The 57671-nt window shown below is 69.1% G+C and carries 46 protein-coding genes (1 of these 46 running past the window's edge); 21 read left to right on the forward strand and 25 right to left on the reverse strand.

The genetic code is table 11. The features are described 5' to 3' along the window. Window positions 1–55 precede the first annotated feature (55 nt). Together scpA and WAE60_RS05715 are read right to left on the reverse strand one after the other, a co-directional pair. Window positions 56–2206 (reverse strand): methylmalonyl-CoA mutase, encoded by a 2151-nt coding sequence (gene scpA / locus WAE60_RS05710; protein WP_029906996.1) that lies wholly within the window; start codon window positions 2204–2206, stop codon window positions 56–58. Beyond that, on the reverse strand, window positions 2203–3600 hold the full coding sequence (locus WAE60_RS05715) for a methylmalonyl-CoA mutase family protein (RefSeq protein WP_337685537.1): 1398 nt from the start codon (window positions 3598–3600) through the stop codon (window positions 2203–2205). The genes scpA and WAE60_RS05715 overlap by 4 nt, the downstream gene beginning before the upstream one ends. 220 nt (window positions 3601–3820) lie before the next feature. On the opposite strand from WAE60_RS05715, the gene WAE60_RS05720 reads away from it, so the two are divergent. From WAE60_RS05720 to WAE60_RS05740, 5 genes are all read left to right on the forward strand, one after another. Next, entirely contained in the window at window positions 3821–4828 is a 1008-nt protein-coding gene (locus tag WAE60_RS05720; RefSeq protein WP_029906998.1) for a nitronate monooxygenase family protein, read from the forward strand. 90 nt (window positions 4829–4918) lie between these two features. After that, window positions 4919–5656: a DUF2793 domain-containing protein gene (locus tag WAE60_RS05725; RefSeq protein ID WP_337685363.1), complete on the forward strand. Its 738-nt coding sequence runs from the start codon at window positions 4919–4921 to the stop codon at window positions 5654–5656. Window positions 5657–6035: 379 nt separating this feature from the next. After that, window positions 6036–6605, forward strand: coding sequence for a TMEM165/GDT1 family protein (locus WAE60_RS05730; protein ID WP_337685364.1), 570 nt, complete (start codon window positions 6036–6038; stop codon window positions 6603–6605). A gap of 55 nt (window positions 6606–6660) precedes the next feature. After that, complete coding sequence (locus WAE60_RS05735; protein WP_051695007.1) at window positions 6661–7287, forward strand: hypothetical protein; 627 nt, start codon at window positions 6661–6663, stop codon at window positions 7285–7287. 160 nt (window positions 7288–7447) lie between these two features. Continuing rightward, complete coding sequence (locus tag WAE60_RS05740) at window positions 7448–11029, forward strand: hydantoinase B/oxoprolinase family protein (protein WP_337685365.1); 3582 nt, start codon at window positions 7448–7450, stop codon at window positions 11027–11029. Between the two features lie 57 nt (window positions 11030–11086). On the opposite strand, the gene WAE60_RS05745 is transcribed toward WAE60_RS05740, so the two are convergent. Next, entirely contained in the window at window positions 11087–12664 is a 1578-nt protein-coding gene (locus tag WAE60_RS05745) for an aldehyde dehydrogenase (NADP(+)) (RefSeq protein ID WP_337685366.1), read from the reverse strand. 148 nt (window positions 12665–12812) lie between these two features. On the opposite strand from WAE60_RS05745, the gene WAE60_RS05750 reads away from it, so the two are divergent. Further along, window positions 12813–13865, forward strand: a complete 1053-nt coding sequence (locus WAE60_RS05750; protein ID WP_337685367.1) for a LacI family DNA-binding transcriptional regulator — start codon at window positions 12813–12815, stop codon at window positions 13863–13865. Window positions 13866–13908: 43 nt separating this feature from the next. Here WAE60_RS05750 and WAE60_RS05755 read toward each other — a convergent pair whose 3' ends face one another. Continuing rightward, a complete protein-coding gene (locus WAE60_RS05755) occupies window positions 13909–16158 on the reverse strand; it encodes a beta-glucosidase (protein WP_337685368.1) in 2250 nt (749 codons plus the stop codon). A gap of 212 nt (window positions 16159–16370) precedes the next feature. Between WAE60_RS05755 and WAE60_RS05760 the strand changes: the two genes are divergently transcribed. The 7 genes from WAE60_RS05760 (at window position 16371) to WAE60_RS05790 (ending at window position 22715) form a co-directional block, all read left to right on the forward strand. Then, window positions 16371–18761: a TonB-dependent receptor gene (locus WAE60_RS05760; protein WP_029907006.1), complete on the forward strand. Its 2391-nt coding sequence runs from the start codon at window positions 16371–16373 to the stop codon at window positions 18759–18761. A 280-nt stretch (window positions 18762–19041) separates the two neighbouring features. Then, entirely contained in the window at window positions 19042–20583 is a 1542-nt protein-coding gene (locus tag WAE60_RS05765) for a tryptophan halogenase family protein (RefSeq protein ID WP_337685369.1), read from the forward strand. Between the two features lie 228 nt (window positions 20584–20811). After that, window positions 20812–21135: a metalloregulator ArsR/SmtB family transcription factor gene (locus WAE60_RS05770; RefSeq protein WP_029907008.1), complete on the forward strand. Its 324-nt coding sequence runs from the start codon at window positions 20812–20814 to the stop codon at window positions 21133–21135. Beyond that, the gene (locus WAE60_RS05775) at window positions 21132–21563 is read left to right on the forward strand and encodes an SRPBCC domain-containing protein (RefSeq protein ID WP_029907009.1); all 432 of its coding nucleotides are present in this window, start codon (window positions 21132–21134) and stop codon (window positions 21561–21563) included. Before WAE60_RS05770 ends, WAE60_RS05775 begins: the two co-directional genes overlap by 4 nt. A 75-nt stretch (window positions 21564–21638) precedes the next feature. Then, window positions 21639–21854, forward strand: a complete 216-nt coding sequence (locus WAE60_RS05780; RefSeq protein WP_337685370.1) for a hypothetical protein — start codon at window positions 21639–21641, stop codon at window positions 21852–21854. Window positions 21855–21866: 12 nt separating this feature from the next. Next, the gene (locus WAE60_RS05785) at window positions 21867–22274 is read left to right on the forward strand and encodes a DUF1801 domain-containing protein (protein WP_337685371.1); all 408 of its coding nucleotides are present in this window, start codon (window positions 21867–21869) and stop codon (window positions 22272–22274) included. A 24-nt stretch (window positions 22275–22298) separates the two neighbouring features. Next, window positions 22299–22715, forward strand: a complete 417-nt coding sequence (locus tag WAE60_RS05790; RefSeq protein ID WP_337685372.1) for a DUF1801 domain-containing protein — start codon at window positions 22299–22301, stop codon at window positions 22713–22715. A gap of 77 nt (window positions 22716–22792) precedes the next feature. On the opposite strand, the gene WAE60_RS05795 is transcribed toward WAE60_RS05790, so the two are convergent. Then, window positions 22793–23185, reverse strand: a complete 393-nt coding sequence (locus tag WAE60_RS05795) for an Ohr family peroxiredoxin (RefSeq protein WP_337685373.1) — start codon at window positions 23183–23185, stop codon at window positions 22793–22795. Between the two features lie 147 nt (window positions 23186–23332). On the opposite strand from WAE60_RS05795, the gene WAE60_RS05800 reads away from it, so the two are divergent. After that, a complete protein-coding gene (locus WAE60_RS05800; RefSeq protein WP_029907014.1) occupies window positions 23333–23797 on the forward strand; it encodes a MarR family transcriptional regulator in 465 nt (154 codons plus the stop codon). Between the two features lie 171 nt (window positions 23798–23968). On the opposite strand, the gene WAE60_RS05805 is transcribed toward WAE60_RS05800, so the two are convergent. The 8 genes from WAE60_RS05805 to WAE60_RS05840 all read right to left on the reverse strand — a co-directional run bounded on the left by WAE60_RS05805 (window position 23969) and on the right by WAE60_RS05840 (window position 33099). Next, on the reverse strand, window positions 23969–25207 hold the full coding sequence (locus tag WAE60_RS05805; protein ID WP_337685374.1) for an acetyl-CoA C-acetyltransferase: 1239 nt from the start codon (window positions 25205–25207) through the stop codon (window positions 23969–23971). Between the two features lie 78 nt (window positions 25208–25285). Beyond that, window positions 25286–25732 carry an AraC family transcriptional regulator gene (locus WAE60_RS05810; RefSeq protein WP_337685375.1) on the reverse strand — a complete coding sequence of 149 codons (447 nt, stop codon included), beginning with the start codon at window positions 25730–25732 and terminating at the stop codon, window positions 25286–25288. Window positions 25733–25848: 116 nt separating this feature from the next. Next, complete coding sequence (locus WAE60_RS05815) at window positions 25849–26772, reverse strand: LysR family transcriptional regulator (RefSeq protein WP_029907017.1); 924 nt, start codon at window positions 26770–26772, stop codon at window positions 25849–25851. A gap of 83 nt (window positions 26773–26855) precedes the next feature. Then, on the reverse strand, window positions 26856–27275 hold the full coding sequence (locus WAE60_RS05820) for an Ohr family peroxiredoxin (RefSeq protein ID WP_337685376.1): 420 nt from the start codon (window positions 27273–27275) through the stop codon (window positions 26856–26858). 118 nt (window positions 27276–27393) lie between these two features. After that, window positions 27394–27870, reverse strand: a complete 477-nt coding sequence (locus tag WAE60_RS05825; RefSeq protein WP_029907019.1) for a GNAT family N-acetyltransferase — start codon at window positions 27868–27870, stop codon at window positions 27394–27396. Between the two features lie 67 nt (window positions 27871–27937). Further along, the gene (locus WAE60_RS05830; protein ID WP_337685377.1) at window positions 27938–29095 is read right to left on the reverse strand and encodes an aldose epimerase family protein; all 1158 of its coding nucleotides are present in this window, start codon (window positions 29093–29095) and stop codon (window positions 27938–27940) included. A 177-nt stretch (window positions 29096–29272) separates the two neighbouring features. Further along, window positions 29273–30292 (reverse strand): arabinan endo-1,5-alpha-L-arabinosidase, encoded by a 1020-nt coding sequence (locus WAE60_RS05835; protein ID WP_337685378.1) that lies wholly within the window; start codon window positions 30290–30292, stop codon window positions 29273–29275. Between the two features lie 59 nt (window positions 30293–30351). After that, window positions 30352–33099, reverse strand: a complete 2748-nt coding sequence (locus WAE60_RS05840) for a TonB-dependent receptor (protein ID WP_337685379.1) — start codon at window positions 33097–33099, stop codon at window positions 30352–30354. Here WAE60_RS05840 and WAE60_RS05845 point away from each other — a divergent pair. Beyond that, the gene (locus tag WAE60_RS05845; protein WP_156035528.1) at window positions 33098–33325 is read left to right on the forward strand and encodes a hypothetical protein; all 228 of its coding nucleotides are present in this window, start codon (window positions 33098–33100) and stop codon (window positions 33323–33325) included. The genes WAE60_RS05840 and WAE60_RS05845 overlap by 2 nt on opposite strands. Before the next feature lie 75 nt (window positions 33326–33400). Here WAE60_RS05845 and WAE60_RS05850 read toward each other — a convergent pair whose 3' ends face one another. The 8 genes from WAE60_RS05850 to araD1 all read right to left on the reverse strand — a co-directional run bounded on the left by WAE60_RS05850 (window position 33401) and on the right by araD1 (window position 42833). Next, window positions 33401–34909, reverse strand: a complete 1509-nt coding sequence (locus WAE60_RS05850) for an alpha-N-arabinofuranosidase (protein ID WP_337685380.1) — start codon at window positions 34907–34909, stop codon at window positions 33401–33403. Between the two features lie 15 nt (window positions 34910–34924). After that, window positions 34925–36238, reverse strand: a complete 1314-nt coding sequence (locus WAE60_RS05855) for an extracellular solute-binding protein (protein ID WP_337685381.1) — start codon at window positions 36236–36238, stop codon at window positions 34925–34927. Beyond that, window positions 36235–37083, reverse strand: a complete 849-nt coding sequence (locus tag WAE60_RS05860) for a carbohydrate ABC transporter permease (RefSeq protein WP_337685382.1) — start codon at window positions 37081–37083, stop codon at window positions 36235–36237. The genes WAE60_RS05855 and WAE60_RS05860 overlap by 4 nt, the downstream gene beginning before the upstream one ends. Continuing rightward, window positions 37080–37961, reverse strand: a complete 882-nt coding sequence (locus WAE60_RS05865) for a sugar ABC transporter permease (protein ID WP_337685383.1) — start codon at window positions 37959–37961, stop codon at window positions 37080–37082. Before WAE60_RS05865 ends, WAE60_RS05860 begins: the two co-directional genes overlap by 4 nt. Then, entirely contained in the window at window positions 37958–39049 is a 1092-nt protein-coding gene (ugpC, locus tag WAE60_RS05870) for a sn-glycerol-3-phosphate ABC transporter ATP-binding protein UgpC (RefSeq protein WP_337685384.1), read from the reverse strand. Before ugpC ends, WAE60_RS05865 begins: the two co-directional genes overlap by 4 nt. A gap of 304 nt (window positions 39050–39353) precedes the next feature. Next, the gene (locus WAE60_RS05875) at window positions 39354–40889 is read right to left on the reverse strand and encodes an aldehyde dehydrogenase (NADP(+)) (RefSeq protein WP_337685386.1); all 1536 of its coding nucleotides are present in this window, start codon (window positions 40887–40889) and stop codon (window positions 39354–39356) included. Between the two features lie 10 nt (window positions 40890–40899). Then, window positions 40900–41841: a Gfo/Idh/MocA family oxidoreductase gene (locus tag WAE60_RS05880; RefSeq protein ID WP_337685387.1), complete on the reverse strand. Its 942-nt coding sequence runs from the start codon at window positions 41839–41841 to the stop codon at window positions 40900–40902. Next, window positions 41838–42833: an AraD1 family protein gene (gene araD1, locus WAE60_RS05885; RefSeq protein WP_337685388.1), complete on the reverse strand. Its 996-nt coding sequence runs from the start codon at window positions 42831–42833 to the stop codon at window positions 41838–41840. Before araD1 ends, WAE60_RS05880 begins: the two co-directional genes overlap by 4 nt. Before the next feature lie 377 nt (window positions 42834–43210). Between araD1 and WAE60_RS05890 the strand changes: the two genes are divergently transcribed. Continuing rightward, complete coding sequence (locus WAE60_RS05890; RefSeq protein WP_337685538.1) at window positions 43211–43909, forward strand: FadR/GntR family transcriptional regulator; 699 nt, start codon at window positions 43211–43213, stop codon at window positions 43907–43909. Between the two features lie 68 nt (window positions 43910–43977). On the opposite strand, the gene WAE60_RS05895 is transcribed toward WAE60_RS05890, so the two are convergent. Continuing rightward, complete coding sequence (locus tag WAE60_RS05895; RefSeq protein ID WP_337685390.1) at window positions 43978–45348, reverse strand: glycoside hydrolase family 27 protein; 1371 nt, start codon at window positions 45346–45348, stop codon at window positions 43978–43980. Window positions 45349–45632: 284 nt separating this feature from the next. On the opposite strand from WAE60_RS05895, the gene WAE60_RS05900 reads away from it, so the two are divergent. The 3 genes from WAE60_RS05900 to WAE60_RS05910 all read left to right on the forward strand — a co-directional run bounded on the left by WAE60_RS05900 (window position 45633) and on the right by WAE60_RS05910 (window position 51206). After that, on the forward strand, window positions 45633–47435 hold the full coding sequence (locus tag WAE60_RS05900) for an IlvD/Edd family dehydratase (protein ID WP_337685391.1): 1803 nt from the start codon (window positions 45633–45635) through the stop codon (window positions 47433–47435). Window positions 47436–47488: 53 nt separating this feature from the next. Next, window positions 47489–49054, forward strand: a complete 1566-nt coding sequence (locus WAE60_RS05905; RefSeq protein ID WP_337685392.1) for an alpha-L-arabinofuranosidase C-terminal domain-containing protein — start codon at window positions 47489–47491, stop codon at window positions 49052–49054. A gap of 76 nt (window positions 49055–49130) precedes the next feature. Beyond that, a complete protein-coding gene (locus WAE60_RS05910; protein ID WP_337685393.1) occupies window positions 49131–51206 on the forward strand; it encodes a glycoside hydrolase 43 family protein in 2076 nt (691 codons plus the stop codon). 50 nt (window positions 51207–51256) lie between these two features. On the opposite strand, the gene WAE60_RS05915 is transcribed toward WAE60_RS05910, so the two are convergent. Then, window positions 51257–53281 carry an amylo-alpha-1,6-glucosidase gene (locus WAE60_RS05915; protein ID WP_337685394.1) on the reverse strand — a complete coding sequence of 675 codons (2025 nt, stop codon included), beginning with the start codon at window positions 53279–53281 and terminating at the stop codon, window positions 51257–51259. 322 nt (window positions 53282–53603) lie between these two features. Here WAE60_RS05915 and WAE60_RS05920 point away from each other — a divergent pair, with 322 nt between their 5' ends. After that, a complete protein-coding gene (locus WAE60_RS05920) occupies window positions 53604–54653 on the forward strand; it encodes an aspartate-semialdehyde dehydrogenase (protein ID WP_337685395.1) in 1050 nt (349 codons plus the stop codon). A gap of 64 nt (window positions 54654–54717) precedes the next feature. Beyond that, a complete protein-coding gene (locus tag WAE60_RS05925; protein ID WP_337685396.1) occupies window positions 54718–55056 on the forward strand; it encodes a YciI family protein in 339 nt (112 codons plus the stop codon). Window positions 55057–55191: 135 nt separating this feature from the next. Here WAE60_RS05925 and WAE60_RS05930 read toward each other — a convergent pair whose 3' ends face one another. Beyond that, window positions 55192–56769 (reverse strand): MFS transporter, encoded by a 1578-nt coding sequence (locus WAE60_RS05930; protein WP_029907039.1) that lies wholly within the window; start codon window positions 56767–56769, stop codon window positions 55192–55194. A gap of 172 nt (window positions 56770–56941) precedes the next feature. Next, on the reverse strand, window positions 56942–57671 hold the 3' portion of the coding sequence (locus tag WAE60_RS05935; protein ID WP_337685397.1) for a glycoside hydrolase family 88 protein. It continues 380 nt past the right edge of the window; the window shows 730 of its 1110 coding nt (coding positions 381–1110); its start codon lies off the right edge, out of view — the gene reads right to left on this strand; the stop codon is at window positions 56942–56944.

Consider the following 57671-nt stretch of genomic DNA (forward strand, 5'->3'; position numbering starts at 1 on the left):
GGTCTTGGCGCCGCGGATGCTGTTGGGGACACGCCCAAGGGCATGTCCCCGGCCCCTAGGCCGCTTCCTGCGTGTAGCCCAGCTGCTTGTTCAGCTTGTCCAGCAGCTCGATCACCGCCTCGGCGATCACGGTGCCGGGCGGGAAGATCGCGGCGGCGCCGGCGTCGCGCAGGGCCTGGAAGTCCTGGGGCGGGATCACGCCGCCGACCACCATCATGATGTCGCCGCGACCCTGCTTGGCCAGTTCGGCCTTCAATTCCGGGGCCAAGGTCAGGTGCCCGGCCGCCAGCGACGAGGCGCCGACGATGTGGACGTCGTTCTCGACCGCCTGCTTGGCGGCCTCGGCCGGGGTCTGGAACAGCGGGCCGATGTCGACGTCGAAGCCGAGGTCGGCGAAGGCGGTGGCGATCACCTTCTGGCCGCGGTCGTGGCCGTCCTGGCCCATCTTGGCCACCAGGATGCGGGGACGGCGGCCATCGGCCTGCTCGAATGCCTGGACCATGGCCTTGGCCCGGGCGGCGGCGGGATCGGCGCCGGCTTCCTTCATATAGACCCCCTGGATCGACTGGATCGTGGCGCGGTGGCGGCCGAAGACGTTCTCCATGGCCAGGCTGATCTCGCCGACCGTGGCGTGGGCGCGGGCCGCGTCGACGGCCAGAGCCAGCAGGTTGCCGGTCCCCCGGGCGCCGTCCTCCAGCGCCTTGAGCGCGGCGGCGGTCTTCGCCGGGTCGCGCTCGGCCTTCAGCCGGGCCAGCTTCTCCAACTGCTGGTTGCGCACCGAGGTGTTGTCGACCTTCAGTACCGGGATGTCGTCGGCGATCTCGGGCTTGTAGCGGTTGACGCCCACCACGCTCTGCTTGCCGCTGTCGATGCGGGCCTGGGTCTTGGCGGCCGACTCCTCGATGCGCAGCTTGGGCAGGCCCTGCTCGATGGCCTTGGCCATGCCGCCCAGGGCCTCGACCTCCTCGATGTGGGCCAGGGCCTTGACCGCCAGGTCGTGGGTCAGCTTCTCGACGTAGTAGCTGCCGCCCCACGGGTCGGCGACGCGGGTGGTGCCGCTCTCCATCTGCAGGAACAGCTGGGTGTTGCGGCTGATCCGGGCCGAGAAGTCGGTGGGCAGGGCCAGGGCCTCGTCCAGGCTGTTGGTGTGCAGGCTCTGGGTCTGGCCGTTGACGGCCGCCATGGCCTCGACGCAGGTGCGGGCGACGTTGTTGAACACGTCCTGGGCCGCCAGCGACCAGCCCGAGGTCTGGCTGTGGGTGCGCAGGGAGAGGCTGCGGTCGTCCTTGGGATCGAACTCGCGCTTCATCAGCCGGGCCCACAACAGCCGGGCCGCGCGCATCTTGGCCACTTCCATGAAGTAGTTCATGCCGATCGCCCAGAAGAACGACAGGCGCGGGGCGAAGGCGTCGATGCTCATGCCCGCCGCCACGCCGGCGCGGGCGTATTCGACGCCGTCGGCCAGGGTGTAGGCCAGTTCCAGGTCGGCCGAGGCCCCGGCCTCCTGCATGTGGTAGCCGCTGATCGAGATCGAGTTGAACTTCGGCATCTTCTCCGACGTGAAGGCGAAGATGTCCGAGATGATCCGCATCGAGGGACCGGGCGGGTAGATGTAGGTGTTGCGGACCATGAACTCCTTGAGGATGTCGTTCTGGATGGTCCCGGACAGCTTGTCGGGGCTGACGCCCTGTTCCTCGGCGGCGACGATGTAGAGCGCCAGGATCGGCAGCACCGCGCCGTTCATGGTCATCGACACGCTCATCTTGTCGAGCGGGATGCCCGAGAACAGCGTGCGCATGTCGAGGATGGAATCGATGGCCACGCCGGCCATGCCGACGTCGCCCTTCACCCGCTCGTGGTCGCTGTCGTAGCCCCGGTGGGTGGCCAGGTCGAAGGCCACCGACAGGCCCATCTGGCCGGCCGCGAGGTTGCGACGGTAGAAGGCGTTGCTGTCCTCGGCGGTCGAGAAGCCCGCGTACTGCCGCACCGTCCAGGGGTTGGTCACGTACATGGTCGGGTAGGGGCCGCGCAGATAGGGCGCGACGCCCGGATAGCCGCCGGTGAAGTCCAGGCCCGCCGTGTCTTCGGCGGTGAAGGCCGGCGGCACGTCGACGCCTTCGGGCGTCTGCCAGATCGCGCCTCCGGGCGCCGCCGCGGTGACGCCGGCCGCGAAGTCGACGGTCGTGAAATCGGGGAACTTGCTCATGCTTGCGCTCCCTCGAAGGCGGCGGCGAACCGGATGGGCGTCAGGGGCGGGCAGCGGGAGTCCGGTCCGGGCACGCGGGCGCTGGGGGGATCGACGGCGAAGTCGGCGGCCTTGGGCGTGGCGACCTCCACCGGCTTGTCGTCAGCGTTGGGGAAGGCGGTGACGCCCAGGATCTTGCGGCTCTTGTCGGCGAAGGCGGCTTCCTGCGCCGCGCGGGTGGCGCCGACGATCTCGGCGATCAGGCCGCTCTCCAGCGCCTTGACGATCCCGCCGGCCGCCTCGATGGCCTGGAAGCCGCCCCAGGCGGCGCGGGCCAGCTGGTCGGTCAGGCTGTCCAGGTACCACGAGCCGCCGGCCGGGTCGGCGACGCGGCCCAGATGACTCTCCTCCATCAGCACCAGCTGGGTGTTGCGGGCCTGGCGGCGGCCGAAGGCGGTGGGCAGGCCGACGGCGTCGGTGAAGGCGCCCAGGACGATCGCGTCCGCCCCGCCGACCGCCCCGGCGAAACCCGCCGAGGTGAGGCGCAGCAGGTTGGTCCAGGCGTCGGCCCGGGTCAGCATGCGCTGGGACGACCGGGCCTCGATCACGGCCGGAACCGACACGCCGCAGGCCTCGGTGATCCGCGCCCACAGCGCCCGGGCGGCCCGGATCTTGGCCACGCCCGTGAAGTACTCGGCGTCCAGGCTGACGCCCAGGACGATGCGCGAGAAGGCCTCTTCCATCGACAGGCCGGCGCGGACCAGCGCCTTGGCGTAGGCCAGGGCGGCGGCGGCCATCGTGGCCAGTTCCTCGGTGTTGGACCCGCCCGCCTCGTGCACGGCGCGGCCTGTGGCCAGCATCAGGCTGGCCTTGGCGTAGGTCTGGGCCAGGCGGGTCCCGACCGTCGCGGCCGAGATCAGGTGGCCCTCGATCGGGCCGGGACTGACGCCGGCCTGGGCGAAGGCGGTCAGCGGGTCCATGTGGAAGGCCAGGGGCGCGTTCGGCGCGGCCTTGGCCAGTCCGCCCAGCCAGTCGGCGGCCTTGGGACCCAGGAAGCCGGCGTCCAGGGCGACGGGGGCCAGGTCCAGCAGCACGCCGTTCAGGGCCTGGGCCAGGTCCTGCAGCGAACCGACGGCGACGCCGTTCACGCCGGTCGGGTCGATGGCCAGCAGCACCGAGGCCGCGCCGCCCTCCAGGTCCTTCATGATCTCGGCGGCGGTCTGACGCGGATCGGGATGGGCGGCGCGCATGCGCAGGTCCCAGGGGCGCTCGGCGTCGCGGGCCCGCAGGTCGCGCGCCACGGCCACGCCGTCCTCGACGGTGTAGAGCGGCCGGATGGCGATTCCATCGGGAGTCCGGGTGATCAGGGCGTCGTCGAACGCCTGGCCCTTCAAGGTCTTCTCGACCAGGGCCATCCATTTGGACCGATCCGGGGCGCCAAAATCCTCGGCCAACGGGGTGGGCGGGTGATTCACGACGTCTCTCTCCTGCACCGCAGCATTTTCTTGTTTTGGCCAGCAGATGCGCCTCTGCCCTAAGGTAGGTCAAGCGCTTGCGTGCGGTGCGAACACGCGTTTAAGCTAACAGTGTTTACATGAGCGGCCCGGAGCGGCCGCCCCAAAGGAGACGTCTTCCATGGCCTTGCCGCCGATCCTGCGCGACCGCCTGCGCCTGCCCGTCATCGCGTCTCCGCTGTTCATCATCAGCAATCCGGACCTGGTGATCGCCCAGTGCAAGGCCGGCATCGTCGGTTCGTTCCCGGCGCTGAACGCCCGGCCGATCTCGCAGCTGGACGAGTGGCTGGCGCGGATCACCGAGGAGCTGGCGGCCTACGACAAGGCCAATCCCGACGCTCCCTCGGCCCCGTTCGCGGTCAACCAGATCGTCCACAAGACCAACAACCGCCTGGAGGAGGACGTCGCCCTCTGCGTGAAGTACAAGGTCCCGGTGGTGATCACCTCGCTGGGCGCCCGCGAGGACCTGAACGGCGCGATCCACTCGTACGGCGGGATCACCCTGCATGACGTGATCAACGACAAGCACGCCCACAAGGCCATCGAGAAGGGCGCGGACGGCCTGATCCCGGTCGCGGCCGGCGCGGGCGGCCACGCCGGCGCCCTGTCGCCGTTCGCCCTGGTCCAGGAGATCCGCCAGTGGTTCGACGGGCCGGTGGCGCTGTCGGGCTCGATCGCCTCGGGCCGCTCGATCCTGGCCGCCCAGGCCATGGGCGCGGACCTGGCCTATATCGGCTCGGCCTTCATCGCCACGAAGGAGGCCAACGCGCCGCAGGGCTACAAGGACACCATCGTCGAGGCCCGGGCCAACGACATCGTCTATTCCAACCTCTTCACCGGCGTGCACGGCAACTATCTGCGCCAGTCGATCGTGCGGGCGGGCCTGGACCCCGAGAACCTGCCGGTCAGCGACCCGTCGGCCATGAACTTCGGCTCGGGCGGCAACCAGGAGGCCAAGGCCTGGCGCGACATCTGGGGTTCGGGCCAGGGCGTCGGCGCCATCGACGCGGTGCTGTCGGCCGGCGAACTGGTCGCCAAGTTCGCGGAGCAGTACGAGGATGCGAAGGCGGAGCTGGCGGCCAAGACGGCCCTGACTTCGGGGAACCGCCTGGCTTTCGCGGCCCAGTAGGCGGGGACGCCGCGGGGATCGACGCGCGTCGGTCCTCGGGGACTCCGGGCGGGGGGACACTGGAGGGGTTCAAACCCTCCAGGAGGACCCATGTCCAACGACGTCACGCCCCGCCTGTCGCTGCCCTTCGTGGCCGCGGGCCAGGCCCAGAAGCACATCACCGTCAACGAGGCCCTCGGCAAGCTGGACGGCCTGGTGCAGCTGGCCGTGCAGAGCCGCACGACCGCCGCCCAGCCGGCCTCGCCCGCCGACGGGGCGATGCACATCCTGCCGTCGGGCGCGACCGGCGCGGCGTGGCTCGGGACCGCCGCCGGCCTGCTGGCCCGCTATGCCGACGGGATCTGGGAAACCCTGACCCCCAAGGCCGGCTGGCTGGCCTGGATCATCGACGAGGGCCTGGCCCTGATCCACGACGGCGAGGCCTGGACCCCGCTGTCCTCGACCTTCAAGGCCCTGACCGCCGCCCGCTCGCCGTTCCTGGCCGCCAGCCGGTTCGAGATCCTCGAACAGGAGCTGACCCTGTCGGGCGCGTCGGTGGCGACCACGGTCACGATCCCCAACCGGGCCATCGTGCTGGGCGTCTCGACCCGCACCAGCGTGGCGGTCACCGGGGCGACCTCGTACAGCTGCGGCGTGTCGGGCGACGCGGCCAAGTTCGGCTCGTCGCTGGGCGTGGCCAAGAACGCGAGCAATGTCGGGGTGATCGGCCCGACGGCCTACTACGCCGACACGCCGGTGGTGATCACCGCCGCGGGCGGCAGCTTCACCGGCGGCAAGGTTCGGGTGTCGATCCACGCCATGCGCTTCGACGCCCCGGCCGCGGTCTAGCGTCGTTGACCCCCTCCGTCGGCTTCGCCGCCACCTCCCCCAAAGGGGGAGGATCTCCCAGCGCCCCAATGCTCCCCAATGCTCCCCCCTTTGGGGGAGCTGTCGCGAAGCGACTGAGGGGGTCTTTCGCCGCATTGACCTTCGCCGCCAACCCCGCTACCAACCCGCCACCTTTGGGGAGTAGCCGCCCGCATCTATCAGCGGGGCCCGCCGTCAACACACTTGCTCTTCTCTTTCTTGACTGGAAGAGGGCATGGCGCGGGCGAAGGAAGCGACGAGACGCTTCCGCGGCGAGACCAATGGCGTCGGTTTCCGTTCCGGGCTGGGCGGGGTCTCCGACGCTATTGGCGTGCGCTCGGCCCGGACGGTGTTTTAGATCATGGAATCCCTGCTCGTTTCGGCCCTCGTCGTGGCCATCGCCGAGATCGGCGACAAGACCCAACTGCTGGCCATCATCCTGGCCACCCGCTTCAAGAAGCCCGTGCCGATCATCCTCGGCATCCTCGTGGCCACCCTGGCCAACCACGCCCTGGCGGCCCTGGCCGGCTCGCTGGTCTCGGGCTTCTTCGACGGCGTCTGGTTCAAGTGGGCCATCGCCGTCTCGTTCATCGCCATGGCCGCCTGGGCCTTGATCCCCGACAAGGCCGACGACGACATGCCCGGCGGCGGCGGTCGCTACGGCGTCTTCCTGACCACCACCATCGCCTTCTTCCTGGTCGAGATGGGCGACAAGACCCAGATCGCCACGGTCGCCCTGGGCGCCCGCTTCCACGACGTGCTGTGGGTCGCGGCCGGCACCACCCTGGGCATGATGGCCGCCAACATCCCGGCCGTGTACCTGGGCGAGGCGGCGACCAGGATCGTGCCGCTGAAATACGTCCGTCTGGGCGCGGCCCTGATCTTCCTGGTCCTGGGCGTCTGGGCCGGGATCGAGGCCTTCCAGGGCTAGGCAACCGAAAGTCCATCCGCTCCGTTCTTCCGCATCTGAACTGGGAGGACTGAAGATGAGCGACCTATCGCCATCGGAGTTTCACGAAGACGTCTATGCGCACCCGCTGATCTCGTGGGGCGCGGTGTTCGCGGGCGTGGCGGTGGCCATCGCGCTGGGGGCCTTGCTCAATCTGCTGGGCCTGGCCATCGGCGCGACCGCCGCCAATCCGTGGACCATGGACAGCGGTGACGCCAAGGCCCTGACGGTGGGCGGCGGTCTGTGGGTGGCGTTCTCCAACGCCGTGGCCCTGCAGGTCGGCGCCTTCATCGCCGCGCGCGCCGCCAAGTATCCGGACCATCACCGGGGCCTGTTCCAGGGCCTGGCGGTCTGGGGCGTGGCCTTCGTCCTGGCCTTCGCGGGCCTCGGCACCAGCGTCGGCGGCCTGCTGCACGGCGGTGACGCGGCGGTCACGGCCTACGCCACGGCGGCAGACGACGCCTCGGGCCCGGACGACCGGGTCAGCGACGCCGACGCCAAGGCCGCGGCCGAAAAGGCCGCCGACGTCACCGCCAGCCTGGCCTGGTGGGGCGTGGCGACCATGGTCCTGGGCGCGATCGGCGCCGTCGCCGGCGGCCGCCTCGGCGCCCGCCATCCCGTCTGGCATCGACGCGCCCGCGTCGTCATCACGCCCAGCGTCTAGGAGGCTTCGATGAAGGGCATTTTCCTCTGGCTGCTGGGCATCCCGCTGCCGGTCATCTTGCTGCTGTACCTGTTCCACGTGCTTTGACGTGACGAGGCCCGCCCGCCCTTGATGCGCGCGGGCCTCAGCGCCAAAAGGGTCCTGTACGAAGGGGACCTTGATGACCGACCGCGGCTGGGAGTTCTGGATCGACCGCGGCGGCACCTTCACCGACATCGTCGCGCGGCGTCCGGACGGGACCCTGCTGACCCACAAGCTGCTGTCGGAGAATCCCGAGCAGTACGCCGACGCGGCCGTGGCCGGCGTGCGGGCCCTGCTGGAAGGCGGAGCCGGGATCGACGCGGTCAAGATGGGCACCACCGTGGCGACCAACGCCCTGCTCGAACGCCAGGGCGAGCCGACGGTCCTGGCCATCACCCGGGGCCACGCCGACGCCCTACGCATCGGCTACCAGGCCCGGCCCAAGCTGTTCGACCGCCGCATCGTCAAGCCCGAGGCCCTGTACACCCGTGTGGTCGAGATCGACGAGCGGGTCGGCGTCGAGGGCGCGGTGCTGCGTCCGCTGGACGAGGCGGCCGCCCGCGCCGACCTCCAGGCGGCCTTCGACGCCGGCTTCCGCGCCGTGGCCATCGTGCTGCTGCACGGCTTCCGCTTCACCGATCACGAGGCCCGGGTCGCGGCGATCGCCCGGGAGGTCGGCTTCGCCCAGGTCTCGGTCAGCCACGAGGTCAGCCCGCTGATGAAGCTGGTCGGGCGCGGCGACACCACGGTGGTCGACGCCTATCTGTCGCCGATCCTGCGCCGCTACGTCGATCAGGTGGCCGGCGCGCTGGGTCGAGACACGCGGCTGCTGTTCATGCAGTCCAACGGCGGCCTGACCGACGCCAGGGCCTTCCGGGGCAAGGACGCGATCCTGTCGGGGCCGGCCGGCGGCGTAGTCGGCATGGCCAAGACCGCCGCCCAGGCCGGGTTCGAGCGGGTGATCGGCTTCGACATGGGCGGCACCTCGACCGACGTCTGCCACTTCGCCGGCGAGTACGAGCGGGCCTACGAGACCGTGGTGGCGGGCGTGCGGATGCGCGCGCCGATGATGAACATCCACACCGTGGCGGCGGGCGGCGGCTCGATCTGCTCGTTCGACGGCGCGCGGTTCCGGGTCGGTCCGGCCTCGGCGGGCGCCAATCCCGGCCCCGCCTGCTACCGGCGCGGCGGACCGCTGACGGTGACCGACTGCAACGTCATGCTGGGCAAGCTGTCGCCCGACTTCTTCCCGGCGGTCTTTGGCCCGAACGCGGACCAGCCGCTGGACCGCGACATCGTCGTGGCGCGCTTCGAGGCGATGGCGAGCGAGATTCAGACCGCCACCGGCAAGGCGACGACGCCGGCCGAGATCGCCGAAGGCTTCGTGACCATCGCCGTCGAGAACATGGCCAAGGCCGTCCGGCAGATCTCGATCCAGCGCGGCTACGACGTCACCCGCTACGTCCTGGCCTGCTTCGGCGGGGCGGGCGGCCAGCACGCCTGCCTGGTGGCCGACGCCCTGGGCATGACCAAGGTCATGATCCATCCCTTCGCCGGGGTGCTCAGCGCCTACGGCATGGGCCTGGCCGACCCGCGAACCCTGCGCGAGGCGACGGTGGAATTGCCGTTGGCGCAGGCGGCGGACCTGCCCGAACGCGCCGCCATCCTGGCTTCGGAAGCCGAGACCGCCTTGCGCGCCCAGAACGTGCCCCTGGAACGGGTCGAGACGATCGCCAGTCTGCTGGTCAAGTACGCCGGAACCGACACCCCGTTGCGCGTGCCGTTCGGCGAACCCGACGCCGTGCGCTTGGCGTTCGAGGCGTTGCACCAGCGGCGCTTCGGCTTCACCTCGCCGAGCACGGCGCTGGTGGTCGAGGCCCTGGCCGTCGAGGCTGTCGGCCACACCGACGCGGGCGGCGCGCCAGACCTAGGGGCCGGCGCGGAAACCACGCCCGAACCCCTGGCGACCCTGGCCGTCCGCATGGCCGGCGCCGAGCACGCCGCGCCGGTGTTCGACCGCGCCGCCCTGCCGATCGGCGGCGAGGTGGCGGGGCCCGCCGTCGTCCGCGAGGCCACCGGCACCACCGTGATCGAGCCCGGCTGGCGGGCCGTGGTCGACCCGCACCTGAACCTGGTCCTCGAGCGCGTCGTCCCGCTGCCCAAACGCCAGGCGGCCGGGACCAAGGCCGATCCGGTGATGCTGGAGGTGTTCAACAACCTCTTCATGGCCGTGGCCGAGGAGATGGGCTTCGCGCTGCAGAACACGGCCTATTCGGTCAACATCAAGGAGCGGCTGGACTTCTCCTGCGCCCTGTTCGACCGCGACGGGAACCTGATCGCCAACGCTCCGCACATGCCCGTGCACCTGGGCTCGATGGGCGACAGCGTGCGGGCGATCCGCGACGGACGGCTGCACGACGGCCGAGGCCTGAAGCCCGGCGACGTCTACATGCTCAACGCCCCCTACAACGGCGGCACCCACCTGCCGGACGTGACGGTGGTCATGCCGGTGTTCGACGCATCGGGCGCTCTGACCTTCTATGTCGCCGCGCGCGGCCACCAGGGCGACATCGGCGGGATCACCCCGGGCTCGATGCCGCCGAACAGCCGCACGGTCGAGGAGGAGGGGGTCCTGATCGAGAACTTCCTGCTGGTCGAGGGCGGGCGGTTCCTGGACGCCGAGGTCCGGGCCCTGCTGGCCTCGGGCGCGTGGCCGGCCCGCAATCCGGACCAGAACATCGGCGACCTCAAGGCCCAGGTGGCGGCCTGCGCCCGCGGGGCCGAGGCCCTTACCGGCTTGGTCGCCGAGTTCGGCCAGGACGTGGTCGAGGCCTACATGGCCCACGTGCAGGACAACGCCGAGGAGGCCGTGCGGCGCGTGCTGGCGACCTTGGCGGACGGCGCGTTCGCCTATGAACTGGACGACGGCCCGGTGGTGAAGGTGGTCATCACCGTCGATCGGGCGGCGCGCACGGCACGGGTCGACTTCACCGGCACCAGCGACCAGGTCCCGACCAATTTCAACGCCCCGGCCTCGATCTGCCGGGCGGCGGCGCTGTACGTGTTCCGCACCCTGGTCGACGACGAGATCCCGATGAACGACGGCTGCCTGCGGCCGGTCGAACTGGTGATCCCCGAGGGCTCGATGCTGCGGCCGCGCTATCCGGCGGCGGTGGTGGCCGGCAATGTCGAGACCAGCCAGGTGGTGGTCGACGCCCTCTACGGCGCGCTGGGCGTGATGGCGGCGGCCCAGGGCACGATGAATAACTTCACCTTCGGCGACGACCGGCGGCAGTACTACGAGACCATCTGCGGCGGGGCCGGGGCGGGGCCGGACTTCGACGGCGCCGACGCGGTCCAGACTCACATGACCAACAGCCGCCTGACCGATCCGGAGGTGCTGGAGAGCCGCTATCCGGTGCTGGTCGAGGCGTTCCAGGTCCGGCGCGGCTCGGGCGGGACGGGCGCGCATCGCGGCGGCGACGGGGTGGTGCGGCGGATCGGCTTCCGCGAGCCGATGACCGCGACCCTGCTGTCGAACCGCCGGCGCGTGGCGCCGTTCGGCATGGCGGGCGGCGGCGAGGGCGCGCTGGGCAAGGCCCGGCTCGAGCGGGCGGACGGTTCGGTGGTCGTGCTGGGCGCGACGGACGCGGTGGAGGTCGCGGCGGGCGATGCGATCGTGATCGAGACGCCGGGCGGCGGGGGGTACGGGGCGGGTTAGGTTCGTGGAATGACTGGGGACAGGCGCATGCGCCTGTCCCCAACCCATGTGTGGCGCTTAGGCCAGCACGACCTTCCCATCCACCCGACGCGCGATCCCCAGCGGGTTGGCGTCCCGCAGTTCCGGCGGCAGCAGGGTGGCCGGCAGGTTCTGGTACGAGACCGGGCGCAGGAAGCGGAAGATGGCCAGCGAGCCGACCGAGGTCGAGCGGCTGTCCGAGGTCGACGGGTAAGGGCCGCCGTGGACCATGGCGTGGCCCACCTCGACGCCGGTGCCGAAGCCGTTGACCAGCACGCGGCCGGCCTTCAGCTCCAGGGTCGGCAGCAGGGCGCGGGCCAGGTCGGTGTCGGCCTCGTCCATGTGCACGGCGATGGTCAGCTGGCCTTCCAGGGCGGCCAGCACCTGGATCAGCTGGGCCAGGTCCTTGGCGCGGACCACCAGCGAGGCGGCGCCGAACACTTCGTCCTGCAGGTGAGGCGTGGTCAGGAAGGTGGCCGCGTCCACCGCGAACAGGGTCGCGCGGCCCTGGCCGTGGCCGCCTTCCAGGCCGTGGGCCACCTGGGTGACGCCGGCCGTGTCGGCCAGCGCCTGCACGCCGCCGGTGTAGGCCTTGCAGATGCCGGGGGTCAGCATCTGGCCGGCCGGGGCCTTGGCGACAGCCTCGGCGGTGGCCGCCAGGAAGGCGTCCAGCTCGGGGCCGTCGATGGCCAGGATCAGGCCGGGATTGGTGCAGAACTGGCCCGCGCCCTGGGTCAGGGCGGCGACGAACTCGGGAGCGATGGCCGCACCGCGCGCCTTCAGGGCGTTGGGCAGGAGCAGGACCGGGTTGATGCTGCTCATCTCGGCGTAGAACGGGATCGGCTCGGGACGGCCCTGGGCGATGGCCGTCAGGGCCAGGCCCGCGCGGCGCGAGCCGGTGAAGCCGGCGGCCTTGATGCGGGGATCGGCGACCAGGCCTTGCGAAATCTCGATGCCCGCGTCGTGCAGCATGGCGAAGACGCCGGACGGCAGGCCGGCTTCCTTCACGGCCGCCTGGACGGCGCGGCCGACCAGTTCCGAGGTGCCGGGGTGCGCCGGGTGGGCCTTGACCACCACCGGGCAGCCGGCCGCCAGGGCCGAGGCCGTGTCGCCGCCCGCCACCGAGAAGGCCAGGGGGAAGTTGCTGGCGCCGAACACCGCCACCGGGCCCAGCGGCACGTTGCGCAGACGCAGATCCGGACGGGGCAGGGGCGCGCGATCGGGCTGGGCCGGGTCGATGCGGGCTTCCAGCCAGCCGCCGTCGCGCAGCACGCCGGCGAACATCCGCAGCTGACCCATGGTGCGGCCGCGCTCGCCTTCGAGACGGGCGCGGGGCAGGCCGGTCTCGGCCATGGCGCGGACGATCAAGTCGTCGCCGATCGCCTCGATCTTGGCCGCGATGGTCTCCAGGAACACCGCGCGCTGCTCGGGCGAGGTGGCGCGATAGGGACCGAAGGCCGCCGCCGCCAGGGCGCAGGCCTCGTCCAGGTCGGCCTTGGTCGCGCCGCTGAAGGTGACGTCCAGGGCGTTCCCCGTGCTGGGGTCGACCGCCAGGATCGGGCCGCCGGTTCCGGGGCGGGCGCCGCCGTCGATCAGAAGTTCACCGGTGATGGTCAAGGCGCGGTCCTCGTGGTGTCGGAGTGGGTTTGAATTGGCCGTGGCTCTTAGATGATACCGCTCCCATTCTCGTCAAGCGGCGTGGGGGCAGACAGAGTGTTTCACGGAAGCTACGTTCGGCGGGCAACTCCGGGGGAACGGATTCTGAATGGCGAAGCGGCCGGCCACGATCATCCATGTCGCCGAAAAGGCGCGCGTGTCGGTCAAGACGGTGTCGCGGGTGCTCAACGACGAGCCCAACGTCACGCCGGACCTGAAGGCGCGCGTGCTCGCGGCCGTCGAGAAGCTGGGCTACAGCCCCAGCAAGGCCGCGCGGACCATGGCCGGGTCGCGCTCGTACCTGCTGGTGGCCTTCAACGACCGCCGCCTGACTCTGGACAACTGGCGCAGCGAGCGCGGCAACGAGTGGATCGACCAGATGCTGTACGGCGCCATGCTGCGCTGCGAGCAGTCGGGCTACCACCTGATGTTCGAGCTGGTGGACCGCGAATCGGACCAGCTGGAAAAGCAGATCACCGCCGTGCTGTCGTCGCTGCAGCCCGACGGGGTGATCCTGACCCCGCCCAACTGCGAGAACCCGGTGGTGCTGGGCGCGCTCAAGAAGCGCAACATCCCGTTCGTGCGCCTGAACACCCCGGTGCGCGGGCAGGGGCCGCGGGTCTACATGGACGACCGCGCCGCCGCCCGCCAGGCGACCAAGCACCTGCTGGGCCTGGGCCACACGCGTATCGCCATGATCGCCGGCGACTACAAGTTCTCGTCCTCGATCCTGCGGGTCGAGACGTTCGAGGCGACCATGGAGGCGGCGGGCCATCCCGTGCCCGAGGCGCGGATCTACAAGGGCGACTTCACCTTCGAGGCCGGGGTGGCCGGGGCGCGGGCCCTGCTGGACCTGCCCGATCCGCCGACCGCGATCATGGCTTCGAACGACCAGATGGCCCTGGGCGTGGTCAGCGTCGCCCAGGCGCGCGGCCTGGCGGTGCCGGGCGACCTGTCGATCCTCAGCTATGACGACACGATCGGCGTGCGTCTCAGCGCCCCGTCCCTGACGGCGGTGCGCCAGCCGGTGGCGAAGATGGCGGAGAAAGCCGCCGACATGCTGATCACGGCCAGCGCGGCGGGCGAGAAACAGATCGCCGGCAACACCCTGGTGCCGTTCGAGCTGATGGTGCGAGCCTCGACGGGGCCGGCGCCGAAATAGCGGGATCGGGGACAGGCGCGGGCGCCCGTCCCCGGCCGTAGTCCTACTTGCCGTCGTACGAAACCGGCAGCGTCTTGGCCGCCAGGGTCACGTCGGCCTTGGCGCCCAGGTCGCGGGACGAGGCGCCCAGCGACACCTCGTAGGCGCCGGCGGCGATGTTCCAGGTCTTGGCCTTGGAGTCGAACGTCGCCAACAGGCGCGGATCGACGCTGACGCTGACCGTGGTGCTGGCGCCCGGAGCCAGGTCGACCTTCTTGAAGCCGCCCAGGCGACGCGGCGCCTCCCAGTTCGAAGCGCCCTTCGGCCCGACATAGACTTGCGGCACGTCCTTGCCGGCGGCCTTGCCGGTGTTGGTCACCTTGAAGCTGACGGTCAGCGTGTCGCCGGCGACGCTGGTCTTCAGGTCGCTGTAGCCGAAGGTCGAGTACGACAGGCCGTGGCCGAAGGCGAACAGCGGCTGGTGGCCCTTCTTGTCGAACCACTTGTAGCCGACCGCCGCGCCCTCGATGTCGTAGTTCGCGTCGACCATCAGCTCGGGCTTGCTGTTGTCGCCGTCGATGACGGGCCGCGGCAGCTGGTCGGCGCTGGCCGGGAAAGTCACCGGCAGGCGGCCGGACGGGTTGACCTCGCCGGTCAGGACGCGGGCGACGGCCTCGCCGCCGTTGGTGCCCGGGAACCAGGCCTCGACCACGGCGCCCACCTTGGAGAGCCACGGCATCAGCACCGCGCCGCCGGTTTCCAGCACGACGGCGGTCTTGGCGTTGGCCGAGGCCACCGCGTCGATCACGGCGTCCTGGTTGTCGGCCAGGGTCAGGGAATAGTCCTGCGACTCGGCCGCCCACTGGTGGGCGAAGACGATGACCAGGTCGGCGCCGGCGGCGGCCTTGGCGGCGGCGGCCGGGTCGGTGCCGTCGTCATAGACGAACTGGGCGCCGGGATTGCGGGCCTGCAGCGCCTTCAGCGGCGAGTTGGGGTGGTAGACGATCGGGCCGGGGAAGCCCTTGGGGCCCAGGCCCTTCACCGCCATGCCGCCGATCGGGAACACCTGCGACGAGCCGCCGCCCGACAGCACGCCGACGTCGGAATGCGAGCCGATCACGACGATTTTCTTGGCCCCCTTGGCGATCGGCAGCAGGCCGCCGTCGTTCTTCAGCAGGACGATGGCCTCTTCCGCATCGGCCTGGGTGACCTTGGCGTGGGCGGCGAAGTCGATCGGGCCCTTGACCACCGGATGGTCGAACAGGCCGTGGGCGAACATCGAGCGGGTGATGCGCTTGGCCATGTCGTCCAGCCGGGCCTGCGGCACCGAGCCGTCGGCCACGGCGGCCTTCAGCGGCGCGCCGAAGAAGGGCTCCTTGTCGAAGGTGTAGGCCGACTCCTGGTCCAGGCCCGCATTGGCGGCCTTGGCGGTCGAATGGGTCGCGCCCCAATCCGACATCACATAGCCCTTGTAGCCCCAGTCCTTCTTCAGGACCTCGTTCATCAGCCAATCGCTCTCGCAGGCGTAGACGCTGTTGATGCGGTTGTAGGCGCACATCACCGAGCCCGGCTGCGACTGCTCGATGGCCAGTTCGAAGGCCAGGAAGTCGGACTGGCGGGCCGCCGCGTCGGCGATGTTGGAGCTGACCGTCATGCGGTTCGTCTCCTGGCCGTTCAGCGCCCAGTGCTTGATCGTCGAGATGATGTTGTTGGACTGGATGCCGCGGATCTGGGCCCCGACCATCACGCCGGCCAGCAGCGGATCCTCGCCGCCGTATTCGAAGTTGCGGCCGTTGCGCGGGTCGCGGGCCAGGTTGACGCCGCCGGCCAGCTGGACGTTGAAGCCCGAGGAGCGGGCCTCCGAGCCGATCATCGCGCCGCCTTTGAAGGCCAGGTCCGGGTTCCAGGTCGCGGCGGTGGCGATTCCCGAGGGCAGGGAGGTGCGCTCCAGATAGGGGTCGCTCGACTCACGCTGGGTGGCGACGCCGACGCCGGCGTCGGTTTCCCACTGCGGGGGCACGCCCAGGCGCGCGATTCCGGGGATGTAGCCGGCCGAACCCATGCGGGCCTCGGCGTGCGGCGTGAACTTGGGTTTCTCCTGGTTCGAACCGAAATAGCCGAACACCAGGGTCAATTTCTCGTCCTGCGTCATTTGCGCAACGATCAGGTCGGCGCGCTGATCGGCGCTCAGCTTGGGGTTCATCCAAGGTTTCGAGGCGCTCGCGGTCGCGGCCTGAGCGTGAGCGGCGGCCGTCGGCAGCGCCGTGGTCAGCATCAGAGCCATCACCAGGCTGCGCATTTGCTGTCGCTTCATTCTTTTTCCTCCCATTTACGTCTTAAGCTATACGCGTGGCGTTCTTTGTCAAATCTTGCCGGTCGGCGACTATTTTCAACTAATCACGACGAACGAAACGGCGCTTTCAACTAAGTCGTAAATAGATAGCTGATTGACAACGTTGTCGTACTGTAGCTATTCACAAGACGCAAGTCGCGACCACAAAGGATCGCGCGCAGGGAGGGATGAAGATGAAGCTCCGCAAAACCCTATTGGCCGGCTCGTCGGCCGTGGCGGCCATGATCGCCGCGACCGCCGTCCAGGCTCAGACCGCTCCGGCGGCGGCCGACAGCACCCAACTCGAAGAGATCACGGTCACCGCCACCAAGCGGGAGACCAACCTGCAGGACACCCCGATCGCCATCAGCGCGTTCGGTCAGAGCCAGCTCGACCGTAACCAAGTCAAGGACGTCACCGACCTGGCCAAGTTCGTGCCGTCGATGGCCATCAACCAGCAGGGCGACCAGGGCGCGATCCTGATCACCATGCGCGGCATCGGCAACGACACCGCCTTCACCGAAGTGGCCGACCCGGAAGTCGCCATCTATGTCGACGGCATCTACTCGCCGCGCGCCCAGGGCGCGGCCGTGCTGATGTACGACGTGGACGCCGTCGAAGTGGCGCGCGGCCCGCAAGGCACGCTGTTCGGCCGTAACGCCACCGTCGGCGCCGTCAGCATCCGCACCGCCAAGCCGACGCTGGGCGACTACTACGGCAACGCCGAGGTCGTCGGCGGTTCGTACAACCGCCTGGGCGCCCGCGTGGCGGTCAACATGCCGGTGTCGGACACCTTCGCCCTGCGCCTGGCGGCGATCACAGAGCGCCACGACGGCTACGCCGACTTCCAGCGTCCGCCCGAAGTGGTGGGCGTCAGCCCGTCGGCCTTCGTCACCCAGGGCAAGAAGTACTACGCCCAGGACCAGCGCTCGGCCCGCCTGAGCGCCCTGTGGAAGCCGAACGACAACTTCACCTGGAACGTCAACGTCGAGGGCTACCAGGACACCGGCGCTCCGATCATCGCGCTGGCCCAGACCCCGCGCGCCGGCCAGAAGAAGTGGTCGGCCCTGATCGACACCGCCCCCGAGAGCGACCGCTTCTCGTACGGCGTGCGCAGCACGATGGACTATTCCATCAATGAGAAGGTCGGCCTGACCTACATCACCGGCTGGCAACGCGTGGGCGGCAGCGCCAACAGCGACGCCGACGCGGGCATCCTGGGCGTGACCCGTCCGGACGGCTCGCTGACCAAGGGCGGCTTCGGCGAGAACCACACCGTCTGGTCGCGCAACGACGCCTGGAGCCACGAAGTCCAGCTGAAGTCTCAGGGCGACAACGTCGTCGACTGGATCGTCGGCGGCTTCTACAGCCACGAAGACAACTCGATCCGCTTCGACATCGACCAGCGCGACGGCTATCGCAACGGTCCGATGAGCTGGTCGGGCAGCTTCATCCAGGCCAAGCGCACGGTGGAATCGAAGGCCGCCTTCGGTCAGGCGACCTGGCACGTGAACGACCGCATCCGCCTGACCGGCGGCGTGCGCTACACCGACGACACCAAGCAGGACCAGGGCGGCCGGAACGTCACGTTCAAGGGCTACAACGACTGCCTGACCGCGGAAGCCACGGCTCCGAACGGCGGTCATCCCGAGCGTTGCGACAACGGCATCTTCGGCCGTGACCGCGGCGCGACGGCCGACCAGCTGCTGGCCCTGCTGGGCCCGGGCTACAGCATCAGCAACAACGACGTGAAGGGCAGCTGGGACAAGTTCACCTGGCTGGCGCGCGCCGACGCCGACGTGAGCGACGACGTGCTCGTCTACGGCAGCGTCAGCACCGGCTTCAAGTCGGGCAACATCGAGGACGGCGGCCTGCTGGCCGACCCCGAAACCCTGACCAACTACGAAGTCGGTTCGAAGATCCGCTTCCTGGACGGCCGGGCGACCCTGAACCTCGCGGCCTACTACGAGGACTTCAAGGGCTACCAGGTCAACCAGGTGCTCACGACGTTCAAGCCGGACGGCACGGTCGACAAGTCGCAGGTCATCACGACCAACGCCAAGGGCGCCCAGGCCTACGGCATCGAGGCCGAACTGACCGCCAACCTGACGGCCAACGACCGCCTGCAGATCTCGGCGACCGCCCAGGACACCAAGATGGACGAGCTGATGGCCGCCGACGGCCGCATCGGCCCGAACGACGCGGCCCACGCGGTCCAGCTGAAGGGCAACGAGCTGCCCCACGCCCCGCATTTCTCGGGCACGGTGGCCTACGAGCACATCTTCGAGCTGGAGAACGGCCGGATCGTCCCGCGGATCAGCACGCACTTCGAAAGCAAGAGCTGGCTGTCCTACTTCAACCAGGGCAAGCCGGACCAACAGGGCAGCTACACCCGCACGGACGTGACCCTGCGTTACGAACCGGCGGAAGCCCCCTGGTCGGCCGAAGTGTTCGTCCAGAACCTCGAGGACAAGAACATCAAGACCGGGGCCGGCGCCGCCGGCGTGCCGAACTACGATCCGATCTGGACGGCGGTCTACCAGCCGCCGCGCACCTGGGGCGTTCGCCTGAAGACGAAGTTCTAGGCCGATCCCAAGTCCCCGTCCGGCCCAGCCGGGCGGGGATGACCGCTCGAAGCCCGGTCCTCCCCCCCCCCCCGGACCCCGCTTCAGAGCGGCGCGTCCTTTCTCGAGAGGGGCGCGCCGCTCCCCCTATCTTTGAGCGTATTGCCTCCCAGACTGCGCTCTGACCCGGGTGACGGCGCTCCTGACCGTCACCCGGGATTTTTCTTTTCCGGACCGCTCCGGACTCGGGCTTTCGTCCAATCTTCCAGACGTCTCCCCAGACGTCTCCAAGGAGCCGCTCATGACCGGGAACCGCATCGTCATCGTCGGCGGCGGCACGGCCGGATGGCTGACCGCCGCCTATCTGGCCAAGCGCCTCGGCGCCGACCGGCCGGACGGGGCGAAGATCACCCTGATCGAGGCGCCGGACATCGCCACCATCGGGGTGGGCGAGGGCACTTTCCCCACCATCCGTTCCACCCTGGCCGAGCTGGGCGTCAGCGAAGCGCGGTTCCTGCGCGAGAGTTCTGCGACCTTCAAACAGGGCGTCCGGTTCGTGGATTGGGAGCGGCGTTCGGAACGTGGGAAATCTTCCGAATACTTTCACCCGTTCAACCTGCCGCTCCGACCCAACGGTCGCGATCTGTCGCCCTATTGGCTGCTCGACCACCAGGCGGGCGGGTCCTTGCCGTTCGCCGACGCGGTGACGACGCAGGGGACGCTGATCGCCGAAGGGCGGGCGCCCAAGCGGCTGGAGGACCCCGACTTCCAGGGGCCGATGAACTACGCCTACCATTTCGACGCCGCGCGCTTCGCCGATTTCCTGCGCGGGGTGGCGGTCGAGGCGGGCGTCGCGCACCTGAAGGGCAAGGTCGACGGGGTGACCCGCGACATGACCGGCGACATCGCCTCGATCCAGGCGGGCGAGCTGGGGACGATCGAGGGCGACCTGTTCGTCGACTGCTCGGGCTTCCGCGCCCTGCTGATCGGCGAGGCCCTGGGCGCGCCGTTCAAGCGGGTGGACGACGTGCTGTTCAACGACCGGGCCCTGGCGATCCAGGTCCCGTACGAGACGCCCGACGCGCCGATCAATCCCTACACCCTGGCCACCGCCCACGAGGCCGGCTGGACCTGGGACATCGGCCTCGATAGCCGCCGGGGCGTCGGCTACGTCTTCTCCAGCCGCCACACCGACGAGGCCCGGGCCGAAGAGGTGCTGCGCGGCTATGTCGGCAAGGCGGGCGACGGGCTGAACGCCCGGCTGCTGAAGTTCCAGACCGGCTATCGCGAGCGCCAGTGGATCGGCAACTGCGTGGCCGTGGGCCTGTCGGCGGGCTTCTTCGAGCCGCTGGAATCGACCGGCATCATGCTGATCGAGGTGGCCGCGACGATGATCGCCGAGGTCTTCCCGCTGCGCGACCGCGCGGCCCGCGACGCCGCCGCCCGCACCTTCAACGCCGCCATGGTCGGCCGCTTCGAGCGGATCGTCTCGTTCCTCAAGCTGCACTACTGCCTGACCAGGCGCGGCGAGCCGTACTGGCGCGACAACGCCGACCCGGCCACCTGGCCCGAGGCCCTGCGCGACCTGCTGGCCCAATGGAAGCACCGCCCGGTGTCGCGGTTCGACTTCCTGGTCGACCTTGAGACCTTCCTGCCGTCCAGCTACCAGTACATCCTCTACGGCATGAACGCGGCCACCGACTTCGCGCCCGTCGAGGGACGCTACGACGAGGGCGCGGTCGCCAGGCAGAGCTTCGCCAAGGTCGCCGAGGCCAGCCGCGAGGCGCTCAAACACCTGCCGCCGCATCGGCAGCTGGTCGAGGCGTACTACGCGCGACCCTAGATCTTTCCCTCCCCCTTGTGGGGAGGGTGGCCCCTGGCGGAGCCAGGGTCGGGTGGGGTTTGCTGAGTCAGCAATTCCGCCCCGTCCAACACCCCGCACCGATCCCCCACCTGTCGGCTTCGCCGCCACCCTCCCCACACGGGGGAGGGAAGGATTTCAGGCGCCCCCTTGACGAACCCATAACTCGCCAGTTATGCGTAACTCATAGCCAACGGGTTATGAGTTGCCATGACCGACGCCCACGACGTGCTCTTCAGAACGCTCGCCGATCCCACCCGACGGGGGATCTTCGAGCGGCTGTGCCTGGACGGCGAACAGACGGTGGGGGCCCTGACGATCGTCGCCGGGGTGTCCCAACCGGCGGTGTCCAAGCATCTGGGCGTGCTGAAGCAGGCCGGACTGGTGCGCGACCGCCAGGACGGCCGCCAGACCCACTACAGCGCCCAGCTGAACGCCCTGGCCCCGTTGGTCGATTGGACAAGCCGCATGGCCGGGTTCTGGGAAGCCCGGTTCGACAACCTCGAAGACCTGCTCAACAGGATGGACCAATGACCAGCACCGAGACCGAAACGCGCACCGTCGTCGTCGAACGCGACATCGCGCATCCCCCGGAGAAGCTCTGGCGCGCGCTGACCCAGCCGCACCTGATGGAGGAGTGGCTGATGAAGAACGACTTCAAGCCCCAGGTGGGCCACGGCTTCCAGCTGCGCGGCGAGTGGGGCGGGGTGCTGGACTGCGAGGTCCTGGCGATCGAGCCGCAGAAGACCCTGTCCTACACCTGGAACCACGAGCATCCCGACCCGGCCTACGCCCTGCAGAGCGTGGTGACCTTCACCCTGACCCCGACGCCCACGGGCACGCATCTACGCGTCGAGCAGGCGGGCTTCAGCCCCACCCAGAAGCAAGCCTACGGCGGCGCCCACGCCGGCTGGAAGCAGTTCCTGGGCAACCTCGACCAGCTGCTGGACCGGCTGGACTAGCGCCAATTCGTCGTCGTCCCGGACGGCGCGAAGCGCCGATCCGGGATGGCTGCCGCAAAGACAAGGGAGAACCCCGTGAACTTCAACACCCTCATCCGCCAGACCCATCGCTGGCTGTCGATCGTCTTCACGGCGGGCGTCGTCGGCTACATGATCGTCATGACCAAGGGGCAACCCCCGGCCTGGGTCGGGCTGTTCGCCCTGGTCCCGCTGATCTTGCTGCTGGTCAGCGGTCTGTACATGTTCGTGCTGCCGTACGTCACCAAGGGACGACGACGCGCGGAAGGATAGGGAGCCGGCGCCATGACCGAGCCGAAACTGCTGTCCGGCGGCAATCCGCAGATCGCCAAGGGCTACGGTGAGGGACCGATCCAGGCCTATATCGCGGCGATGCCGGGCTGGAAGAGCGCGGTCGGGCGCAAGCTGGACGCCTTGATCACCACCGCCGTCCCCGACGTGCGCAAGGCGGTGAAGTGGAACTCGCCCTTCTACGGGGTCGAGGAGAAGACCTGGTTCCTCAGCTTCCATGTCTACGACCGCTACATCAAGGTGGCCTTCTTCCGCGGCGCGGCGCTCGATCCCCCACCGCCGGTGGGCTCCAAGCAGAAGGACGTGCGCTATTTCCACGTCCACGAAGACGAGGCCGTCGACGAAGCCCGGTTCAGCGACTGGGTGAAGCAAGCCAGCCGGTTGCCCGGCGAACGCATGTGAACCGCCAGTACGAGGTGTGAGGCGATGAAGAAGCAGATGGGCGGGCCGGTGGAAGGCCCGCCGTCCGAACTGATCGACAAGGCCATCGCGGCGTTGGACGGCGATTGGCGCGGCCAGGCCCTGGCCAAGATCCGCCAGCTGATCCACGAGGCCGATCCCGACGTGGTCGAGGAATGGAAGTGGGGGATTCCCGTGTGGTCGCACGACGGGATCATCTGCACCGGCGAGACCTACAAGGCGGCCGTCAAGACCACCTTCGCCAAGGGCGCGTCGGTGGAGGACCCCTCAAGCCTGTTCAATTCCAGCCTGGAGGGCGCCACGCGGCGGGCGATCGACTTCCGCCAAGGCGAGGTGATCGACGAGGCGGCGTTCAAGGCGCTGATCCGCGCCGCCGTGGCGCTGAACGCGTCCACGAAGAAGGCGCCGAAGAAGCGCGCCTAGAGTTCGGGATTTCCGGAAAGAACTTGGGCCCGCCGGTCGTCCGCGCGGGCCCAAGTCGTTTTCGTCAGGTCAGGCGCTTAGGCCAGGGTGGTGACGACGTCGATATTGCCGTGCACGGCCTTCGAGTACGGGCAGATCGCGTGGGCGGCGTCGATCAGCTCTTGGGCGACGTCGCGGTCGAGGCCCGGCAGGCCGACGGCGAGGCGGGCTTGCAGGAAGAAGGCGCCGGCTTCGTTGACCAGGTCGACCTCGGCGTCGACCGACGGGTCGGTCAGGGCGATCTTGCGTTGGCCGGCGGCCAGCTGGATCGCGCCCAGATAGCAGGCCGACCAGGCCGCGCCGAACAGGTTCTCGGCGGCGGGGTGGGGCTGGGGCAGCTTGATGTCCAGGAAACCGTCGGCGCTGCGCGCCGCGCCGTTGGCGCCGGCCGTGGTGTGGGTCTTGCCGGTGAAAAGAACCTTGGCGGTCATGGGAGAGCTCCTTCTGGGTTTGTTGATCGTATCCGCTTAAATCGGATGCGATGTAATTAGTCGCACCTCCGGAGCGAGTCAAGCACTTCCGATTTAATCGGATACGATTTATATAGATGGGCAACGAACCCCGCCCTGGAGGCGCAAATGCCCACGACCGCCCAGACCCCGCCGACCGGCGGCGACGACCGCAAGCTGCCGACGTTCCTGTGTTTCGCGATCTATTCGGCGAACCTGGCCTTCGGCCGCGCCTACAAGCCCCTGCTGGACGCGCTGGGCCTGACCTACACCCAGTATATCGCCCTGGTGGCTCTGGCCGACGAGGACGGCCAGACCGTGGGCGCGCTGGGCGAGAAGCTGTTCCTGGAGTCCAACACCCTGACGCCCATCCTCAAGAAGATGGAGCAGATGGGTTATGTCGAACGGCGGCGCGACCCGGCCGACGAGCGGCAGGTGCGGCTCAGCTTGACCCCGGCCGGCCGCAAGCTGGTCGACGCCAATCCCGGCGATGCGCTGATCGACGCCACGGGACTGAACGAGGAGACGTTCCCGGTGCTGCAGGCCTCGGTGGCCCGGCTGCGCGACAATCTGATGGGCGCGACGAAGGGGTAGGGGCTACAGCCGCCCCCCAACGGTTGTCATCCCGGAAAGCGCGCAGCGCTTGTCCGGGACCCAGGTGAACCGCAAGGCATCAGCCCAGTCCCCTGGGTCCCGGACAGCCTCTGCGAGGCTTCCGGGATGACAACGGTTGGGGGCTGAGGGTGTGATCCTTGGGTGTTCCCCTTACACCCGCTCGATGATCACCGCCGGGGCCATGCCGCCGGCCGCGCACATGGTCACCAGGCCATAGCGGCCGCCGGTCCGTTCCAGCTCGTCCAGCATCGTGCCCACCAGGATCGAACCGGTGGCGCCGATCGGATGGCCCAGGGCCATGGCGCCGCCGTTGACGTTGACCTTGCTCCGGTCGAGGGCCAGGTCGCGGATGAACTTCTCGGCCACCACGGCGAAGGCCTCGTTGATCTCCCACAGGTCGATGTCGTCGACCGTCAGCCCGGCCTTGGCCAGCACCTTGCGGGCGGCGGGGACGGGGGCGTTCAGCATCAGGGTCGGGCTGTCGCCCATATTGGCCATGGCCACGATGCGGGCCCGGGCCTTCAGCCCGTGCTTGGCCGCATAGGCCGGCGAGGCCAGCAGCACGGCCGCGGCGCCGTCGACCACGCCCGACGAATTGCCGGCATGGTGCACGTGCTCGATCTTCAGGTCCGGATAGACCGAGGTGATCAGCCCGCCCAGGGTCATGCCGGCCTCGTCGATCGGCGCGGCCGCGAACGGGGCGAACGAGGGCTTCAGCGAGGCCAGGCCCTCCAGGGTGGTCTCGGGACGCGGGAATTCCTCGCGGTCCAGGGCCAGGGTCCCGTCGTCATGGAAGACCGGCACCAGGGCGCGGTCGAAGCGGCCCTCGCGGATCGCCTGGTCGGCGCGCTGCTGGCTGACCAGGGCCAGCTCGTCCAGGGCCGAGCGCGGGATGCCCTCCAGCGTGGCGATGGCGTCGGCGCAGACGCCCTGGTGGCTCTGCGGATGCTTGGCGCGCAGGCGGGTGTTGCCGCTGTCCAGCAGGCCCGGCGCGCTGCGGTCGGCCGTGGCGGCGGTGTAGGACATCATCTCGGTCCCGCCGGCGATGACCAGGTCCTCCATGCCCGACATGATCGAGGCCGCCGCCAGGTTCACCGTGGTGATGCCCGAACCGCAGAAGCGGTCCAGGGTCATGCCGCTGGCGCGGATGTCGTAGCCGGCGTCGAGGGCGGCCATCCGGCCCAGGTCGCCGCCCTGCTTGCCGCGCTGGGTGCTGGTGCCCCAGATGATGTCGTCGACCTCGGCGGTGTTGAGGTTGTTGCGCTCGGCCAGAGCCTTCAGCACCGTGGCGGCCAGGTGCTGGGGATGGAAGTCGGCCAGGGCGCCCTTGCCGACCTTGCCGATGCCGCGCGGCGTGCGGCAGGCGTCGATGATCAGGGCTTCGGGCATGGCGTCCTCCTCCGGAACGGTTGTTTGAACCGATCCCACACCCGGCGCCCTTGGGTCAGTCCAGCGCCTTTTTCGCGGTCATTGCACGGTCACGCCGGCGCCGACAGGGCTCCAGCGGGCGCGGCGCCAGGCGAAGGGCGTGTCCCCGGTCGCCTGGCGGAAAAGGCGCGACAGGTGGCTCTGGTCGGACAGGCCGACGTCGAGGGCGATCTGGGCCAGGGGCTCGGCGGTCTCCAGCATCAGGACCTGGGCGCGGGCGATGCGTTCGGCGATGACATGGGCGTGGGGCGAGCGGCCGAAGCTCTGCTTGAAGGCCCGACCGAAGTGGCTGACGCTGAGCCGGACCAGCGCCGCGAGGTCCTCCACCCGAATGTCGCCGTCGAGATTGGCGTCGATATGGGCGTTCAGCATGCGCACCTGCCAGGGCGCCAGGCCGCCGCGCGCCAGGTCCTTGGCCGGCGCCCGCGAGGCGCTGTCCCAATCGCCCGCCAGCAGGTCGCTCGCCGAAATCTTGAACCCGTCCATGTCCCTACTCCCGATCGGCTTGATTGCCTGGAGACAGGGATAGACGGGCCGGCGTTCGGCGATAATCGACCCAAGCGGCGCTTCACTGTTGCCCAAAGCAGCCTAGTCGGCCGCCCCTAGGTCTCGATGCCGTGCGCCCAGGGTTGCTTGGCGAAGTGCTCACGCAGGAACTCGATCAGCACCCGCACGCGCGCCGGCCGAGCGCGTCCCGGCGGGGTGAGGATGTGGACGGGCACGGGCACCAGGCTCCAGTCGGTCAGGACCTCCTCGAGCCGGCCGTCCCTGAGCTCGTCCCAGATATAGACCTCCGGCTGGAGCGTCGCGGCCAGGCCCGCCAGCAGGATCGGGACACCCGCCAGGCCGTTGTTCACCCGGATCGCCCCGTCCACCATCACCAGGTGCTCGCCGTGCACGGGATGGAAGAAGCGCCACTCCTGGGCTTCCCGCACGTGGGTGTAGATCATCAGCGGCATCTTCAGCAGGTCGGTCGGGTGCGAAGGGCGGCCATATCGATCGAACAAGGCCGGCGCGCCCACCACCGGTAGCCGGTGCGAGAAGAGGCGGCTAGCGCGCAGCGACGAGTCGGCGAGCTGGCCGATCGTGATCATCAAATCGTAGCCGTCGTCGATCAGGTCGACCTTGTTGTCGGTGATGTGGAAGTCGAGCTCGATCTCCGGATAGCGCTTCAGGAACTCGGGGATCAGCGGGGCCAGGGTCCGCACGCCAAAGGCGCCGGTCGAGGCGAAGCGCACGAGGCCGCGCGGAATCGCCGCCTCCTCAAGGATTTCGGCTTCGATCGCCTCGCCGTCGTTGAGGATGCGCAGGGCGCGCTCCAGGCAGGAGCGGCCGCTCTCGGTCAGCGACAGCTTGCGGGTCGTGCGGTGCAGCAGCGTCGTGCGCAGCCGCTCCTCCAGCCGCGTGACGGCCTTCGAGACGGTGGTCTTGGCCAGGCCCAATTCCTCGGCGGCCAGCGAGAACGAGCCCTTGTCGGCCACCTTGGCGAAGATCGCCCAGGCCTCGAAATCCGGCATATGCGGCATGGTCGTTCCCCTGGCCCTGAGTCGCGGGGCGCTCCATCGAAGCGCCTTGTGGCGTTGGGCTCAAGGTGCGGAGCGCGGCAAAGTCAGGCAATCGAGACCCGGGGCTCGAGACGGTCACGCAGGGCGCGGGAATAGGGGCAAAGGTCGTGGGCGCGACGGGCCAGGACCTGGGCGGTCTCGCGGTCGACGTCGGGCAGGTCGAGGGCCAGGGACACGTCCAGGGCCAGGCCGTCCTCGCTTTCGGGACGGCCGACGCCGACGGTCACCGTGACGTTGGCGTCGTCGGTGATCACGGAGCCGGTTTCGGGCGCGGCGGCGCGCAGGGCTTCCAGGAAGGAGGCGGCGTAGGCGGCGGCGAACAGGTGCTCGGGCGTGGCGCCGCCGCCCGCGCCGTCCAGCGCGCGAGGCTTGGCCAGCTTGACCTTCAGCCCCCCGTCGACGCTGGCGGCCCAGCCGTCGCGTCCGCCCAGGGCGGTGGCCTGTGTGGCGTAGAGGACGTTCATGCTCGGCGCTCCGTCGCGCGACGGACGGTCCGCCGCAGCTCACCGATAGGCCGGATACGCCGCCAGGATTATCCGCCTGGGGGGCGCTTCACTGGTGGCGAAAAGGACCTAATCGCGGTCAGAGCTTCAGCCGCATGAACACCGTGCCGTCCGGCGTCGGGGCGTAGTAGGGGGCGGTGCGCTCGAAGCCCATGGCGTCGTACAGCCCCATGGCGGTGGTCATGCTGGGCAGGGTGTCGAGCCGCAGCTCGCCGTAGCCGAGGGCGCGGGCGGTCTCGATCACCGCCTCGGTCATGGCCCTGCCCAGGCCCAAGCCGCGCGCCGCCGGCAGCAGGTAGAGGCGCTTCATCTCGCAGCAGTCGTCGGAAAGGGGGCGCAGGCCCACGCAACCGAGCGGCGCGCCCGCCGCGTCCCGGGCCAGCAGCAGCTCACCTCTCGGCGGGGCGTACTTGCCGGGCAGCCCGGCCAGCTCGCCGCTGAAGTCCTGGTAACCCAGGTCGACGGTCAGGCCGGCGACATAGTCCTCGAACAGCGCGACGACCGCCGCCAGGTCCTGATCGGTGCGGACGGGCCGGATGGAGAAGGCGGCGGGCATGCCGTGAGGAAAACAGACTTCCACGACCGCCCGCAATGCCCTCCGAGGTCATGCGCCTTGGAGACGCCTACTTCTTCCCGTCCGTCGTCAGCCTGAACACCATGGTGTTGCTGTAGGTCTGGCCCGGGTCCAGCCGCACCGAGGCGAAGGCCGGCTTGTTGGGGGCGTCGGGGAAGTGCTGGGGCTCCAGGGCGATGCCGTCGCCCTGGCGATAGATCTTGCCGCTCTTGCCCACCATCGTGCCGTCGATGAAGTTGCCGGTGTAGAACTGGATGCCCGGCTGGTCGCTGAGGATCTCCAGCACGCGGCCGCTCTTGGGATCGGCCAGGCGCGCGGCCAGGCGCGGGGCGCCGCCCGACTTGCCCGTCAGCACCATGTTGTGGTCGTAGCCGCGGCCGACGACGATCTGCGGGTCGCGGGCGTCGCGGAGACGCTCGCCCACCACGGTGGGCTTGCGGAAGTCGAACGGGGTGCCGGCCACGGGGGTGATCTCGCCGGTCGGGATCAGCTCGCCGTCCACCGGTGTGTAGCCATCCGAGGCCAGGGTCAGGACATTGCCCATCGCGCCCTCGGCCGAGCCTTCGCCCGCCACGTTGAACAGGGCGTGGTTGGTGATGTTGACGATGGTCGGCTTGTCGGTCGTGGCGCCGTAGGTGATCGTCAGGTTGTTGTTCTCGTCCAGGGCGTAGGTCGCCGTGGCCGTCAGCGTGCCGGGATAGCCTTCCTCGCCGTCGGGGCTGACGTGGGTGAAGGTGACCGAGGCGACGGGGCCGCGCTTGATGTCGCTCACCTTCCAGACTTGCTTGTCGAAGCCCTTCACCCCGCCGTGCAGGGCGGCGACGCCGTTGTTGTTCAGCGCCAGCTGGTAGGTCTTGCCGTCCAGCGTGAACTTGCCCTTGCCGATGCGGTTGGCGAACCGGCCGACCGAGGCGCCGAAATAGCTGGCGTTCTTCACGTAGGCCTCGGCGTCCTTGAAGCCCAGGGCGATGTCGGCCTTGGTCCCGTCGCGGCCGGGCGCGACCAGCGACTGCAGGGTGGCGCCGTAGGTGATCACGGTGGCGCTGACGCCCTTGCCGTTTGTCAGGGTTATGGCCTCGACCTCGACGCCGTCGGGCGTCTTGCCGAACGAGGCGCGGGCGTAGTCGGCCGCGAAGGCTCCGCCCGGGACGGCGATGGCGGTGGCGGCCAGGAGGGCGCCGGTCAGCTTGCGGCCTGAAGTCTTCATGGGTTTCCTCGTTCCAACGGTCGGAGCGGCTCTGAGGGCGGCTTGGTGTCCATATAGTCTGACAAATTCGACCGGTGCAATCGAGGTTGGGGGCGAGCCCGGGCGGAAAGAAAAGGCGCCGTCCCGGAGCGTGTCCGGAACGGCGCAGTCGAGGCCGGCCTTGGGCGGGGAAAAGCGCTAAACGGCCACGGGCCAGCCGTCGTCGGTCCAGGCCAGGCGCTGGATGCGGAGGGTGGGGACGCCGCCCGTCTTGGCGTCGTAGGCGTGGTAGACGATGTAGTCGCGGGCCCCGTCGCGCAGCACGGCCACGTGGCCGGGACCCTTGAAGCGCTTGGCCGGATCGAGGTCGGCGTGCAGCACGATGAAGCCGCCGCCCTTCAGCATCGGCTTGCCGAGGCGGTCGACATAGGGGCCGGCCACGGCCTTCGAACGGCCCACCACGGTGTAGTAGCTGCTGTCGGCGCCGCGGCAGCAGAAGTCGAACGAGGCGAACAGGTAGAACCAGCCGTCGCGCTGGACGATGTAGGGCGCCTCGATGGCGTCGGGATGGGGACGGGCGGCGATGGACGTCAGTTCGGCCCCGGCCTTGGGCTTGCCGGTCGCTGGGTCGATCTCGACCAGCTTCAGGCCGGTCCAGAAACTGCCCAGGCTCATCCACACGCGGCCGTCCGGGCCGGTGACGATGTTGGCGTCGATGGCGTTGAAGTCGTCGCCCGACTTCGACGCCAGCACCACGCCCTCGTCGCGCCAGCCGAAGGCCGGGTCGGACCGGTCCAGCGTCGCGGTGGTCTGCAGGGCGATGACCGAGCGGTTCTTCCCGAAGGTCGAGAGCGCGTAATAGAGGTGGTAGCGGCCGTTGATCAGGCTGATGTCGGGCGCCCAGGCGCCGTGCGTGCCGGGCACCTCCTTCTGCGCCCAGTCGGGCAGGGCGGGCATGACGGCGCCGGCCAGGGTCCAGGTGACCAGGTCGGGCGAGGTGCGCCAGTGGATCAGGCCGGGCGGCTGGTTGGCCTGGCTGGTGCAGAACAGGTGATAGGTCGCGCCCTGCTTGATGATGCAGGGGTCGTGGACGGGAGACAGGTCGCCGGTCATCCGGTCGTTGAGGCTTGCGGTCGTTTGGGCGGAGGCCTGGGCGGCGGCGATCCCGGGGAGGGTCGCGCTCAGGGCTCCGGCCAGGGCGTGTCTGCGGGTCAGCATCACGAACTCCGGCGCGAAAACGGACCCGCCCGGCTCCAACGGAACCGGGCGGGCGGGTCTTACATCTTCCAGCGGAAGCCGAGCAGGACCTGGCGGTCGTAGCGACGGGTGTCGCGCGGATACAGGTGCTTGTCGGTGAAGTAGTCCTTGAACTCGGTGTCGAGCAGATTCACGCCTTCCAGGGTCAGGGTGATCTTGTCGCCGATCTTGTACGACAGGCTGCCGTCCAGCTGGGCGGTGTCGTCGGCGATCAGGTCGAAGCCGCTGTTCTCGAAGTTGGGCGTGTCCAGGAAGTGCTGGCGCCAGTTGTAGGCCAGGCGACCCGAGATCGGACCCTTCTCGTAGAGGGCGGCTACGTTGTACGACCACTTCGACAGGCCCCGGAAATCGGTCTTCACCCCGGTGACGCCGTTCTCCATCGAGCCGTCCATGAAGGTGAGGTTGGCCTGCAGGCCGAGGCCGCTGAGCGGGCCCGGCAGGAAGTCGTAGAACTGCTGGTAGCCCACCTCGACGCCGTCCAGCTTGTCCTTCCCGGAGTTGCTGGGCCGGGTCATGATGTAGGTGGTGCCGTTGATCACCTCGTTGGCCGAGGTGGTCTCCACATAGCCGTCGATGTTGCGGTGGAAGTAGGCGACCGTCAGGAAGCCGTCCGGGGCGAAGTACCATTCCAGCGAGGTGTCGAGGCTGTCGGACGTCACCGGCTTGAGGTTCGGGTTGCCGCCCGAGCCCGACAGGAAGGTGGTGTTCGAGGCCACCGTCGACAGCGAGACGCCCGGGTTCAGCTGGGCGAAGTCCGGCCGCGTGACCGTGCGGCCCACCGACAGGCGGGCCACCAGGTCGGGCCGCACGTCGAACCGCAGGTTCGCGCTGGGCAGCAGATCGACCGACGAGTTCTTCTTGGTGGTCGGGGTGTACCTCAGGATCGAGGTGGCGGTGTCGACGTTGTTGCCGCCCAGGGTCTGTTCGGTGCGCACCAGGCGCAGGCCGACCACGCCGCTCCAGGGGACGCTGCCCATGTCGCCGCCGATCTTGGACTGCACGTAGCCGGCATAGGTCTTCTCGACATCCGAGAAGTACATGCCCGGGTCGATCCGGCGCTTGCCCGTGACCGGGTCGTTGCGCAGGGCGAACTCGGCGGCGCTGGTGACGTTGCGGTCGTAGAGCAGGGCGGTCTGGGCCCGCACCTTGTCGGTGTTGCTCAGCAGGTACGAGGCGCTGGGCGTGTACCACTGGGTGGTGATGTAGTCCGGACCGCCGCCGGCCATCGGCTCGGACACGCCGTTCAGGCCCGGCAGGGTGCTGACCGAGGTGTGGGTGAACGGATAGGCCGCGCCGCCGTACGACTGGTTGGACTCGGCGCTGCGGTCGGCGTAGCGGACGCCGGCGCTGATCTCGCGGATGAACTCGTCGGAAGGCGCGGTGTAGACGACGTCGGCCCGCCAATCGACCGAGCCGCCGGTCTGCTTGCCGTAGTTGTCGAACCAGTTCTCGATCGTATAGGCCGACGGATTGGTGATGTCGTAGCCCGGGCTGTTGTAGTTCAGCTGGGCGGTGCCGTCGTGGCTGGTGTCGACCTGCACCAGGGGCACGATGGTCGAGGTGTCCATGATCGGGTTCTCGTACGTGAAGTACGAGTTGGTCACCGACAGGTCGGTCGACAGCTTGAAGCTGCCCAGCTCCTTGTAGCCGCCGGCCGAGAACTGGTTGGTGTTGGAGTGCTGGTCGTTGGCCTGGGTCGACATGATCGTGAAGACGTTGTGGTTGGTCAGCGTCTTCAGCTGGTTGGTGCCCGGGAACACCGTGGCCGACAGGTTGCCGTCGCCCAGCCAGGGCAAGCCCACCAGGAAGTCCAGTTCAAACACGTTCTTGTAGTCGGTGACGAAGCCTTCGAAGTAGAGCTCGCTGGTGTCGTCCGGCCGCCATTGCAGGGCGAAGTTGGCCGCCTGGCGTTTGCGATCGCCGGCGATCGGGATGTAGCCCATCACGAACGGACCCTGGACGTCGTCCTGCGGCGCGGGGTGGGCGGCGTTGAACGAGCCGCAGGTCCGGCTCTTGGTGCCGTTGCCGCAGTCCGTCTTCGGATCGGGCCGGACGTTGAAGGCCCGCTCCTCGTGGTAGTCGCGCTCCATGAATGACACGCCGATCAGGGCGCCGAACTCGCCGGCGCCGGTCTCCCAGCGGTCCGAGGCGGTGGCGCCGAAGTCCGGGTTCCACTTCTCGGCCTTGTCGGAATAGACCGCGTGGCCGAAGGCGTTGAACTGGGCGCCCGAGAAGTCGAACGGCCGGCGGGTGCGCACGTCGATCGCGCCGGCGATGCCGCCTTCGATCTGGTCGGCCGCGGCGCTCTTATAGACGTCGACCCGCTGCAGCATGTTGGCGGGGATGTCGGCCAGGGCGATGTAGCGGCCGGTGGTGGTGAACACCTCGCGGCCGTTCAGCAGGGTGACCAGGTTGGGCAGGCCGCGGATCAGCACCGAGTTGGCCTCGCCGGAGTCGCGGCGGACCTGGATGCCGGTCACGCGGGCCAGGGCGTCGGCGACGTTGTTGTCGGGCAGCTTGCCCACGTCCTCGGCGACGATCGAGTCGACGACCAGGTCGTTGTTCTTCTTGATCTGCTGAGCGCTCTGGGCGGCCTGGCGCTGGCCGGTGACTACGATCTCGTCGACCGTCTGGTCGTCCTTCTGCGCGGCCGTCTGGGCCAGGGCGGGCGCGGCGCCCAGCAGGGTCAGGGCCGAGGCCGCGGATATCAGCAGAGTTTTGTGCGCGCTTCGCGCGCGCCGCACGGGATTCCGGGCGCCGGTTGTCATGATCATTCCCTCCCAAGTCATCGCGCCCCTTCGTCGTCGCGAAGGGTTCTGGATAACAACGATCTTGTCTGACAAATATCTGGCACGCAAGAGCAACTGTCACTTTAGTCGTACAAAAGCCATAGGCGTGAACCGCGCCCGTGAAGCCGCCAGTTTCGGCGTAATCGCCGGTATGAGCGGCGAAAACGACAACGGCCGCTCCGGGTGGGGAGCGGCCGCGCGGTAGTTTGATCGGGGATAGGCTCGAATTGTCCGTCTTTAGTGGTCTGACAAATATAGTGGAAATGTCCTGACGACCTGATCAGGCGCGGGTCAGGGCCACCACGTTCCAGGATTGCCGCTTCAGCACCCCGGTCAGGCGGCCGTCCGCCAGGCGGACCGTGTCGTTGGGTTTGGGCGACACCGCGTCGGGCTGGTCCTTGGTGTTGGTCCGCTTCAGGTCCGGATCGTGCAGCTGGCTGGCCGAGGCCAGGGCCAGGTCGCCGACGCCGCGCAGGTCGACCGACAGCTCCAGGTCGTCGGTCGTGCTGCGGTTCAGGGCGAACACCGTCACCGCGCCGGTTTCCGGATCGTGGACGATCGTCGACAGCAGGGTGGGGACCTCGCCGTGGGCCTTGGTCGGGAACGTGCCCGTCTCGACCTTCAGCTTCAGCACCTGGCCGCGGCCATAGCGGGCGGCTTCGGCGAACGGGTGGAAGATGGTCTGGCGCCAGGCCGGGCCGCCGGTCTGCGTCATGATCGGGCCGATCACATTGACCAGCTGGGCCAGGCAGCCGGCCTTCAGGCGGTCGGCGTTGTTCATCATCACGATCAGGCAGCCGCCGACCACGAGGGCGTCCTCGTGATTGTAGACCTCCTCGATCAGCGGCGGGGCCTCGGGCCAGCCGGGCTTCTTCAGGTCGTCGGGGCCGCTGGCCTTGTACCAGACGTTCCATTCGTCTAGCGACAGCATGATCTGCTTCTTGGAGCGGCGGTTGGCCGCTACGGCGTCGGCGATCGCAGCCACCTCGCGGATGAAGTGGTCCAGGTCGTCGATGGTGGCCAGGAACTCGTGGATGTCGTCGGCGTCGTTGCGGCAGTAGTGGTGCAGCGAGATGTAATCGACCTGGTCGAAGCACTGGTTTAGCACCTCGTACTCCCACTTGCCGTAGGTGGGCATGGCGCGCTGGGACGAGCCGCAGGCGGTCAGCTCGATGGTGGGATCGACCCACTTCATCACCTTGCCGGTCTCCTGGGCGATGCGCCCGTACTCGGCCGAGGTCTTGGCGCAGATCTGCCAGGGGCCGTCCATCTCGTTGCCGATGCACCAGAACTTGATGCCGTGCGGCTGCTCGTAGCCGTGCGCGCGGCGCAGGTCGGAATAGTAGGTGCCGCCCGGATGGTTGCAGTATTCGAGGAAGTGGCGGGCCTCGTCGGCGCCGCGCGTGCCGGTGTTCACGGCGAACATCGGCTCGAGGTCCGCCTTGCGGCACCAGGTGATGAATTCGTTGGTCCCGAACTGGTTGGTCTCGGTCGAGTGCCAGGCCAGGTCCAGGCGGACAGGACGATCTTCCTTCGGACCGACGCCGTCTTCCCAGTTGTAGCCTGACAGGAAGTTGCCGCCCGGATAGCGGACGATGGTGACGCCCAGCTCCTTGGTCAGGTCCAGCACGTCCTGGCGGAAGCCCTCGGGCGTCGCGGTGGGATGCCCCGGCTCATAGATGCCGCCATAGACGCAGCGGCCCATGTGCTCGACGAAGGTGCCGAAGATCCGGCGGTCCAGCGGGGCCACCACGAAGTCGGCGTCGGCGATGATCTTGGCGGTCAGCATGATCGGCTCACGGATCTAGAGAAGGTGGAACAGCAGGTCGTTGACGCGGTGCTCGGCGTCGGCGAGGGCGGTGTCGATGGGTTTGCGGCCGGTGATGGCGCTGGCCATCTCGTCGCCGATGATGTCCTGGATCGCGAACTGGCGCTGCACCTGCGGCGGCAGGGTCTGGCCGATGGTCGCCAGCGGCGCGATGGCCTGGCGATGGGGCAGGGCCTTGAAGCGCGGGCTGTCGATCACCGCCTGCATCGACGGCAAGTGGCCGGTGCGCGACCAGTCGTAGTCGTGGTCGGCCAGGAACTTGACCAGGCGATAGACGGCGGCGCGCTGCGCCGGCGTCCGATCGCGATGCGGCACGACCCAGGCGTGGCCGTCGACGAAGGCGGCGTCCTTGGTCCCGAACAGGCGCGGATAGGGCACGACCGCGTAGCCGTCGGCCAGGGGGCGTCCGGGCGTGTGCGACTCCGCCTCGAACGTGCCGATCATCCAGGTGCCGACCAGATAGACCCCGCCGTCGCCGTTCATGAAGCCGCTGGTGGCGGCCGGATAGTCCTGGTCCTTGGTGGTCAGGCCCTCGTCGTACATCTGCTTGAACAAGGCCATGATCCGGTGGGCTTCGGGCGTGGTCAGCTTGATGTGCTTGGGATCGGTGAAGAACACCGCGTCCTGGGTCATCAGGTAGGTGTAGAGATTGCGGGTATAGCTGGCCGTCTCGTTGGCCATGGCCAGGACCAGGTAGGGCTTGCCGGTGGCGGCCTTGAACTGGCGGGCCTGGGCCAGCAGTTCGTCAGCGCTGGCCGGTAGCACCGGCTGGCCGTCCCTGACCAACCCCGCCTGGCGGAACTGGCCCAGGTTGATGTGCCAGAGCGGCGCCCAGTTGTCGAAGGGCAGGCCCCAGACCTGGCCGTTCTTGGTCACGCCCTCGCGGGCGGCGCGGGTGAAGGCGGCGGGATCGACCCCGACGCTTTCCAGCCCCGGCCCCATCGGCTCGATCAGGCCGCGCGACTGGTAGTCCGAGATCGCCGACATGTGCATGGTCACCAGGTCGGGCGGATCGCCGGCCGCGAACTGGGCCGACAACTGGTCGTAGCCGGGCCAGGCGGCGATGTTGACCTTCAGCCTGATGTCCGGGTTCTCGCGCTGGAACTGGTCCAGGAGGCCGGTGATGATCTCGCACTCGCCGTCGGGGTTGCGCGCCCCGGCCCCGGCCGAGCGGCACTCGCCGAAGATGCGCTGGACGGTGATCCGGGTGACGTCGTCGTGCGGCCTGGAGCAGCCGAACAGGCTGAGCGCGGCGGCGGCGATCAGGGCCAGGCGCGGAAGGGCTCTCATCGCACCGCCGCTCCCGACACCGCCCGCACGATGTACTTCTGGAAGAACACGTAGACGACCAGGATGGGCGCGCTGGCGAACACCGCCTGGGCCATCAGGAAGCCCAGGCCGCTGGTCTGGGCGAAGTTGATCTGCGAACTGGCCACGCCCACCGTCAGGGTGAACATCTCGCTGCGCGTGGCCGAGATCAGCGGCCACCAGTAGTCGTTCCACGACGACAGGAAGGTGAAGATGCCCAGGGTCGCCTGGGCGGGCAGGGTCAGGGGCAGCAACACCTTCCAGAACACCTGCCGGCGACTGGCCCCGTCCAGCATGGCCGCCTCGTCCAGCTCGACCGGGATGGCCTTGAAGTACTGGGTCATCAGGAACACCCCGAACGGCGCGGCCAGGCCGGGCAGGATCAGGCCGGGATAGGTGTTGTGCAGGTGCAGGGCGCTGAAGAGCTGGTGGCGGGTGATGATCACCGACTGCTCGGGCACGGCCAGGCCGAACAGCACCAGGGCGAACAGCCACTTGCGGCCCGGGAACTCCAGCCGTGCGAAGCCGTAGCCGGCCAGGGACGACAGGGCCAGCACGCCGGCGGTGGTGCACAGCGAGACCAGCAGGCTGTTGGCTAGCCAGCGGAACGCCGCCGGCCGCGCCAGGATCGAGCCGTAGTTCTCCAGGGTGTAGGGCCCGCGGAACACCGAGGCGGTGTCGCGCAGCAGCTCGCCGTTGGCCTTCAGCGACAGGCCCACCGTCCACAGCAGCGGCGCCACCATGACCAGGGCGGCCAGGATCAGGGCGGCCCAGCCCAGGCGGTCGATCCAGGGATTGCGCCCGGCGGCGCGGTCGAGGGCGCTCATCGGACCGCCTCCTTCTCGCGCGTGGTCACGTACTGCAGGACGGTGGCGATCAGGATCAGGCCGAACAGGATCTCGGACGCGGCGGCCGCGTAGCCGATGTCCCAGCGCCGGAAGCCGACCTCGTAGATGAACAGCACGATCGGCCGCGAGGCGCCGTTGGGACCGCCCTGGGTCAGCAGCTGGGCCTGGCCGAACAGCTGGAACTGCAGCACGCACTGGATGATCACCACCAGCACCAGGGTTCGGCGGATCGAGGGCAGGGTGATGCGGGTCAGGGTCTTCCAGCGGCTGGCGCGATCCAGGGCGGCGGCCTCGTAGAGCTCGGCCGGCACCTGCTGCAGGGCGGCCAGGTACAGCATCATCGGCAGGCCCAGGCACCACCAGACCGTGGTCAGGGCGATGGCCGGCAGCACCAGGTCGGGATGGCTGAGCAGCGGGATCGGCGGCTTGCCGGCCATGTGCAGGACGTTGGCGATCAGCCCGCCGTCGGGGATCAGCACAAGCCGCCAGATCAGGGTCACGATCGTCACCGACAGCACCGACGAGCTGAAGAACACGCCCCGGAAGAAGGCCGCCGCGCGGGTGGGGCGGTTCAGGGCGATGGCCAGCCCCAGGGCGATGACCGCCAGGGGCGGCACGGTCAGCAGCACGAAGTAGAAGGTGTTGCGCACCGCCTGCAGGAAGACCGTATCGCGCAGCAGCCGGCCGAAGTTCTCGAGCCCGACGAACGCCTCGCCGCCGAACAGGTCGGCCTTGTGCAGGCTCAGCCACACGCCGGCCAGCAGCGGATAGAGCAGCAGGACCAGGTAGACGACCAGATACGGCGTCACGAACAGCCCGTTGGTCCAGGAACTCCTGCGGGGCGAAGCGGCGCTCATGCCGGCGGCCCGTAGTGGGCGCGGTCGTCGGCGTCGAACAGGTGGACCGGGCCGTCCAGGGCCAGGCCGACCGCGTCGCCCATGGCCGCGCGGCTGGTCCCGGCGTCCTCGGCGGTGATGGCCGATCCGTCGGCCAGGCGGAGGTAGACCAGGGTGCGGTCGCCCAGACGCTCGACGAACTCGACCTTGGCGTCGACCAGGCCCGCGCCGGGGGCGACGACCTTCACGGCCTCGGCCCGCAGGCCCAGACGCCAGCCGGCGCCGGCGGGCAGGGCGGCCAGCGGGACCTCGGTGTCGACGGCCGCGCCGCCGGCCAGGGTCGCGCGGGCCAGGCCGCCCGCGCCTTCGCCCAGCGTCGTGTCCAGGAAGCTCATCGGCGGCGAGCCCACGAAGGTGGCGACGAACCGGTTGGCGGGGCGGGCGTAGATCTCCATCGGCGTCCCGACCTGCTGGATGCGGCGGTCGCTCATCACCACGATGCGGTCGGCCAGGGTCATGGCCTCGACCTGGTCGTGGGTGACCAGGATCATCGTCGCCTGGACCCGGCGGCGCAGTTGGGCCAGCTCCAGCCGGGTGCGCATGCGCAGGGCGGCGTCCAGGTTCGACAGCGGCTCGTCGAACAGGAACAGGTCCGGCTTCTTGACGATGGCCCGGCCGATGGCGACGCGCTGGCGCTGGCCGCCCGACAGCTGGCCGGGCTTCTGCTGCAGGAAGCGCTCGATCTCCAGGATGCGGGCCGCCTCGGCCACGCGGGTCTCGATCTCGGCCTTGGGGACCTTCGCGTTGCGCAGGCCGAAGGCCATGTTCTCGAAGATCGTCATGTGGGGGTAGAGGGCGTAGTGCTGGAACACCATGGCCACGCCCCGGTCGCCCGGCGCCAGGGCGTCGACGCGGCGATCGCCGATGTGGATCTGGCCTGTCTCCACGGTCTCCAGCCCGGCGATCATCCGCAGCAGGGTGGACTTGCCGCAGCCCGACGGGCCGAGGAAGGCGATGAACTCGCCGGAGGCGATGTCGAGCGACACGTCGTCGAGCACGGCGGTCGCGCCGAAGCTCTTGCCGAGATGATCAAGCCGCACGCGCGCCACGCATCCACTCCCCGGTCGGCCCGCGACGCGTGACGGAAGGGTGGCGGGACGCCGTCGTCTCTTCCCGATCACGGCGCCTGGGCGCTCTTGTTTCCGCCCGCCTTTGGTGGGGGCTGGTTTTGTCTGAGTTATTTACTCAGACAAAAGCGGGATAACGGCGATTTCACCGGTGCGCAAGGCGAAATATGGGGTCGCGGAGGAATCAAAACGCCCTGCCGCACGGCAAGCGCGGCAGGGCGTTTATAATTGTCGGACTATAGATGCTGCCGGGGCAGGCGCATGCACCTGTCCCCGATCGCAGTCCTTAGAGCACCCCGTCCAGCGCGCGGCGCACGCCCAGCGGGTTGTCGGCCTTCAGGGCCGCCGGCAGCAGGACGTCGGGGATGTCCTGGTAGCAGACCGGGCGCAGGAAGCGCTCGATGGCGCGGGTGCCCACCGAGGTGCCGCGCGGGTCCGAGGTGGCCGGATACGGACCGCCGTGGACCATGGCGTTGGAGACCTCCACGCCGGTCGGCCAGCCGTTGGCCAGGATGCGGCCGGCCTTGCGTTCCAGGATCGGCAGCAGGCGGCGCGCGGCCTCGATGTCGCCGGGGTTCGAGGCGTCCATCTGCAGGGTGGCGGTCAGCTGACCTTCCAGCCCTTCCAGGGCGGTGGCCAGCTGCACCACGTCCGAGAACCGCACGATCAGCGACGACGAGCCGAACACCTCGTGGCTCAGCACCGGGTCGCGCAGGAAGGTCTCGGCGTCGGTCGAGAACAGCGCGCCGACCGCCTGGTTGACGCCGTCGCCGACGCAGCCGCGGGCCAGCAGCTTGACGCCCGGATGGTCGACCAGCGCGTCCACGCCCTGCTCGTAGGCGCCGAAGATGCCGGGGGTCAGCATGACGTGGGGCTGGGCGCCCTTGAGCGTCTCGACGGCGGCGGTCTCGAAGCGGTCGGCGTCCGGGCCGGCCAGGACGAAGACCAGGCCGGGATTGGTGCAGAACTGGCCGGCGCCCATGGTCAGCGAGCCGATGAAGGCCGCGCCCAGGGCCTCGGCGCGGGCCGACAGGGCGGCGGGCAGCAGCAGCACCGGATTGACGCTGCTCATCTCGGCGAAGACCGGGATCGGCTCGGGGCGGTTGGCGGCGATCCGCATGAAGGCCGTGCCGCCGGCGCGCGAACCGGTGAAGCCCACGGCCTTGACGCGCGGGTCGGCGACCAGGCCGGCGCCCAGAGTGCGCTGCTGGCCGATCAGCATGGCGAAGACGCCGGCGGGCAGGCCGGCGGCCTTGACCGCCTTCTCGACGGCTGTACCCACCAGGAAGCCGGTGTTGGGGTGGGCCGAGTGGCCCTTGACGATCACCGGGCAGCCGGCCGCCAGGGCCGAGGCCGTGTCGCCGCCGGCCGTCGAGAAGGCCAGGGGGAAGTTCGACGCGCCGAACACCACCACGGGGCCCAGCGGGATGAAGCGCTGGCGCAGGTCGGCGCGGGGCAGGGGCGTGCGGTCCGGCATGGCCGGGTCGATCCGGGCGCCGATCCAGTCCCCGCGCCGGACGACCTGGGCGAACAGCCGCAGCTGGCCGCAGGTGCGGCCGCGCTCGCCGGTGATGCGGGCCGCGGGCAGGCCGGTCTCGGCCACGGCGGTCTCGATCAGCTCGTCGCCCAGCGCCTCGATCTCGGCGGCGATCCCCTCGAGGAAGGCGGCGCGGGTTTCCAGGTCGGTCTCGCGATAGGTGTCGAAGGCGGCCGCGGCGGCGGCGACGACGGATTCGATCTGCTCCGCGCTAGGCTCCGGGAAGCTGCGGCCGAAGTGTTCGTTGGTGGCGGGGTTCAGGGCCCGCAGCGCGGCTTCGGCCATGTCGATCTCTCTATTCAATGAACGCCGGAGCGACGACCCGTCGCCCCAGCAGGAAGGCGTCGGCGACATGGCGTAACGGGCTGACGTCGACGTCGCTGGCGGCGTCGACCACCAAGCGCGCGAAAGCGTCATAGAGGCCGGCATATTCGGCGTCCGGCCCCTCGCGAAGCAGGACGTCGTCGAGCCACAACTTGGCGCCGCCGTGCGACAGCTTCAACACTTTGTTACCGGTATCTTTGTCTTCGACCTCGACCGCGATGTCCCAGCTTTGCGGACCGGTCTGCAGGAAGTCGAACTCGGCCCTTACCGGCGCGCCGGCGGCGTCCACGAAGTCCAGCTCGGCCTGGATCGGCGACTGGCAGTTTTCCGGCACGTGCAGCGTGGCGGCCGTCAGGAAGAAGGGGCGGGGCAGGATGGCGGTGGCGATCGACAGGGCGTTGATGCCTGGATCGAACACGCCCAGGCCGCCGGCCTCCCAGATCCAGGTCTGGCCCGGATGCCAGACGCGGACGTCCTCGCGCCAGTCGATGCGGACCGACTTGATGGTCTTGTCGGCCAGCCATTCGCGGGCGGGGGCCACGCCCTGGGCGTAGCGCGAATGCCAGGTGGTCTGCAGGGTCAGGCCGCGCTCGGCCGCGGTCAGGCGCAGGTCCTCGACCTCGCTCAGCGTCGCGCCCGGCGGCTTTTCCAGCATCACGTGCTTGCCGGCCGCCAGGGCCTGGTGCGCCAGGGCGTGGCGCGGCTGGGGCGGGGTGCACAGCGACACCGCGTCGACCGCCACGTCGCTGGCCAGCAGCTCGGCCAGGGTCGTGAAGTGCGGGACGCCGTCGAGGTCGGCGTTGCGGCTGACCACGGCGGCCAGTTCGAACCGGTCGTCGGCGGCGATGGCGGGCAGGTGCTGGTCGCGGGCGATCTTGCCCAAGCCGACCAGGGCCAGGCGGATCGGCGTCACAGCTGGCGCACCGTCACCGGCTTCTCCTCGGCTTGGGTCAGCGGATTGCTGACCGGGTAGAGGAACGGCGCGGCGCCGATCTCGAACACGTCGCCGACCTGGGTCTGGAAGCCTTCCGAGAACGACAGGGTGGCCGTGCCGAAGAAGTGCACGTGCACGTCGCCCGGCTTGCGGAAGATGTCGTACTTGAAGTGGTGGTGCTCGAGATTGGCGATGGTGTGGGACATGTTCGCCTCGCCCGACAGGAAGGGCTTCTCCCAGACCACCTGGCCGCCGCGCAGGATCTTGCTGGCGCCGCGCACGTCGGCGGGCAGCTCGCCCGTCAGCAGTTCCGGGCCTAGGGCCGCCTGGCGCAGCTTGGAGTGGGCCAGCCACAGATAGTTGCCGCGCTCGATGACGTGGTCGGAGAACTCGTTGGCCAGGCAGAAGCCCAGGCGGTGCGGGGTCCCGTCGGGGCCGATGATGTAGACGCCGGCGATCTCGGGCTCCTCGCCGCCGTCCTTGGCGAAGGCGGGCGAGGTCAGGGCCGCGCCGTGGCCGACCACGTGCGAGCCGTCGCCCTTGTAGAACCATTCCGGCTGGGCCCCGACCTGGCCGGCGGCGGGCTTGCCGCCCTCGACGCCCATCAGGAACATCCGCATGGAGTCGGTCAGCTGCTCGCCCGCCTGGGCGGCCTTGTGCATCTTGTCGCGGCCCTCGGCCGAGCCGAGGTGGGTCAGGCCGGTGCCGGTCAGCACCAGGTGGGCGGGATCGGGATGGTCGATCGGGGCCAGCACCCGGCCCTCGGCTAGGGCGGCGGGGATGTCGATCTCGGCGCCGAGCGGCGTGGCCTGTGCGGCCTCGGCCAGGGTGGCGCCGGCCGCCAGGGCGGCGTTGGCCAGGGCCAGCAGGGTGTCGACGCCCTCGACCTTGCGGGCCAGGCCCGCGTCATTGACCGCCGCGAGGATTCGCGTCCCGCCCTGTTCCTTCAGTTGCACGAACCGCAGCACCATGGCTGTCGTTACCTCCCAGCGGGTTTGGCTATTTAGTCAGACAAATAGCGATCTGCGAGGCGCTGTCAAACGTGGATCGGGCGTTTCCCGGCGGCGATCCGAACCGGACGGCGCGCTGTCCCAGCGCCGGAAACGGCGCAAACCCGCGTCGCGTCGGCGTTTGCCAATCGTCATACTTTTGAGGATGGAAATCGGACACCCATGATCGGTGAAGCCCCTGCGAAATCCCTTGTCGGCGGACAAACTGTCTCGCTAGTGTCGCGCTGCGTCGAGATCGGCGGGCGGAGGGGGCTTCGTTCGTCGGCTGGGCAGGGAGCGAAGCGCGCGTGCGAAAGAAGACGGACAAGGCCAGCGACGGGGATTTCGCGCGGGACAGCCTGGCGGCCACCAGTCGAATCCACGGCTCGATCGCGCGCACCCTGGGGGTGGCCATCGTCTCCGGCCAGTACCAGCCGGGCGACATCCTCAACAACGAGATCGATTCCAGCGAGCAGCTGCAGGTCTCGCGCAGCGCCTATCGCGAGGCCATCCGCATCCTGGCCGCCAAGGGCCTGGTCGAGAGCCGTCCCAAGACTGGCACACGGGTCACCGAGCGCAACCGGTGGAGCCTGCTGGACCCCGAGGTGCTGGCCTGGTTCTTCGAGTCCGAGCCCAGCGAGGAGTTCCTCAAGGGCCTGTACGAGCTGCGGATGATCGTCGAGCCGGCCGCCGCGGCCCTGGCCGCCGAGCGCCGCGACGACGGCCAGCTGGAACGCATGCGCAAGGCGCTGATCCAGATGGAAAGCCAGACCCTGGCCACCGAGGCCGGCCAGGCCGCCGACCGCGACTTCCACGACACCGTGCTGGAAGCCACCGGCAACGCGCCGCTGTTCACGCTCAGCAGCAGCATCGGCGCGGCCGTCCGCTGGACCACGATCTTCAAGCAGCGCAAGCGCGAGCTGCCCCGCGACCCGATGCCCGACCACTGGAAGGTGTTCGACGCCATCGCGGCCAGCCGCCCGGACCAGGCGCGGCAGGCGATGGAGCGGCTGGTCGGCCTGGCGCTGGAGGACACGCGGGCCTCGATCGCGGACTAGGTTCGCTTACTGTCTCACGCCTCAAAGCACCGCTCATCCCGGCATTCGCCGGGATGAGCGGATTTTGACTAGCCGAGTCGATACAGCCCCGAACCGTGCGCCGGCAGCGTCCGCTCTAGCCGCCCCTCCGCCGCGCCGTCGGCCTTCCGCGCCCAGAGGTCCCGCACCGCCGCGCGGCCTTTCAGACCCAGCGACGCGAGGTCGACGCCGACCGCCGCCTCGCCGTCCGTCTTGTTGAACAGCGCCACATAGCGGGCCTTCGAACCCGGGACTTCCGCCGCCCACGCCGCTTGCCGGTCGTCGTTGATCACCGGCCGGTTCCCCGTGCTCCGCTGGTTCACCGCCAGGACCTCGTCATTGGTCAGCAGGGCGGTGGTCGCCGGATCCAGCTTGCGCAGGTCGCCGCCCATGATCAGGGGCGAGCGGGCGATCGACCACAGGGTCATCATCGTGCGCTGCTCATCGGGGGTGAAGCGGGTGGTCCGCTTGCCCAGGTCCAGCACGCCCAGCGGCAGCATGTCGGCGTCGGGCCAGCAGCCGGGGAGGCGATAGGGGTTCCAGCGCTCCAGCCGGCCGAACTGCTCCAGCAGCAGCGGCCACTGGTCCCAGAAGTCGTCGCTGATCCGCCAGAGGTTGGCGTGGCGCTGGACGTGGGCCGCGGCGTCCAGCGGCGTCTCGCCGGGCGACAGGCTCAGCACCATCGGCCGGCCGCTGGCGTCGATGGCCTTGCGCACCGCTTCGATCTCGGGCGCGTGGTCGTGATAGGGCCGGCTCATGTCGTCGACCTTGACGTAGTCGACGCCCCAGGCGGCCAGCAGCTTGAAGACGCTGTCGTAATAGGCCTGGGCGCCGGGCTTCCTCATGTCGACGCCGTACATGTCCGGGTTCCAGGGGCAGGTGCTGCTCCGGTCGACGATGTCGCCGATGCGGACGTCCGTCCCCAGCACCGGCAGGTTTCGATCCGCCGCCTGGCGAGGCGCGCCGCGCATCAGGTGGATGCCGAACTTCAGGCCCAGGGCGTGCAGCCGGTCGCCCAGCGGCTTGAACCCGGCGCTGTTCGCCGAGGATGGGAAGCGGTTGACCGCCGGCAGCAGGCGGCCCCACGGATCGAGTTCCAGGTGCGCGTCCTGGCGGTAGTCGAAGCCGGTCGCGCCCGGTTCGTACCACTGGATGTCCACCGTGAAGACGTCGTAGCCGTGCGGCAGCAGCACCTTGGCCATGACCTGGGCGTTGGCGATCGCCTGGTCCTCGGTCAGGGTGGTGGCGAAGCTGTCCCAGCTGTTCCAGCCCATAGGCGGGGTGGGCGCCAGGGCGCGGAAGGCCAGGGAATCAGCCGCCCGGGCCGCGTCCGGAAGCCAGGGCAGAGCGAGCGAAGCGGCCAGCAGGGCCCGGCGGCGGATACCGGATCCCGCCTTGGCGAGCGGATTTTTCGAGTCCATGGACGCCTCCCGCGCGACCTATCGTCCGACAACTTTCGGCGAAGTTTTTGTTGTGCGTTCAATTGGAAAACACGGCTTGCCGACCTTGTCGAGCGGCGGCGCTCTCACGTTGACGCCGGGTCGTGGTCGGTATAGTCAGACAAATAAACAGGGGTGAAACGAACGGGAATGTCGATCGCTCCGCCTAAGTGGCGGACAATCCGCATGGCAGCCCGCGAGGCCTTCCCGCTGACGCCGACCCAAGGCCCTCCTCGTCCACCCGGGGCCGCCTATCAAGGACTGTCATGAGCTCTGCCGCCGTTCCGCCCCGCGCCCTTCGTTCGCGCGCCTGGTTCGACAATCCCGACAACGCGGACATGACGGCGCTGTACCTCGAGCGCTACCTGAACTTCGGCCTGTCGCTGGAGGAACTGCAGTCGGGCAAGCCGATCATCGGCATCGCCCAGACCGGCAGCGATCTGTCGCCGTGCAACCGCCACCACCTGGTGCTGGCCGAGCGCATCCGCGAAGGCATCCGCACGGCCGGCGGCATCGCCCTGGAATTCCCGGTCCATCCGATCCAGGAAACCGGCAAGCGTCCGACCGCGGGCCTGGACCGCAACCTGTCGTACCTGGGCCTGGTGGAGACCCTGTACGGCTATCCGATCGACGGCGTGGTCCTGACCATCGGCTGCGACAAGACCACCCCGGCCTGCCTGATGGCCGCCGCCACCGTCAACATCCCCGCCATCGCCCTGTCGGTCGGCCCGATGCTGAACGGCTGGCACAAGGGCCAGCGCACGGGTTCGGGCACCATCGTCTGGAAGGCCCGCGAGATGCTGGCGGCCGGCGAGATCGACCGCGCCGGCTTCATCAAGCTGGTGGCCAGCTCGGCCCCGTCGACCGGCTACTGCAACACCATGGGCACGGCCACGACCATGAACTCGCTGACCGAGGCGCTGGGCATGTCGCTGACCGGCTCGGCGGCGATCCCGGCCCCGTACCGCGACCGTCAGCAGAACGCCTACGAGACCGGCCTGCGGATCGTCGAGCTGGTCGAGCAGGACATCAAGCCGTCCGACATCCTGACCCGCGACGCGTTCCTGAACGCCATCGTCGTCAACTCGGCCATCGGCGGCTCGACCAACGCCCCGATCCACCTGAACGGCCTGGCCCGGCACATGGGCGTCGAGCTCAGCGTCGACGACTGGCAGACCTATGGCGAGGAAGTGCCGCTGCTGGTCAACCTGCAGCCGGCCGGCGAATACCTCGGCGAGGATTATTACCGCGCCGGCGGCGTGCCGGCGGTGGTCAACCAGCTGATGGGGCAGGGCCTGATCCGCGAGGACGCCCTGACCGTGTCGGGCAAGACCCTGGGCGAGGCCTGCCGCGGCGCGGCCATCGAGGACGAGGCGGTGATCCGTCCGTTCGACAAGCCGCTGGTCGAGCGCGCCGGTTTCGTGGTCATGCGCGGCAATCTGTTCAATTCGGCGATCATGAAGACCAGCGTGATCACCGCCGAGTTCCGCGACCGCTACCTGTCGGATCCCAACGATCCCGACGCCTTCGAGGGCGACGCGGTGGTCTTCGACGGTCCCGAGGACTACCACCACCGGATCGACGACCCGTCGGTGGGCATCACCGAGCGCAGCGTGCTGTTCATGCGCGGGGCCGGGCCGATCGGCTATCCCGGCGCGGCCGAGGTCGTGAACATGCGGGCCCCCGACTACCTGATCAAGAAGGGCGTCCACCAGCTGCCGTGCATCGGCGACGGCCGCCAGTCGGGCACGTCGGGGTCGCCGTCGATCCTCAACGCCTCGCCGGAGGCCGCGGCCGGCGGCGGCCTGGCGCTGCTGAAGACCGGCGACCGGGTCCGCGTCGACCTGCGCAAGTCGCGCGTCGACGTGCTGGTCACGCCCGAGGAGATCGTCGCGCGGCGCAAGGCGCTCGAGGCGGCAGGCGGCTTCCAATATCCGGAAAGCCAGACGCCCTGGCAGGAGATCCAGCGGGCCATCGTCGGCCAGATGGAGACCGGGGCGGTGCTGGAGCCGGCGGTCAAGTACCAGCGCATCGCCCAGACCAAGGGCCTGCCCCGCGACAACCACTAGATCCAACCACCGAAGACAAGCGCCGGCCAACGGCGAGCCTTAGGGAGAATATCGTGAAGCTGACCACGCTGAAGCGCGCGCTTGTCGCGGGCCTTGCCTTGAGTGTCCTGGCGACCGCCGGGGCCGCCGTCGCCCAGACCGCCGTCACCGGCGCCCTGCGGGCCGACCAGCCCGGTCCGGTGATCCAGCCGGAAGTCTACGGCCAGTTCGCCGAGCACCTGGGGCACGGCATCTACGAAGGCGTCTGGGTCGGCGAGGACAGCAAGATCCCCAACACCCGGGGCTACCGCAACGACGTGGTCGCGGCCCTGAAGGCCATCAAGGTGCCGCTGGTCCGCTGGCCCGGCGGCTGCTTCGCCGACGACTACCACTGGCGCGAGGGGATCGGCCCGCGCGACAAGCGCCCGGTCAAGGTCAACGTGGTCTGGGGCGGCGTCGAGGAGCCCAACAGCTTCGGCACCAACGAGTTCATGGAGTTCGCCGAGCTGATCGGCGCCAAGACCTACGTGGCCGGCAATGTCGGCACCGGCTCGCCGCAGGAGATGGCCGAGTGGGTCGAGTACATGGTCTCGCCGACCAGCTCGTCGATCGCCAACCTGCGCCGGGCCAACGGCCGCGACAAACCCTGGAAGCTCGACTATTTCGGCGTCGGCAACGAGAACTGGGGCTGCGGCGGCCAGATGACGGCGGCCCACTACACCGACCTCTACCGCAACTTCGCCGAGTTCATCCGGGTGCCGAAGGGCACCAAGACCGAGAAGATCGCGGGCGGCGCCAACAGCGACGACTACAGCTGGACCGAGACCCTGATGGCCGGCGCGGCCAAGAACATGGATCAGATCAGTGTCCACTACTACACGATCCCCAGCGGCAAGTGGGAGAACAAGGGCTCGGCCACCGAGTTCGACGAGCAGACCTGGGCCGACACCATGTTCCAGGCCCTGCGCATGGACGAACTGATCACCAAGCACACCGCCATCATGGACAAGTACGACCCGAAGAAGCGGGTCGGCCTGGCCGTCGATGAATGGGGCATCTGGCACGACGTCGAGCCGGGCACGAACCCCGGCTTCCTCTACCAGCAGAACACCATGCGCGACGCGGTGGCGGCCGGGGCGACGTTGAACATCTTCCACAAGCACGCCGACCGGGTGCGGCTGACCGCCATCGCCCAGATGGTCAACGTGCTGCAGGCGATGATCCTGACCGACAAGGACAAGATGGTCCTGACCCCGACCTACTGGGTCTACGATCTGTATAAGCCTTTCCAAGGGGCGACCTCGCTGCCGGTCGAGCTGAACAGCCCGGCCTATACGGTCGGCAAGACCAGCGTGCCGGCGGTCAGCGCCTCGGCCGGCAAGGACACCGCCGGGGTGGTCCACCTGGCGCTGGTGAACCTGGACCCGAACAAGTCGGCGACGGTGACCGTCAAGCTCTCGGGCGTGACCGGCAAGACCGCCAAGGGCCGGGTGCTGACGGCTTCGACCATGGCGGCGCACAACACGTTCGACGCCCCGAACGCGGTGAAGCCGGCGGCCTTCACGGCGGCCTCGATCAAGGGCGACACCCTGACCGCGACCCTGCCGAGCAAGTCGGTGGTGGTGCTGGACCTGAACTAGGGGTCACGACCCGCTCATGCGTCGCCGAGGCGAGGCATGAGCGGGCGCCCACGGCTGGAAATCCGGAGCAAAGCCCATGAGCAAGGCCTCCGCGGTCGCCCGCGTTTCCGGCTTGGCGGCCTTGCTGTCCTGCGCGGCGCTGTTCGCCGCCGCCGCCGCGCCTGCCTGGGGCCAGGCCACCTGGACGGCCGACAATGGCGACGGGACCTTCACCAACCCGATCTTCTACGACGAGTTTTCCGACCCCGACCTGATCCGCGTCGGGGACGACTTCTACATGACCGGCACGACCATGCACGCCATGCCGGGCCTGCCCGTCCTGCGGTCCAAGGACCTGGTGAACTGGGAGTTCCTGTCCTACGCCGTCGACAAGCTGGATCTCGGACCGGCCTATCGCCTGCAGGGCGGCGACGTCTACGGGCGCGGAATCTGGGCGCCCAGCTTCCGCTATCACGACGGCGTCTTCTACATCTTCTCCAACGTCAACGGCGAGACGACCCAGGTCTTCACCGCCGCCGACCCGCGCGGCCCGTGGACCCATCGCCGGATGAAGCGGTCGTTCCACGACCTGTCGGTGCTGTTCGACGATGACGGAAAGGCCTGGGTCGTCTGGGGCTATCGCGATCTGAAGATCGGCCAGATGAACGCCGACCTGACCGACATCGTCGCCGGCACCGAGCGCACCCTGTTCGATCGCGACGCGGGGATGGGGGAGGGCTCGCACCTCTACAAGATCGACGGCCGCTACTTCATCATCAGCGCCTGGTGGGACGGTCGCATGCGCATGCCCGCCGCCCGCGCCGACAGCCTCGCCGGCCCCTGGGAGGTCAACAAGGCCATCAGCATCGACGAGGATTTCGGGCTGGCCGAAGGCTACCGCCTGAAAGACCCGAACGGCCCCGGCTTCGATCTCGTCGCGCCCAATCCCGAACCGCGCGGCCGCATGTCGCTGCACCAGGGCGGCGTGGTGCGGACGCCGAAGGGCGAGTGGTGGGGCTTTTCCATGCTCGACTACAATTCGGTCGGCCGCCTCGTCGCGCTCTCGCCGGTCACCTGGAAGGACGGCTGGCCCTATTTCGGTCTGCCGGGAAACCTGGGGCGCACGCCCCGGACCTGGGTCAAGCCGAAGACCGACGCGGCCTCGCCGATCCGGGCTCCCTATGAGCGGAGCGATACGTTCGACGGGGCGCGGCTGAAGCCCGTCTGGCAATGGAACCACGTCCCGGATGACACGCACTGGTCGCTCACGGAGCGGCCCGGCTTCCTGCGCCTCCGCACCCTGCCGGCGGCCTCGTTCTGGGAAGCCCGCAACAGCCTGACCCAGCGGGCGATCGGGCCGCGATCGCAGCCGACTGTCGTCCTGGACGCCGCGGGCCTGAAGGACGGCGACATCGCGGGCCTGGCGCTGCTGGACATGCCCTATGCCTGGATCGGCGTGGAGCGCGCGGGCAAGGACCTGGCGCTGGTCCAGTTCGACAAGTCGACCGGAGCGAAGGTGTCGACGCCGCTGGCGGGGAGCCGGGTCTGGCTGCGCGCCGACTGCGATTTCCTGACGGAAAAGGCCCAGCTCAGCTATTCGACCGACGGCGTGACCTTCACGCCGATCGGCGCGGTCTTCACCACGGTCTTCTCGCTCCGCACCTTCCAGGGCGTGCGTTACGCGCTGTTCGCCTACAACGCCAAGGGCGTGGACGGCGGTCACGCCGACTTCGACAGCGTCACGGTCCACGAGCCGAACCCCAAGGGGCTGATGAGGCCCATTCCGTTCGGCGGCTCGGTCCGGTTCGCGGCGCTGGGGTCCTCGCTTGGCCTGAGCGTCGTCGACGGGCGGTTGGCGATCGGCGCCCCTTCGACCTTCTCGGTCGTCGACCTGGGGCAGGGGCGCGTGGCGCTGAAGGTCGGGCAGGACTTCGTCTCGGTCGCTCCCGACGGCGCGGTGAGGCTGGATCGGCGTCCGAGCCTCCAGGCGCGCGCGTTCCAGTGGATCGAGACGCCGACCGGAGACCTCGTGCTGATGTCCCTCGAAACCAACCGGTTCCTGACGCTGGACCTGAAGCAGGGGGCGATCACCAGCCTGAGCCCGGGGCCGCGATCGGACGGCGCCGACGGGGCGCGGCTGAGCTGGTCCGCTGCGCTCACGCCGTCACCCTGACTCCGCTCATCCCGGCATTCGCTGGGATGAGCGGGGGAAGGTGAGGGCGCTCAGAACACCTTCATCTCGACCAGCCGCATGTCCTTGCCGGGCGCCAGGTCGAACACCGCCCGCAGCTTGCCGGCCGTCACCGGCGCCCAGGTCGTCCTGTCGACGCCGTTGGCCGACGGCGTGGCGGACTTGGCGACCTCCACCCATTTGCCGTCCCTCCACGCCTCCAGCCGATAGCGGGCCGGGGCGGCCAGGGCCTTGTCGTCGGCGAAGAAGCTGAGTTCGGCGGCGGCCACCGACGTCGGCTTGCCGAAGTCGACCTCGAACCAGGCCTTGCCCACGCCCGCCCCCGGCGACCAGCCGTTGGCCATCTCCGGGAAGAACCACACCCGCCCGTCCAGGGCCTGGTGCACGGTCTTGGGATCGGCGCCGGACGAGGCCGAACCGCGCGGATAGTCCGAGCGCACCAGATTGACCGCCAGGTCGATCGGCCGAGCGATCGGGGCGGGGGCCTTGCGGGCGAGGGGGACGGTCAGCCGCGCCAAGGTCGGCGAAGCCGCCACCTCCTGGCCGTCGACGCTGATCACCAGCCCCTGGCGGCCGTAGCGCGCGCCGTCGGCGTCCCAGGCGATGGTCACCAGCCGCCCGTGATAGGCCACGTCCTGCAGGCGGAAGTACTTCAGGAAGTGCGGATCGGCCGGGTCGGTCGGGGCCAGCGGATTGACCTCCAGCACGTCGTCGGCGCGCGGGCGCAGGCCGACCAGGCCGGTGATCATCAGGTCCACATAGCCGGAGTGATTATAGTGGTGGCTGCGGGCCAGGCCGACGATCGGCTTGCCGGTGGCGGGGTCGTAGTCCTCCTCCAGGTCCGGCTTGCCGTCCTGGTAGTGCAGGGCGGTGTACTGGGCCAGCAGGCGGGCGTAGTCGGCGCGGGCGACCACGTCCTGCCTGTAGTCGTTCAGCAGGTTGGCCAGGCCCGTCAGCACCTGGGTGGTCTGGAACGGCCAGACCGGCCCGTTCCATTGGCACTCCGGCGCGGTCCCCTCGTAGCGGTACTGGCGCATGTAGTATTCGTACGACGGCTCCACCGTGCGCAGGCCGAAGGGCCCGGCCAGTTCGTCGGGATCGACCGCGTGCTTCCAGGCCTGGGCGTAGGCGGGCGTGTCGTCGGGCAGGCCGAAGGTCCAGGGCACGTAGCCGACCAGTTCGCGGCCGCGGATCGGGTCCCAGTACTTCACATGGTCGTTGTTGATCCGGTGGCGGTCGACGAAGTGCGCGAAGCCGTCGTTCCACAGGCTCTTCTGAACCTGCGTCTTCAGGGACTGGGCTCGGGCCTCGTAGTCGGCCGCCGCCGCCGTGTCGCCGGTCAGGGCCGAGAGGCGGCTGATCGCCTTGGCGTTGGCGTACATGTAGCTGTTGATCGAGGGGCGGAAGGCGTGGCCGCCGGTGAAGCCGTCCTTGCCGCCCGAGGCGTCGATCGAGCTGATCGTATATTCGGTGGCGTCCAGCAGCGGCTCGATCCAGTACAGCTTCTTGTCGAAGTCGTAGTGGTCGTCCCACAGGGCGTAGATGTGCTTCATCGCCGCCAGGTGGCGCGTGGCGGCCGCCTGGTCGCCGTCGACCAGGTAGCGGGCGTACGTGGCGTCGGCGATGGCCTCGGCGAAGTGGCGGTCGTTGCCGCCGCCCTCGTACATGAAGTCGATATAGTCGCCGGCGTAGCGGCGGTCGCGCAGCCAGCGGCCCTCCTGGATATGGAAGCCCGTGGCGTCGTTGAGGCTGGCGTAGGGCCAGCGCTGCCAGCCGACGTCGTCGAGGAACTCGGTGGTGATGTAGCCCCGCGGGCCCAGGTCGCGCTGGTGGGCGCGGAAGACGCTCCAGCGGTAGTAGTAGATCTGGTCCAGCCTCTGGTCCGAGGATTCGAACAGCGGGATGTTGTCCTCGTACCAGGCCGCGTCGGCGCCGAAGCGGGCCGAGGCGACGGCGTGGGCGTCGAGGCGGGGCGAGGGGGCGGTTCGCCCGGTTCCTGGCGAGAGGGCGGTGGTCGCCAGCAAGGCCGCCGCCAGGCACAGTCCCGCCATCCGCATCGCCCGTTCTCCCCGTCTCGTTATTTTGTCTGAGTATTTATGCGGGATTTGGCGCGCGCCGCCAGCCCCAACCGACCGGCCGTCGGTCGCGACGACGGAGGCGGTTTACATCGGCGCCGTTCGCCCCTAGAGAGCTGCGCCATGTCCGCGACCGCGACCAAAATCATTACCCGCAAAACGACCCGCCTCGGCGGGGCGTGTGCGGGTGTGTGCGCGGCCTAAGCCGCGACGCCCCGGACCAGCCCCGCCGATGCGCGGGGCCCCGTCTTTCCCAGACCGGCAGACACCCCCGCGCCTCTGCACCTTCAGGAGACGCAACACCGTGAGCCAGACCTTTTCCTCTTCCAATCCGCCCGCCGTCGGCATCGTCGGCGCGACCGGCCTCGTCGGCGAGATGATGCGGGCCCTGCTGGCCGAGCGGAACTTCCCGATGAAGTCCCTGCGCCTGTTCGCCTCGGCCCGCTCGGCCGGGAGCAAGCTGGCGTTCGGCGGCCGGGAGATCGTGGTCGAGGACGCCGCCGCCGCCGACTACGCCGGCCTGGACATCGTGTTCTTCTCGGCCGGCGGCGACACCTCGCGCGCCCTGGCGCCGAAGGTCGCCGCGGCGGGCGCGGTCGTGATCGACAACTCCTCGGCCTTCCGCTCCGACCCCGACGTGCCGCTGGTGGTGGCCGAGGTGAACCCCCACGCCCTGGACGTGATCCCCAAGGGCATCGTCGCCAACCCCAACTGCACCACCATGGCCGCCATGCCGGTGCTGCGGCCGCTGCACGAGGCCGCGGGCCTCAAGCGCCTGGTGGTCTCGACCTACCAGGCGGTGTCGGGCGGCGGCGTCGCGGGCATCGAGGAGCTGGAGGGCCAGATCCGCGCGGGGGCCGAGGACGGCGTGGCCCTGGCCCGAGACGGCCAGGCCGCCGACCTGCCCGCGCCGAAGAAGTGGGCCGTGCCGATCGCCTACAACGTGGTGGCCCTGAATTACGTGCTGGGCGAGGACGGCTACACCGAGGAAGAGACCAAGCTGCGCGACGAGAGCCGCAAGATCCTCGAGATCCCCGGCCTGCCGGTCTCGGGCACCTGCGTGCGGGTGCCGGTCTATTCGGGCCACTCGCTGTCGATCAACGCCGAGTTCGAACGACCGCTGTCGCCGCAGCAGGCCGTGGACCTGCTGGGCGTCGCGCCGGGCGTGGTGGTGACGGCCGTGCCGAACCCGCTGGAGGCCACCGGCCAGGACCCGGTCTTCGTGGGCCGGGTGCGGGTCGACCCGACCGTCGAGCACGGCCTGGCCCTGTTCGTCAGCGCCGACAACCTGCGCAAGGGCGCGGCCCTGAACGCCGTGCAGGTGGCCGAGGTGCTGCTCGCTCGCCGAGGCTAGTCCTGGCGCGGGGGCGGGCTATGCTCGCCCCCGGCCGATGGGCGGCCCTGGAGGAGAGACGGCGATGGCGATCTTTCTAGCCCTCTACATGGGCTCCGACACCCCGATGGACCCCGGCGCGATGGACCCGGCCGAGATCGAACGGGGCATGGCCGCCTGGGGCCAGTGGATGACCGACCACGCCGAGTCCGTGCTGGTGACCGGCGGTCCGCTGGGCAAGACCAAGAAGACCGGCAAGGACGGCGTCACCGACATCCGCAACAAGGTCGCCGGCTACGTCATCGTCGAGGCCGACTCCCACGAGGCGGCCGCGCAGATGTTCGAGAACCATCCCCACTTCGCGATCTTCCCCGGGGACTCGGTGGAGATCATGGAGCAGCTGCCGATCCCCGGTCAGGGCTAGGCGCTTCTTTCGTTGTCTTCCCGGAAAGCGCGCAGCGCTTGTCCGCGACCCAGAGCAGCCGCACCGCATTTGCCCAGTCCCCTGGGTCCCGGACAGCCTCTGCGAGGCTTCCGGGATGACAACCGCTTTTGCGATCTACCCCCGCCCCCACAGCCGTTCGAACTTCCAGCCGGTCAGGTTCTCGACGATCGCCTTGGACTCCGGGCTTTCAGCCTGGGTCTCGCCGGCGCGCAGGCGCTCGACCTCGTGGATCAGAACCTCGTGGGTGCGGGCGTTGAGGCGGAACGACCACGAGACCCACAGGCCCCACAGCATGACCAGGATCGGACCGGCGACCATCACCAGCACCACGGCGCGCACCGCCTCGGGAGACTGGACCACAGTCGCGCCGGGATGGGCCTTGTCGGGCGACACGAAGCCGCCCAGGCCGATCAGCGAGGTGGTGGCGACGATGGCCCCCGACTGGGCGATCTTGCGCACGAAGGTCATCACCCCGGCGAAGATGCCCTCGCGACGCTGGCCGGTCACCGCCTCGTCAACGTCGGGCAGGTAGTTGTAGACGCTCCAAGGCACGAAGTTCAGCGTTCCACGGCCCAGACCCGCCAGGATGATCGGCACGAACAGCCAGAACAGCACGGTCGGCGAGGCGCCGCCGCCGAACAGGTTGCCGCCCAGCGCCGTCAGGCCCTCGGCGAAGCCCGCCGGCCGGATCAGGTAGAAGGCCAGGAACAGCAGCAGGGCCGCGCCCACGAAACTGATGGCCATGCGGTAGGCGGCCGTGGGGCCGGTGCGGATGACCACGTTGATGGCGATCATCACCGAGATCAGCTGGGCGACGTACATGGTGGTCATCAGCTGGGAGATCACCAGGGTGGCTCCCATCATCACCGTGGCCACGAACAGCGGGAAGGCGGTGTTGAAGATGTCCTGCGAGATATAGCCGCCCAGATAGAGCGACAGGTGCTGGCGGAAGGCCTTGATGCGCAGGGTCGAGAACAGGTCGCGGAACATGTTGATCGGGATCAGCGCCGCCTTCTCCCAGTCCAGCGGCTCGGGCTGGATCAGCTTCTCGGCCTCGGTGTAGGGCCGTTCCCAAGTGAACAGCACCACCAGCAGCACGACCAGGCTGAACAGGCCGCCGAAGATCGCGGCCATGATCAGGAAGGTGCCGGACGAGTCCTTGCCGCCGAAGTGGTTGATGATCAGGGTCGGCAGGTACGAGGCCAGGATCGCCGAGCTCTGGGCGATCAGCATCCGCACGCCCGCGAACTTGGCCTTCTCTTTGTAATCCTTGGTCATTTCCGCCGCGAGGGTTTCCCACGGGATCAGGAACATCGTGTACAGGAACTCGAAGAAGACGAAGGTGACCAGGTAGTAGAGGAAGGTCTGGCCCGTCACGAAGATCAGGGCGAAGCAGGGCAGCAGCGGAATGGTCAGGATCAGGAAGATCTTGCGCCGGCCGATGCGCCGGCCGACCCAGGTGTGGCGCAGGTTGTCGGAGACATAGCCGATCAGCGGGCAGGTGATCGCTTCCAGCAGGCGCGGAAGGCCCAGGATCAGGCCCGTCTCGACCGCCGACAGCCCGCAGAAGGTGATGAAGAAATAGGCCAGCCAGCCGGTGATGACCGCCTGGGCCCCGGCCCCCAGCATGTCGCCGGAACCCCAGCTCCAATACGTGACCCAGGAGGGTTTGCGCGGTTCCGACGTCGCCATCAGCATCTCATTCCCAAATGTTCAAAGGCCTCTGACGGACCTTGGATTTCCTTGCCTCCCTCATCCGTTCATCCCCGCGAAGGCGGGGGTCCAAGCCGAGTTTCCAGCACGCACTCGGTAGGCTCAGCTTGGGTCCCCGCCTTCGCGGGGATGAGCGGTTAGAAAGAAGGTTCTAGATGAAGGCCCGCTGGAACTCGCCCAGGGCCAGGATGGCCAGGGACTGGCCGTACGGCATCGAGGTCAGCGGGATGTCCTTGTAGCCCTGCAGGGTGTCGAACACCGGGGTGCCGAACGACACCTGCTGCAGCTCGCCCTTGTCGTCGATATTGGCCAGCACGCCCTTCAGCGCCCTGATGCCCATCTCCTGGTAGTCCTTGGAGACGTAGCGCTTGCGCACGGCCTTCAGCACGCCGTAGGCGAAGCCGGCCGTGGCCGAGGCTTCCAGGTACGAGGTCTTGTCGTCGACCAGGGTGTGCCAGAGGCCTGTCTCGGCGTCCTGGTAGCGGGCCAGGGCCTTGATCTGGGCTTCCAGCGTGTCGATCAGGAAGTCGCGCAGGGCGTCGCCGGGCTTGAGGTCCAGCAGCTCGATGAACTCCGGGATGGCGATCGTCACCCAGCAGTTGCCGCGCGCCCACAGGGCGTCGGCGAAGTTATGCCGGCCCTCGAACGTCCAGCCGTGGAACCACATACCGGTCTTGCGGTCGGCCAGGTACTTCACGTGCACCATGAACTGGCGCTTGGCCTCCTCGACGAAGTCGTCGCGGCCCAGCAGCAGGCCGATCTTGGCCAGGGGCAGGACGCTCATCATCAGCGTGTCGTCCCACAGCTGCTGGGGGTTCTCGCTGTTGAAGACGATGTGCTGGAAGCCGCCTTCCTCGGTGCGCGGGCCCTCGTACATGACG

The organism is Caulobacter sp. CCG-8, assembly GCF_037402475.1.
GTDB lineage: Bacteria > Pseudomonadota > Alphaproteobacteria > Caulobacterales > Caulobacteraceae > Caulobacter.

Excerpts from the sequence above, each read along its gene's own strand:
- WAE60_RS05930 (WP_029907039.1), bottom strand. The coding sequence starts at position 56,769 with ATGGCGACGTCGGAACCGCGCAAACCCTCCTGGGTCACGTATTGGAGC.
- WAE60_RS05805 (WP_337685374.1), bottom strand. The coding sequence starts at position 25,207 with ATGCCCGAAGCCCTGATCATCGACGCCTGCCGCACGCCGCGCGGCATC.
- WAE60_RS05725 (WP_337685363.1), top strand. The coding sequence starts at position 4,919 with ATGTCCAACGACGTCACGCCCCGCCTGTCGCTGCCCTTCGTGGCCGCG.
- WAE60_RS05900 (WP_337685391.1), top strand. The coding sequence starts at position 45,633 with ATGAGCTCTGCCGCCGTTCCGCCCCGCGCCCTTCGTTCGCGCGCCTGG.
- WAE60_RS05855 (WP_337685381.1), bottom strand. The coding sequence starts at position 36,238 with ATGAGAGCCCTTCCGCGCCTGGCCCTGATCGCCGCCGCCGCGCTCAGC.
- WAE60_RS05785 (WP_337685371.1), top strand. The coding sequence starts at position 21,867 with ATGACCGAGCCGAAACTGCTGTCCGGCGGCAATCCGCAGATCGCCAAG.
- WAE60_RS05755 (WP_337685368.1), bottom strand. The coding sequence starts at position 16,158 with ATGAAGCGACAGCAAATGCGCAGCCTGGTGATGGCTCTGATGCTGACC.
- WAE60_RS05735 (WP_051695007.1), top strand. The coding sequence starts at position 6,661 with ATGAGCGACCTATCGCCATCGGAGTTTCACGAAGACGTCTATGCGCAC.
- WAE60_RS05835 (WP_337685378.1), bottom strand. The coding sequence starts at position 30,292 with ATGCTGACCCGCAGACACGCCCTGGCCGGAGCCCTGAGCGCGACCCTC.
- WAE60_RS05740 (WP_337685365.1), top strand. The coding sequence starts at position 7,448 with ATGACCGACCGCGGCTGGGAGTTCTGGATCGACCGCGGCGGCACCTTC.
- WAE60_RS05750 (WP_337685367.1), top strand. The coding sequence starts at position 12,813 with ATGGCGAAGCGGCCGGCCACGATCATCCATGTCGCCGAAAAGGCGCGC.
- WAE60_RS05810 (WP_337685375.1), bottom strand. The coding sequence starts at position 25,732 with ATGGACGGGTTCAAGATTTCGGCGAGCGACCTGCTGGCGGGCGATTGG.
- WAE60_RS05720 (WP_029906998.1), top strand. The coding sequence starts at position 3,821 with ATGGCCTTGCCGCCGATCCTGCGCGACCGCCTGCGCCTGCCCGTCATC.
- WAE60_RS05925 (WP_337685396.1), top strand. The coding sequence starts at position 54,718 with ATGGCGATCTTTCTAGCCCTCTACATGGGCTCCGACACCCCGATGGAC.
- WAE60_RS05845 (WP_156035528.1), top strand. The coding sequence starts at position 33,098 with ATGATCATTCCCTCCCAAGTCATCGCGCCCCTTCGTCGTCGCGAAGGG.
- WAE60_RS05790 (WP_337685372.1), top strand. The coding sequence starts at position 22,299 with ATGAAGAAGCAGATGGGCGGGCCGGTGGAAGGCCCGCCGTCCGAACTG.
- WAE60_RS05850 (WP_337685380.1), bottom strand. The coding sequence starts at position 34,909 with ATGCTGACCGCCAAGATCATCGCCGACGCCGACTTCGTGGTGGCCCCG.
- WAE60_RS05910 (WP_337685393.1), top strand. The coding sequence starts at position 49,131 with ATGAGCAAGGCCTCCGCGGTCGCCCGCGTTTCCGGCTTGGCGGCCTTG.
- WAE60_RS05775 (WP_029907009.1), top strand. The coding sequence starts at position 21,132 with ATGACCAGCACCGAGACCGAAACGCGCACCGTCGTCGTCGAACGCGAC.
- WAE60_RS05915 (WP_337685394.1), bottom strand. The coding sequence starts at position 53,281 with ATGCGGATGGCGGGACTGTGCCTGGCGGCGGCCTTGCTGGCGACCACC.
- WAE60_RS05830 (WP_337685377.1), bottom strand. The coding sequence starts at position 29,095 with ATGAAGACTTCAGGCCGCAAGCTGACCGGCGCCCTCCTGGCCGCCACC.
- WAE60_RS05795 (WP_337685373.1), bottom strand. The coding sequence starts at position 23,185 with ATGACCGCCAAGGTTCTTTTCACCGGCAAGACCCACACCACGGCCGGC.
- WAE60_RS05840 (WP_337685379.1), bottom strand. The coding sequence starts at position 33,099 with ATGACAACCGGCGCCCGGAATCCCGTGCGGCGCGCGCGAAGCGCGCAC.
- WAE60_RS05715 (WP_337685537.1), bottom strand. The coding sequence starts at position 3,600 with ATGGCCCTGGTCGAGAAGACCTTGAAGGGCCAGGCGTTCGACGACGCC.
- WAE60_RS05895 (WP_337685390.1), bottom strand. The coding sequence starts at position 45,348 with ATGGACTCGAAAAATCCGCTCGCCAAGGCGGGATCCGGTATCCGCCGC.
- WAE60_RS05770 (WP_029907008.1), top strand. The coding sequence starts at position 20,812 with ATGACCGACGCCCACGACGTGCTCTTCAGAACGCTCGCCGATCCCACC.
- WAE60_RS05730 (WP_337685364.1), top strand. The coding sequence starts at position 6,036 with ATGGAATCCCTGCTCGTTTCGGCCCTCGTCGTGGCCATCGCCGAGATC.
- WAE60_RS05765 (WP_337685369.1), top strand. The coding sequence starts at position 19,042 with ATGACCGGGAACCGCATCGTCATCGTCGGCGGCGGCACGGCCGGATGG.
- scpA (WP_029906996.1), bottom strand. The coding sequence starts at position 2,206 with ATGAGCAAGTTCCCCGATTTCACGACCGTCGACTTCGCGGCCGGCGTC.
- WAE60_RS05875 (WP_337685386.1), bottom strand. The coding sequence starts at position 40,889 with ATGGCCGAAGCCGCGCTGCGGGCCCTGAACCCCGCCACCAACGAACAC.
- araD1 (WP_337685388.1), bottom strand. The coding sequence starts at position 42,833 with ATGGTGCTGCGGTTCGTGCAACTGAAGGAACAGGGCGGGACGCGAATC.
- WAE60_RS05860 (WP_337685382.1), bottom strand. The coding sequence starts at position 37,083 with ATGAGCGCCCTCGACCGCGCCGCCGGGCGCAATCCCTGGATCGACCGC.
- WAE60_RS05800 (WP_029907014.1), top strand. The coding sequence starts at position 23,333 with ATGCCCACGACCGCCCAGACCCCGCCGACCGGCGGCGACGACCGCAAG.
- WAE60_RS05825 (WP_029907019.1), bottom strand. The coding sequence starts at position 27,870 with ATGCCCGCCGCCTTCTCCATCCGGCCCGTCCGCACCGATCAGGACCTG.
- WAE60_RS05820 (WP_337685376.1), bottom strand. The coding sequence starts at position 27,275 with ATGAACGTCCTCTACGCCACACAGGCCACCGCCCTGGGCGGACGCGAC.
- WAE60_RS05760 (WP_029907006.1), top strand. The coding sequence starts at position 16,371 with ATGAAGCTCCGCAAAACCCTATTGGCCGGCTCGTCGGCCGTGGCGGCC.
- WAE60_RS05865 (WP_337685383.1), bottom strand. The coding sequence starts at position 37,961 with ATGAGCGCCGCTTCGCCCCGCAGGAGTTCCTGGACCAACGGGCTGTTC.
- WAE60_RS05815 (WP_029907017.1), bottom strand. The coding sequence starts at position 26,772 with ATGCCGCATATGCCGGATTTCGAGGCCTGGGCGATCTTCGCCAAGGTG.